This is a genomic window from Neisseria sp. HMSC073G10 (genome assembly GCF_001812605.1).
Classification (GTDB): domain Bacteria; phylum Pseudomonadota; class Gammaproteobacteria; order Burkholderiales; family Neisseriaceae; genus Neisseria; species Neisseria subflava_A.
In genome coordinates this window covers 59771-116281 of sequence record NZ_KV809535.1, presented here as the reverse complement: position 1 = coordinate 116281, position 56511 = coordinate 59771, and the positions used below count along the sequence as shown (strand labels likewise).

Annotated in this window: 57 protein-coding genes, 2 tRNA genes and 1 riboswitch (2 of these 60 only partly in view); of the genes, 34 read left to right on the top strand and 25 right to left on the bottom strand. The window is 48.1% G+C overall.

Annotated features, from left to right (window positions below):
• The 5 genes from HMPREF2865_RS08040 to rlmD all read right to left on the bottom strand — a co-directional run.
• On the bottom strand, positions 1-260 hold the 5' end (the start) of the coding sequence (locus HMPREF2865_RS08040; protein WP_070646666.1) for a peptidase M23. 382 nt of this gene lie to the left of the window's left edge; the window shows 260 of its 642 coding nt (coding positions 1-260); the start codon lies at positions 258-260; its stop codon lies beyond the left edge, outside the window.
• Between the two features lies 1 nt (position 261).
• Positions 262-798 carry a GTP-binding protein gene (locus HMPREF2865_RS08035; protein WP_003748733.1) on the bottom strand — a complete coding sequence of 179 codons (537 nt, stop codon included), beginning with the start codon at positions 796-798 and terminating at the stop codon, positions 262-264.
• Positions 799-808: 10 nt separating this feature from the next.
• The gene (locus HMPREF2865_RS08030; protein ID WP_070646665.1) at positions 809-1912 is read right to left on the bottom strand and encodes a response regulator; all 1104 of its coding nucleotides are present in this window, start codon (positions 1910-1912) and stop codon (positions 809-811) included.
• Positions 1913-1935: 23 nt separating this feature from the next.
• Positions 1936-3411, bottom strand: coding sequence for a 23S rRNA methyltransferase (locus HMPREF2865_RS08025; RefSeq protein WP_070646664.1), 1476 nt, complete (start codon positions 3409-3411; stop codon positions 1936-1938).
• A 124-nt stretch (positions 3412-3535) separates the two neighbouring features.
• A complete protein-coding gene (gene rlmD, locus HMPREF2865_RS08020) occupies positions 3536-4861 on the bottom strand; it encodes a 23S rRNA (uracil(1939)-C(5))-methyltransferase RlmD (RefSeq protein ID WP_070646663.1) in 1326 nt (441 codons plus the stop codon).
• A 139-nt stretch (positions 4862-5000) separates the two neighbouring features.
• On the opposite strand from rlmD, the gene HMPREF2865_RS08015 reads away from it, so the two are divergent.
• Positions 5001-6041 (top strand): L,D-transpeptidase, encoded by a 1041-nt coding sequence (locus tag HMPREF2865_RS08015; RefSeq protein WP_070646662.1) that lies wholly within the window; start codon positions 5001-5003, stop codon positions 6039-6041.
• A 95-nt stretch (positions 6042-6136) separates the two neighbouring features.
• On the opposite strand, the gene queC is transcribed toward HMPREF2865_RS08015, so the two are convergent.
• Positions 6137-6796: a 7-cyano-7-deazaguanine synthase QueC gene (gene queC, locus HMPREF2865_RS08010; RefSeq protein WP_070646661.1), complete on the bottom strand. Its 660-nt coding sequence runs from the start codon at positions 6794-6796 to the stop codon at positions 6137-6139.
• Between the two features lie 3 nt (positions 6797-6799).
• Positions 6800-6845: riboswitch (PreQ1 riboswitch) on the bottom strand.
• Between the two features lie 71 nt (positions 6846-6916).
• Here queC and HMPREF2865_RS08005 point away from each other — a divergent pair.
• Complete coding sequence (locus tag HMPREF2865_RS08005) at positions 6917-7516, top strand: CDP-alcohol phosphatidyltransferase family protein (protein ID WP_070646660.1); 600 nt, start codon at positions 6917-6919, stop codon at positions 7514-7516.
• A gap of 140 nt (positions 7517-7656) precedes the next feature.
• Here the strand turns inward: HMPREF2865_RS08005 and HMPREF2865_RS08000 are convergent, their stop codons facing one another.
• Both HMPREF2865_RS08000 and HMPREF2865_RS07995 read right to left on the bottom strand, forming a co-directional pair.
• Entirely contained in the window at positions 7657-9303 is a 1647-nt protein-coding gene (locus tag HMPREF2865_RS08000) for a Pycsar system effector family protein (protein ID WP_283120656.1), read from the bottom strand.
• Between the two features lie 363 nt (positions 9304-9666).
• Positions 9667-9951, bottom strand: a complete 285-nt coding sequence (locus HMPREF2865_RS07995; protein ID WP_070646658.1) for a PepSY domain-containing protein — start codon at positions 9949-9951, stop codon at positions 9667-9669.
• Positions 9952-10273: 322 nt separating this feature from the next.
• On the opposite strand from HMPREF2865_RS07995, the gene HMPREF2865_RS11740 reads away from it, so the two are divergent.
• The 10 genes from HMPREF2865_RS11740 to HMPREF2865_RS07950 all read left to right on the top strand — a co-directional run bounded on the left by HMPREF2865_RS11740 (position 10274) and on the right by HMPREF2865_RS07950 (position 19309).
• The gene (locus HMPREF2865_RS11740) at positions 10274-10495 is read left to right on the top strand and encodes a hypothetical protein (RefSeq protein WP_283120655.1); all 222 of its coding nucleotides are present in this window, start codon (positions 10274-10276) and stop codon (positions 10493-10495) included.
• A 155-nt stretch (positions 10496-10650) separates the two neighbouring features.
• The gene (locus HMPREF2865_RS07990) at positions 10651-12393 is read left to right on the top strand and encodes a bifunctional alpha/beta hydrolase/class I SAM-dependent methyltransferase (RefSeq protein WP_070646657.1); all 1743 of its coding nucleotides are present in this window, start codon (positions 10651-10653) and stop codon (positions 12391-12393) included.
• A gap of 53 nt (positions 12394-12446) precedes the next feature.
• Positions 12447-13745: a phosphatase PAP2/dual specificity phosphatase family protein gene (locus HMPREF2865_RS07985; protein ID WP_070646656.1), complete on the top strand. Its 1299-nt coding sequence runs from the start codon at positions 12447-12449 to the stop codon at positions 13743-13745.
• A gap of 2 nt (positions 13746-13747) precedes the next feature.
• On the top strand, positions 13748-14122 hold the full coding sequence (locus HMPREF2865_RS07980) for a hypothetical protein (protein ID WP_070646655.1): 375 nt from the start codon (positions 13748-13750) through the stop codon (positions 14120-14122).
• Between the two features lie 63 nt (positions 14123-14185).
• Positions 14186-14893 carry a lysophospholipid acyltransferase family protein gene (locus HMPREF2865_RS07975; RefSeq protein WP_070646654.1) on the top strand — a complete coding sequence of 236 codons (708 nt, stop codon included), beginning with the start codon at positions 14186-14188 and terminating at the stop codon, positions 14891-14893.
• Positions 14890-15879 (top strand): phosphatidate cytidylyltransferase, encoded by a 990-nt coding sequence (locus tag HMPREF2865_RS07970; RefSeq protein ID WP_070646653.1) that lies wholly within the window; start codon positions 14890-14892, stop codon positions 15877-15879. The genes HMPREF2865_RS07975 and HMPREF2865_RS07970 overlap by 4 nt, the downstream gene beginning before the upstream one ends.
• Positions 15880-15985: 106 nt before the next feature.
• Positions 15986-16606, top strand: a complete 621-nt coding sequence (locus tag HMPREF2865_RS07965; protein ID WP_070646683.1) for a DUF2238 domain-containing protein — start codon at positions 15986-15988, stop codon at positions 16604-16606.
• A gap of 334 nt (positions 16607-16940) precedes the next feature.
• Complete coding sequence (locus HMPREF2865_RS07960) at positions 16941-17948, top strand: ubiquinone anaerobic biosynthesis protein UbiU (RefSeq protein ID WP_070646652.1); 1008 nt, start codon at positions 16941-16943, stop codon at positions 17946-17948.
• Between the two features lie 10 nt (positions 17949-17958).
• A complete protein-coding gene (locus HMPREF2865_RS07955) occupies positions 17959-18876 on the top strand; it encodes a U32 family peptidase (protein ID WP_070646651.1) in 918 nt (305 codons plus the stop codon).
• Positions 18863-19309, top strand: a complete 447-nt coding sequence (locus HMPREF2865_RS07950) for a ubiquinone anaerobic biosynthesis accessory factor UbiT (RefSeq protein WP_049323906.1) — start codon at positions 18863-18865, stop codon at positions 19307-19309. Before HMPREF2865_RS07955 ends, HMPREF2865_RS07950 begins: the two co-directional genes overlap by 14 nt.
• Positions 19310-19450: 141 nt before the next feature.
• Here HMPREF2865_RS07950 and ccoP read toward each other — a convergent pair whose 3' ends face one another.
• The 4 genes from ccoP to ccoN are packed head-to-tail and all read right to left on the bottom strand — an operon-like array spanning position 19451 to position 23068.
• Positions 19451-20797, bottom strand: coding sequence for a cytochrome-c oxidase, cbb3-type subunit III (gene ccoP, locus HMPREF2865_RS07945; RefSeq protein WP_083309584.1), 1347 nt, complete (start codon positions 20795-20797; stop codon positions 19451-19453).
• Entirely contained in the window at positions 20797-20994 is a 198-nt protein-coding gene (locus HMPREF2865_RS07940; RefSeq protein WP_003748776.1) for a cbb3-type cytochrome oxidase subunit 3, read from the bottom strand. The genes ccoP and HMPREF2865_RS07940 overlap by 1 nt, the downstream gene beginning before the upstream one ends.
• Positions 20995-20998: 4 nt before the next feature.
• Positions 20999-21610: a cytochrome-c oxidase, cbb3-type subunit II gene (gene ccoO / locus HMPREF2865_RS07935; RefSeq protein ID WP_063075589.1), complete on the bottom strand. Its 612-nt coding sequence runs from the start codon at positions 21608-21610 to the stop codon at positions 20999-21001.
• A 24-nt stretch (positions 21611-21634) separates the two neighbouring features.
• Positions 21635-23068: a cytochrome-c oxidase, cbb3-type subunit I gene (gene ccoN, locus HMPREF2865_RS07930; RefSeq protein ID WP_210399358.1), complete on the bottom strand. Its 1434-nt coding sequence runs from the start codon at positions 23066-23068 to the stop codon at positions 21635-21637.
• 332 nt (positions 23069-23400) lie between these two features.
• On the opposite strand from ccoN, the gene HMPREF2865_RS07925 reads away from it, so the two are divergent.
• The 18 genes from HMPREF2865_RS07925 (at position 23401) to nqrM (ending at position 42209) form a co-directional block, all read left to right on the top strand.
• Entirely contained in the window at positions 23401-25152 is a 1752-nt protein-coding gene (locus tag HMPREF2865_RS07925; RefSeq protein ID WP_070646649.1) for a M61 family metallopeptidase, read from the top strand.
• A 78-nt stretch (positions 25153-25230) separates the two neighbouring features.
• A complete protein-coding gene (locus HMPREF2865_RS07920) occupies positions 25231-25671 on the top strand; it encodes a TIGR01244 family sulfur transferase (protein WP_070646648.1) in 441 nt (146 codons plus the stop codon).
• Between the two features lie 431 nt (positions 25672-26102).
• Entirely contained in the window at positions 26103-26399 is a 297-nt protein-coding gene (locus tag HMPREF2865_RS07915; RefSeq protein WP_070646647.1) for a helix-turn-helix domain-containing protein, read from the top strand.
• Between the two features lie 19 nt (positions 26400-26418).
• The gene (gene glnD / locus HMPREF2865_RS07910; protein WP_070646646.1) at positions 26419-28977 is read left to right on the top strand and encodes a [protein-PII] uridylyltransferase; all 2559 of its coding nucleotides are present in this window, start codon (positions 26419-26421) and stop codon (positions 28975-28977) included.
• Positions 28978-29769: 792 nt separating this feature from the next.
• The gene (locus tag HMPREF2865_RS07905; protein ID WP_070460312.1) at positions 29770-30219 is read left to right on the top strand and encodes a pilin; all 450 of its coding nucleotides are present in this window, start codon (positions 29770-29772) and stop codon (positions 30217-30219) included.
• A gap of 104 nt (positions 30220-30323) precedes the next feature.
• Positions 30324-30797 carry a pilin gene (locus HMPREF2865_RS07900; protein ID WP_070460313.1) on the top strand — a complete coding sequence of 158 codons (474 nt, stop codon included), beginning with the start codon at positions 30324-30326 and terminating at the stop codon, positions 30795-30797.
• Positions 30798-31199: 402 nt separating this feature from the next.
• Positions 31200-31682: an Lrp/AsnC family transcriptional regulator gene (locus HMPREF2865_RS07890; protein WP_003684427.1), complete on the top strand. Its 483-nt coding sequence runs from the start codon at positions 31200-31202 to the stop codon at positions 31680-31682.
• A 117-nt stretch (positions 31683-31799) separates the two neighbouring features.
• Positions 31800-32396: a DUF1415 domain-containing protein gene (locus HMPREF2865_RS07885; RefSeq protein WP_070460316.1), complete on the top strand. Its 597-nt coding sequence runs from the start codon at positions 31800-31802 to the stop codon at positions 32394-32396.
• Between the two features lie 14 nt (positions 32397-32410).
• Entirely contained in the window at positions 32411-32770 is a 360-nt protein-coding gene (locus HMPREF2865_RS07880; protein WP_070460318.1) for a YbaN family protein, read from the top strand.
• Positions 32771-33212: 442 nt separating this feature from the next.
• A complete protein-coding gene (locus tag HMPREF2865_RS07875; protein ID WP_070646644.1) occupies positions 33213-34631 on the top strand; it encodes a sodium:proton antiporter in 1419 nt (472 codons plus the stop codon).
• A 337-nt stretch (positions 34632-34968) separates the two neighbouring features.
• Positions 34969-36312 carry a Na(+)-translocating NADH-quinone reductase subunit A gene (locus tag HMPREF2865_RS07870; RefSeq protein ID WP_070646643.1) on the top strand — a complete coding sequence of 448 codons (1344 nt, stop codon included), beginning with the start codon at positions 34969-34971 and terminating at the stop codon, positions 36310-36312.
• 2 nt (positions 36313-36314) lie between these two features.
• Positions 36315-37547 carry an NADH:ubiquinone reductase (Na(+)-transporting) subunit B gene (locus HMPREF2865_RS07865; protein ID WP_070646642.1) on the top strand — a complete coding sequence of 411 codons (1233 nt, stop codon included), beginning with the start codon at positions 36315-36317 and terminating at the stop codon, positions 37545-37547.
• Positions 37540-38316, top strand: coding sequence for a Na(+)-translocating NADH-quinone reductase subunit C (locus tag HMPREF2865_RS07860; protein ID WP_049329021.1), 777 nt, complete (start codon positions 37540-37542; stop codon positions 38314-38316). Before HMPREF2865_RS07865 ends, HMPREF2865_RS07860 begins: the two co-directional genes overlap by 8 nt.
• Positions 38316-38942: an NADH:ubiquinone reductase (Na(+)-transporting) subunit D gene (locus tag HMPREF2865_RS07855; RefSeq protein ID WP_049329022.1), complete on the top strand. Its 627-nt coding sequence runs from the start codon at positions 38316-38318 to the stop codon at positions 38940-38942. The genes HMPREF2865_RS07860 and HMPREF2865_RS07855 overlap by 1 nt, the downstream gene beginning before the upstream one ends.
• Before the next feature lie 3 nt (positions 38943-38945).
• A complete protein-coding gene (nqrE, locus tag HMPREF2865_RS07850; RefSeq protein WP_003684365.1) occupies positions 38946-39539 on the top strand; it encodes an NADH:ubiquinone reductase (Na(+)-transporting) subunit E in 594 nt (197 codons plus the stop codon).
• Positions 39540-39552: 13 nt separating this feature from the next.
• Entirely contained in the window at positions 39553-40770 is a 1218-nt protein-coding gene (gene nqrF / locus HMPREF2865_RS07845) for an NADH:ubiquinone reductase (Na(+)-transporting) subunit F (RefSeq protein ID WP_004519569.1), read from the top strand.
• Positions 40771-40902: 132 nt separating this feature from the next.
• Entirely contained in the window at positions 40903-41970 is a 1068-nt protein-coding gene (locus HMPREF2865_RS07840; RefSeq protein ID WP_083309583.1) for an FAD:protein FMN transferase, read from the top strand.
• A 17-nt stretch (positions 41971-41987) separates the two neighbouring features.
• On the top strand, positions 41988-42209 hold the full coding sequence (nqrM, locus tag HMPREF2865_RS07835; RefSeq protein ID WP_070590364.1) for a (Na+)-NQR maturation NqrM: 222 nt from the start codon (positions 41988-41990) through the stop codon (positions 42207-42209).
• 223 nt (positions 42210-42432) lie between these two features.
• Here the strand turns inward: nqrM and rpmG are convergent, their stop codons facing one another.
• From rpmG to HMPREF2865_RS07800, 6 genes are all read right to left on the bottom strand, one after another.
• Positions 42433-42588, bottom strand: a complete 156-nt coding sequence (rpmG, locus tag HMPREF2865_RS07830; protein WP_003684373.1) for a 50S ribosomal protein L33 — start codon at positions 42586-42588, stop codon at positions 42433-42435.
• 30 nt (positions 42589-42618) lie between these two features.
• Complete coding sequence (rpmB, locus tag HMPREF2865_RS07825) at positions 42619-42852, bottom strand: 50S ribosomal protein L28 (protein WP_002216391.1); 234 nt, start codon at positions 42850-42852, stop codon at positions 42619-42621.
• 250 nt (positions 42853-43102) lie between these two features.
• Entirely contained in the window at positions 43103-44431 is a 1329-nt protein-coding gene (brnQ, locus tag HMPREF2865_RS07815; RefSeq protein WP_070646641.1) for a branched-chain amino acid transport system II carrier protein, read from the bottom strand.
• A gap of 1 nt (position 44432) precedes the next feature.
• Positions 44433-45329: a segregation and condensation protein A gene (locus tag HMPREF2865_RS07810; protein WP_049323891.1), complete on the bottom strand. Its 897-nt coding sequence runs from the start codon at positions 45327-45329 to the stop codon at positions 44433-44435.
• Positions 45330-45421: 92 nt separating this feature from the next.
• Complete coding sequence (locus HMPREF2865_RS07805; RefSeq protein WP_070460336.1) at positions 45422-45889, bottom strand: hypothetical protein; 468 nt, start codon at positions 45887-45889, stop codon at positions 45422-45424.
• A gap of 13 nt (positions 45890-45902) precedes the next feature.
• Entirely contained in the window at positions 45903-46679 is a 777-nt protein-coding gene (locus HMPREF2865_RS07800) for a tRNA threonylcarbamoyladenosine dehydratase (RefSeq protein WP_003748819.1), read from the bottom strand.
• A 186-nt stretch (positions 46680-46865) separates the two neighbouring features.
• Between HMPREF2865_RS07800 and HMPREF2865_RS07795 the strand changes: the two genes are divergently transcribed.
• Positions 46866-47330 (top strand): universal stress protein, encoded by a 465-nt coding sequence (locus tag HMPREF2865_RS07795; protein WP_003680896.1) that lies wholly within the window; start codon positions 46866-46868, stop codon positions 47328-47330.
• A gap of 78 nt (positions 47331-47408) precedes the next feature.
• On the opposite strand, the gene hemL is transcribed toward HMPREF2865_RS07795, so the two are convergent.
• Complete coding sequence (gene hemL / locus HMPREF2865_RS07790; protein WP_070646640.1) at positions 47409-48692, bottom strand: glutamate-1-semialdehyde 2,1-aminomutase; 1284 nt, start codon at positions 48690-48692, stop codon at positions 47409-47411.
• 198 nt (positions 48693-48890) lie between these two features.
• Between hemL and HMPREF2865_RS07785 the strand changes: the two genes are divergently transcribed.
• The 3 genes from HMPREF2865_RS07785 (at position 48891) to HMPREF2865_RS07775 (ending at position 52220) form a co-directional block, all read left to right on the top strand.
• Positions 48891-49286, top strand: coding sequence for a hypothetical protein (locus tag HMPREF2865_RS07785; protein ID WP_070646639.1), 396 nt, complete (start codon positions 48891-48893; stop codon positions 49284-49286).
• A gap of 71 nt (positions 49287-49357) precedes the next feature.
• Entirely contained in the window at positions 49358-50680 is a 1323-nt protein-coding gene (miaB, locus tag HMPREF2865_RS07780) for a tRNA (N6-isopentenyl adenosine(37)-C2)-methylthiotransferase MiaB (protein ID WP_036492978.1), read from the top strand.
• A gap of 229 nt (positions 50681-50909) precedes the next feature.
• Complete coding sequence (locus tag HMPREF2865_RS07775; protein WP_070646638.1) at positions 50910-52220, top strand: NCS2 family permease; 1311 nt, start codon at positions 50910-50912, stop codon at positions 52218-52220.
• Positions 52221-52303: 83 nt separating this feature from the next.
• Here HMPREF2865_RS07775 and HMPREF2865_RS07770 read toward each other — a convergent pair whose 3' ends face one another.
• From HMPREF2865_RS07770 to HMPREF2865_RS07745, 6 genes are all read right to left on the bottom strand, one after another.
• Positions 52304-52861: a hypothetical protein gene (locus HMPREF2865_RS07770; protein WP_070646681.1), complete on the bottom strand. Its 558-nt coding sequence runs from the start codon at positions 52859-52861 to the stop codon at positions 52304-52306.
• Between the two features lie 393 nt (positions 52862-53254).
• Positions 53255-53329, bottom strand: a tRNA-Glu gene (locus HMPREF2865_RS07765).
• A gap of 12 nt (positions 53330-53341) precedes the next feature.
• Positions 53342-53418: transfer RNA gene (locus tag HMPREF2865_RS07760), tRNA-Arg, on the bottom strand.
• A gap of 133 nt (positions 53419-53551) precedes the next feature.
• A complete protein-coding gene (locus HMPREF2865_RS07755) occupies positions 53552-54910 on the bottom strand; it encodes a deoxyguanosinetriphosphate triphosphohydrolase (RefSeq protein WP_070646637.1) in 1359 nt (452 codons plus the stop codon).
• A 56-nt stretch (positions 54911-54966) separates the two neighbouring features.
• The gene (gene rho, locus HMPREF2865_RS07750; protein ID WP_003748836.1) at positions 54967-56226 is read right to left on the bottom strand and encodes a transcription termination factor Rho; all 1260 of its coding nucleotides are present in this window, start codon (positions 56224-56226) and stop codon (positions 54967-54969) included.
• A 244-nt stretch (positions 56227-56470) separates the two neighbouring features.
• Positions 56471-56511 carry the 3' end of a DMT family transporter gene (locus HMPREF2865_RS07745; protein ID WP_070646636.1) on the bottom strand. It continues 862 nt past the right edge of the window, so only the last 41 of its 903 coding nucleotides appear in the window; the start codon falls outside the window, past its right edge; the stop codon is at positions 56471-56473.

The window sequence follows — 56511 nt, the reverse complement described above, 5'->3', positions numbered from 1 at the left end:
TCTGTACTGATTTCTTCATCACCATACAAAAATTCCAAGCGTTGGAGGCGATACAGCAGGTTCAAAGCGGTATTGATGTCGCTGGTATCCGCCCATGCCAAGATTTTTTCGCTGCTGATGGTTTCAGACGGCTCTGCACGCAACAGGCCATACAATAAAGTTCTGCTGGCACTGGGCGTATCATTTGAAACAGCATAATACGCACCCGCCGGTGTAATCTTAGGATATAAATTTGCTTGTAAAGAAAGTGTCGCTTCCATCTTATACCTCTAATCCGGGGTCAATTGAGAACAACATGGCAGTAACCAATTGTTTTACATCGTCTTCTCGACGCGCATCAATCTCAAAAACCGGGACATTAAAATTATTCTGTGCTAAATATTTTTGATAAACATCCACGCTTGGTAAGGATCGGATATCCATCTTTGTTACCCCTACAACCAGAGGCGCTTTTTTCAGCAACTCCCGAAATGCATCCAAGAAGAATTGCAGGTCTTTCAATGGATTGCTTCTTGTATTATCCAAAAGAAGCACCAAGCCCATACTGCCTTGGCTCAGAATTTCCCACATGAAATTAAAACGCTCCTGACCAGGCGTACCATACAGATGAACCTTGGTTTCCTCATCCAAATGAATGACACCGTAATCCATCGCCACAGTCGTGTACCCCTTGCGGACAAGTGTCATATCGGATGCGGATGCATCGGTTTGAACCGGTGGTTCATCAGATAAAGCTGAAATTGCAGTGGTTTTACCTACGCCAACAGGACCGGTAAAGATAATTTTATTTTCTTTCATGACGTGTCCTTTACGATTTACCCAGCAACTTACGCATCAGGCGTTGCAACAGGCCGCGAGGTTGTTCTTTCGACGGACCGGCAATTTTTTGAGCCTCTTTGCTCATTGCTGTTTCAGGTACGTCTTTGCTATTCACATCAATCTGTTCGTTCAATGAAGGCGTATTGTTCGCATCAGTTGCAAACTCTGTATCTGTCGCCAAAAAGCCGGTCATATATGTTGCCGATAAATAGTTCAAAATATCAGGCATTTCTAAAGGCATAACTTTATAGAGGATGTTCAGATTAACAGACGTTTTTGTCAGAAATGCCGACAGACGCATAGATTCCGGAACATGTGCCAAACGGGTTAAGTTTGGCCACCGCTTGAGTGTAAAAACAGTTTGCGGCGTCATCGGATAAATCAGACGGCCTGATGCAGTCCAAATAGCCATTTGCCACAAGCATGACATAATGGTGACTTTGGCTTTTTCTTTCCATTGAGGATTATCAGGAACAGCCTTACACACGACAGCCAAGTTATCGTTCTTACACAATTTCTCCAACTCATTGGCACTGACTGTCAACAGTACACGCTGAATACTAGGAAACACGATTAATATCGGCTTGCCTTCATGCAAGACAGCAACATCTTGATGTCCTTGACTGGCAAATTTCAGCGCGCCCAACAAGCCTTTATTTGGATTAAATCGGCGAATGGTTACCTTTCTAGTGCCATCGGAATTTGATTGTCTTTTATTCTCTTCAGCCGCTTGTTGCTCAGACGGCTCAAAAACATTGCCACCTTGAGCCAGGCTGCGCAAAACAGGAAACAAAGTATCAAATTTGACCGGCTTAGCCAAATAAGGAGTCGTTACTGTCGGCAACTCGGAAGAAAACATAGCCACAGGTACTTCCGGATAAGTTTTCTTCGACTCTTTCCAAGCTTCTACACCTGCCGGAGTATCGGTATCAACCAATACCAAATCCGGTTTTTCATCAGAATCAGGGGAAACGATGACGTAATTCGTCGTATTGTGCATTTTAAATGCCATACGGAATACCGCCTGCTGTTGCTCACCCATCTCCTGTAACATAACCCGTATGGTTTTAATTTTTGGTAAATGATTATTCATCACTCGTACTTTCTACGATTATCTTATTTTTTTGAATATTGGTTCATTCGTTGCAAGAGACGGCTCATTGCCAAGACAACCTCTTCAGGCAGGCTGACAACACGCTCACGCAACAAGCGCAGAAATTGTTCCAAACGTCCCCAATCTTCAACGCGTTCGTACAAATCAAACAAGATAATGTACAACTGCGATTCTTGAGGATACTGCAAAACAGCCTGTTCCAAAGTACCGATGGCCAAATCCAACTGACCATAGGCCAACAAAGATTCGACTTCTTTCACGGCTTCATCTGCAGGTGAAGAGCTCGCGCTGATGACTGAAGAGTCTTTTTGAACCAACTCACGATATTTGGCTTTCATCTGCAAAGAACTTGGCTGGATATAACCGCGTTTCAAGCCAATCTCTTTAATTTGCTGTTCAGACGGCCCTTTTTCCAAATCATCAAAAATTTCGTGATAACCAAGGCTATAACCCCAACCAAGCATACGTTCTTTTACTTGACGGCCATATTGACCCAGAGAGTGGTAAAGCTTCCACAGATGCTTGGCAAACTGCCCTACTTCTTCATTCTGATAATCCAGACGCAAGGCATCGATAATGAGACCAGCAGGCTTCGCAGAAGTTTGGATTGCTTTATTGTATTGATGCAAAGCAGTCTCGTAGCTGATCTTGTCTTTCAGGATTTTTGCACTGCGCTCCGGTTTGGCAAAACCAATAACCGCACCCATCTCTTCAGGGCTAATTTCGCCAAAATCTTTCTTACCTAATACGATAGGCGCATGTTTGCCCATACCAGGAACGACAATACGTTCAACCGAATCGTTCTCAAAGGCAATATGTCCGTCGGAAGCAACTTCCAAACCGCTTTGCTCGCCAATTTGACGATCGACTTCCTGCATATTCCAACCGAGATAACGCTCGGCAAAAACACGCAGGCGCAGGTTAGTAGAGTCCAAAGCCAGACCGGCTTTCAGGTATTCGGCTACGCTGTCTTCTGAAAGTGAGGCACTATGACGCTCAAGTGTATCCGCCAGCATGTCGATATTACCGACCCGCAGATTCAAACCGATTAATTCATGAACCAGCTTTTCCGGAGCGCCGTCTTCCAAAGTATTGAGATAACCGGCCAAAGACTCTGCTGCTTTGCTCTCATAGCCAAACTGTTTATAAACCTGATATTCGGTCAGCGGATCCACTTCTTGTGCGGAAACAGAAGCTGTTGCATCGTTTGAGCCGCTTCCGCCCCATTCCCAGTCTTGATTATCCGCATTGGAAACTGTCTGGTTGACTTTCTCAATCCAGTCGTTTCCGTCCTCATAGGAGGCTGTATGAGCAGCAGATGTACGGCTGCTTTTTGATACATGTGCGCTTTGTTTGTCTGAATTGTTACTTTGTTTATGACGAACAAAAAACAACACCAGCAAAAAAAGCACCAGCAAAAGAATAGTTAAAAGTTGATAGTTCAAGAACACCTCCCGGTCTTGTGCTGCAAACTGCATTTATTAATATCTGTTGCTTTACACGCAACTTCAACGTTATTAATTCGCCAAACGAATGATGATAACATGAACGCACACATTTTTACATTAGAAACCCTACCCCCATAAAGGACTTGATACCAATTTACAACTCAAACACACCAATGGATTCAACATGCGAGGTTTGTGCAAACATATTCATGATTCCCGCCGCCTTAAACTTATAGCCCCTATCAACCAAGACACCGGCATCTCGTGCAAATGTTGATGGATTGCACGAAACATACACTATCTTCTGAGGCAAAAACGGCTTGTGTAGCGATTTGACAACAGCATAAGCCCCGTTTCTCGGAGGATCCAGCAACATCTTGTCAAATTGCCCCCACGACTCAACAGTTTTTTCATCGGTATCGAACAAGTCCGCAACAGAAAACGTCATATTCTCGGCACAACGATTCAGGCGTGCATTTTCCCTTGCCCTATCGACCAAATAATCGGCACCTTCAATACCGACAACCGATGCACCACTTTTTGCCAGCGGCAAACTAAAATTGCCCAAACCGCAAAACAGATCGGCAATCCGCTCCCCTTTTTGAGGGTTTAAAAGCCTGACAGCCCTTGCCACCATCACTTCGTTCAGCTGCGCATTAATCTGCGTAAAATCACCGGGTTTGTAAGGCATTTCCACATCGAATTGAGCAAGAGTATAGTTCAGGGCAGGCACGTTCTCAGGGTAAAACGGCAAGGACTCGGCATGATCTTGCAACCATATTTGCCATGCCTTTTCAGCACCCGACAATATCTTATCAAACCAATTACGCAATTCGCTTAATATTTGTCCAAACGGTTGATTTACGAAACGAATGTTGAGCACCGTCACATTTTTTCCGCAATAAAACTCAACAAATTTCACTTTTACACCATCATCATGCAGCTTTTGCAGCAAATTACGGACATCAGGCAATCTATCGGACACATGTTTAGGCAAAATCTGGCAATGGCGGATATTGATAACATCATGGCTTTTTTTGGCCTGAAAACCGAGTTTCAGACGGCCTTGCTTATCCACCGAAACACTTAAACGCGCTCTATCGCGATAATACCAGGAGTAACCATATAAAGGAGGTAAAATTATTTCCGGCTTGACCTTACCTATCCGTTCCAACTGTTCTTCCAAAATCCGTTGCTTTAACGCAACTTGCGCTCCGAAAGAAACATGTTGAAGCGAACAGCCGCCACATGTATCAAAATAGCAACAGGCTGGTTCGACACGTTCGGAAGAAGCCTTCAAAACCTTTTCAACTTGAGCCTCTGCAAACTGTTTTTTCTCTTTATGTATGACAAACGTTACACGCTCCCCAGGCAGTGCACCACCAATAAATACGGTCTTCCCACCAACTCTGGCAACACCCCTGCCCTCATAATCCAAAGAAAAAACTTCCGTCTCTTGATACCGTTCTTTCACACTCATACCGTTTCCGTCAGACAGCCGCTTACCGGCCGTCTGACTGTCTTCCAATACCGAAAGCGCATATTTTCTCACAAAAACACAGAGTTTCAGGTATCATGCGCCAAAAACTTTCATTTCAAACCCTACAAAAAAAGACGACATGAAAAAAATACTGTTCGGCCTGACAGCCGCCCTTTTAACTTCAGCCGCTGCTGCAAACACACTTATTCCAGACGTCTCCCCATCCTCTTCCGGACAACACGTCGTTATCAATATTACGCAACAGCGTTTGTTCCTCTACGACAACGGTAAACTGAACAAAATTTATCCTGTTGCCGTCGGCAAAGCCATGACCCAAACCAATCTGGGCGAACATAAAATCGGCGCAAAAGCCTACAACCCGGTTTGGCACATCCCTAAATCCATCCAAAAAGAACGCAATGACGGCGTAAAAAGCGTACCGGCCGGCCCAAACAATCCGCTGGGCCCGGTATTTGTCCGTCTTGGCGACCCTAAATTGAGCCTTGGCATTCACGGCACCAATGCCCCTGCCAGCGTACCCGGTGTCCGCAGCCATGGTTGCGTGCGCATGAAATCGCCTGACGCATTGGAATTCGCCAAAACCATCGCAACAGGTTCTCCTGCCTCCGTTATCTACCAAATGGCGAGCCTGAACGAAGATGCCAACCAAAACTTGTGGCTGGCTGCCTATCGTGACCCATACGACAAGAAAAACCTTGATACGGCTGCCCTGAAAAAAAGCATTGCAGCTTGGGCAAAAGCGCACGGCAAAACCATTCCTGCCGCGCGTGTGGATGCAATCCTGAAAGGACGCACCGGCGCGGCAAACTGTCTGACTTGCGCCAAAGGTGTAAAACTCAAATCTCCTTTGAAGTCTTTAGCATGGACCAGCGGCACGGATGCTTACAGCAAACCTAAAGTCATGCCGAAACCGGCTCCTGCTAAAGATGTGGTATTGCCTCAAGGCACTGAAATCGAAGTCGATGCTACCGACGATACCAACAAGGCAGCATCCGAACCGAAACAAAGCGTTCGTCCAACTCCGGTGAAACCGGCAACCACTCCGGCCGATGCTCCTGCTTCTGCACCTAAAGCCGCTTCTGAACCGGCTACTGCCCCAGCCTCTGCTCCTGTGAAAGGTGCTCCGGCAAGCAGCGAACCGGCAGATTTGCTGTTCTAAGCAGAACAAAATACATAGCCAAAGGCCGTCTGAAATGAATTTTTCAGACGGCCTTTTCGTACAACTGGATATTGGAAATATATGCCTCTCTTAATTCAGACGGCCTTTTTACTTTCCAAATATTCCGACAAACTGCGCTCGCGCAAAATACAGCTTGGGCATTCATGGCAACCACCGACCACGCCGTTATAACAGGTATGCGTCTGCTCGCGAATGTAATCCAACACACCCATTTCATCCGCCAATGCCCATGTTTGCGCTTTGGTTAAATACATCAAGGGCGTATGGATTTGAAAAGCGTAATCCATGGCCAGATTCAGCGTGACATTCATCGACTTGACGAACACATCGCGGCAGTCGGGATAACCGGAAAAGTCGGTTTCGCACACGCCGGCAATGATATGGCGTATCCCCTGCCCTTTAGCGTAAATAGCGGCGTAAAGCAAAAACAAAGCATTGCGTCCATCTACAAATGTATTGGGCAGGCCGTCTGAAGCTGTTTCAATGGACGCTGTATCATCCATCAAGGCGTTATGCGTAATCTGTTGCATCAGGCTCAAATCGAGTACGGTCTGCTTCACGCCCAAATCTTTGGCAATCCAACGCGCGCGCTCCAATTCGATGGCGTGGCGTTGCCCATATTGAAAAGTGATGGCCTGCACATTTTCACGGCCATATGTTTGAATTGCCTGAATCAGGCAGGTTGTTGAATCCTGCCCGCCTGAAAAAATAACGAGTGCCTGCTGTTTTTCCATAGTAAATTCCTAGTTTTGTTAACGCGGGAGGTTTGCGAACCGCGTGATTCGAAGATTGACGGATTATAACGGATTTCGTCTATAATCACGGCACTTCATTTTCTTTTATATAGCATAATTATGAGCATCTACGCCCTGAAACCAAAATTCCAAAACCTGTTGCGTCCCATTGTTAAGCGACTGTATCAAAAAGGTATTACTGCCAATCAGGTCACTCTGTTTGCCTGCGCCGTTTCCATTTTGATCGGTTTGCTTTTAGCACTGTTTGCAGGTGTATCCACATTATTCTGGCTTTTGCCGATCTGGTTGTTTGTCCGTATGGCACTGAATGCAATGGACGGTATGCTGGCACGGGAGTTCGGCCAGCAATCGGCATTAGGCGGTTATTTGAATGAAATCACCGATATTACCGCCGATGCTGCTTTGTATCTGCCTTTTGCCTTCATCGCGCCCTTCGGCGGCATGCAAATTGCCCTGTTTATTTGGCTGGCGGCAATGACTGAATTTTGCGGCGTTTTGGGACAAGTTCATGGCAACGGCCGTCGTTATGACGGGCCATTCGGCAAAAGCGATCGCGCATTCTTTATCGGCGCATTGGCAGTATGGTATGCAATCGCCGGCAGCTTCCATCCGACTTTCTATATCCTTATGTGGCTGGCCTGCGCGGCATTGGTTTATACCTGCTGCAAACGTGTCATTAATGGCTTGAAGGCCGTCTGAAACTTGTCCACGTTCTTGGGTTAATCATCGTTGATTAGAATATTCAAACCCATCACTCCGTTTTACTGAAAACAAAAAAGGCCGTCTGAAACCATAAACTATCGGTTTCAGACGGCCTTTTATTCAGTAGCCAAGATAACTTACTGTTTGCCCAACTGACTGTAATCTACCAACATATACTTGGCAGTAATTTTCTGCGAAGCATTGCCTTCATCGCCCATCAAAATCATCTGCGGCTTGCCGTTAACGGTAATCGAATCAACGGCTTCAACGTTGGTGATGTGTTGCAGATTAGGCAGAGAGATTTTTTGCGGCTCATCGATCGGATTACCGCTCCAAGTCCACAGTTGTGAGAATTTCTGTCCATTCTCATCCTTCACTTCATTGGCGATCACGTAGGTTTTCAAAACAGGATCATAGTTGAGGGAACGGATACCGCCGCCATCAATATCAATCACCGCCACTTCATCAAACTCAGGCTTGGCATTGCGCTCAAATACATCTTTCGGATTGCTGATAAACGCGACCAAAGCCATGTTGTTGAACTCAGGATCACGGAAGCCCAAAACAAGACGTTTTTTCACTGGATCAAACGCCATGCCCTCAATATTGATTTCTTCAAAAGAAACCTCTGCCTTGGTTCGCTCGCGAATCAAATCATGCAGCTTATGATCGGTTTCCAAAACTTGCGTCAGATTGTCGTAGCTGGTCAGCCCCAACACATTGCCGTCTTGGATTTTAAAACGCATCAGGTGTTCGCGGTCAGGCGAGCGGTTGCCTTTACGGGTACGCGAATGTGAAGTCAGCGCGTAGATAAAACCTTCATCGTCGCGTGCCAAAGCCTCCAAGTCGCTGAGACGGCGTTTGAAACCGGTAATCACGCGCGTATCCAATGCCTCGTCTTCCACAAACCTGCCGGTTTTATCAATACTGATGATACTGAACGCATGGTTGGGTTCGTCTTCCGCGATCAGCAACTTACCATCCGGAAGCTGTTGTACAGCAGAAGGCTCAAATACGCCGTTAAACATATTGATACCCAGCGAACGCAGCTCTGCCGCGTTGTTGGTCGGAGGCATCAGCAATGACGGCAGTGTTTTCACACCGATAAATGCCGCCAACGAAGCCAGCAAACCCCAGCGGAATACTGCATAAGATAAGTTAATGTATTTAAACTGTTTATCCGCCAACAAACCAAGCCAGTAAAGATGGTCGCTCATCTTTTCATAGATTTGTTTACGGTCGCCCATAATCTCCTGCATCATTTCCCAATATTGATCTTTTTGCAGTTTCACACGGTCTTCATAAATCAAAATATTGGGTTGGCTGCCGCCAAAAAAGCGCGTTTCGGTACTGCTGAGGCGGGTTTTCAAATCCCGCAGTTTCGAACGGCCACGAACAAAATCCTTCAACCATGTACGCGCCGCCTGCATTTTGCCGATACGTTCCGGCGAAGCAGAAAGCAATGCAAACACGATAGACGCGGCGGCAGTAATCATAAACGTACTGGCCGGAATCAAAAATTCGGGCGACGATGAAAAAATAAACGCGCCTGAGATCATCAGAGCAGAAACAATAAAACCATTCAGCGAAATCATAATGTTCGCTTTGGTCGCCGCCAACGCCAACAATTCCATCTCCGAGCGTACGGCGTTGCGGAACATGGTTTCCACGCCCTTATTCGTACCCAACAAATCAGGCGTACTCAAATCCTCGGCTTTATTTTTTTTCTTTTTCGCCTTGTCTTTTTTACGTTTGGCTTTCTTCTCGTTTTTTTCAGACGGCATCTCAGGATGTTCAACCACTTCCTGAATTTCTACCGCTTCAGCCACAACCTCAACTTCGTTTTCAACAACGCCGTTTGGCTTGTGATCCCACAAATCAACATCCTGTTGGGATTCTGCAGATGTGCCGTCGTTTAAAGGTTTTTCTTGGTCGCCCATCTGCTTCGGCTGACCATCTTCCTTCCAATCATTCAAACTCATATCATGACTCCCGACATCAAACACTTTGAACTACATGGAAAATAAAAAACATATTTAGTTCATTTGTTTTAGGTAATTTACATGCTGTTTACATTCTTTAAATTCCCAAATAACAAACTGTCGCAGAACTAAAAGCCCTGCGACAATCCACTTTATATCGAAATATTAATAATCGATGCGCTCTTTGATAATTTGCAAATCAGGATACGACAAAACAATGTCGTACTCACGGCCATTTTTAAAAGCCTCAACCTCCAACACAGGCTGACCTCGACGGCTATCGGCATCAACATCGTGAACTTGATAGCCGCGTTGTTCCAACATTCTTACGGCTTTAGCACGGTTTTGCTCGAAGTTTTTGTCGCTGTAGATTTTGTGTTCGATGTAATCGCTGGCACCGGCAGTAGCAGCAGACAAAGCAACGATGGTGGTCAATAAGAATTTTTTCATGTTTGATTTCCTTTTAAAATGTGTATTCGGGTTTCGATGGTTGTATTAAAACATGACAAAATTAGCAGTTAATTAGTACTTGGTTAAACGCAGTAAAGGCCGTCTGAAAACTGTCCAGACGGCCTTTGACCTTAATCATCGAATTTCAAACGTATTGCCCAAGTGTAAATCCGGAGGGTTAGAAACGATGAAAAGCCTACATCGAATATTCACCCAACAAATGGACAAATCATGAACAAATTTTGCGAAATCACCTTTTGCCACCATATATGGCGGCGTTTCTTCTTATCTAGCAGCAGATTATTCCGAATTCCAAGACAAAATGTGCCATATCGAACTTACGCTTAAAGCAGGAGAAAACCTGCTGCTTTGTTCAGACGGCCTAAGTGACGCCCTTTCAAAAGAAATAAGAGAAAAAATTTGGCAACAATATGATAACGATAAGTCCCATCTGACTGTATTTCGTAAATTAATTGCGAAAAAACGAGTTTATGATGATATGTCGGTAGTAATTTGTAAGGTTATCCAAACACCCTCTACCTAACCTTTTAACAATCACTGTCATCGGTTTTAAGTAAAATTTGGAATCATCTTTTACCATTTCTCTCCATCATTGCATTTGTCCGTCTATCGGATAGTCATTGCTTTTATTTGATATGCCATGATACTGTTTAAAAACATGACTATTAGGAGTTTCTCATGTCCGAACAGCAAAAATACTTTTCTACCCAAGACGGTACTTCGCTTTTCTACCGCTATCGCCCTGCTGCCGATGGTTTTTCCGACAAAGCCATTGTGCTGTTCCATCGCGGGCATGAGCATTCCGGCCGAATGATGTTTGTGGCGGACGAGTTGGGTTTTAACGATTTTGCCTATTTCGCTTGGGACGCACGCGGTCATGGACACAGCCCCGGTGAACGCGGCGATAGTCCGAGTATCGGCACTTCGGTTGCAGATGTAGATGATTTTATCCGACACATTCAAAGCGAATACGGCATCAAACCTGAAAACATCTGCGTGATTGCGCAAAGTGTCGGTGCGGTATTGGTTTCTACTTGGTTGCACGATTACGCGCCGAAAATCCGTTGCGCCATATTGGCTTCGCCTGCGTTCAAAGTCAAACTCTATGTGCCGTTTGCCCGTACCGGTTTAAAAATCATGCAAAAATGGCGCGGCAATTTCTTTGTCAACAGCTACGTCAAAGCCCACTATCTGACCCACAACGTCGAACGTCAAAAAAGCTACGACAATGATCCGCTTATTGCCCGCGCTATTTCCGTTCGTATCCTGCTGGGTTTATATGAAGCGGCTGAACGTGTGGTTGCCGATGCACAAGCGATTACTACGCCTGTACAACTGTTGATCTCAGGCAGCGATTGGGTTGTTCATCACAAACCGCAACACGATTTCTACAACCGCTTAGGCAGCCATATTAAAGAGCGCCATATCCTGCCCGGTTTCTACCACGATACGTTAGGCGAGCAAGACCGTGAAATCGCGTTTGTCGAAATGCGCCGTTTTATCCGCGAGCGTTTCAATCAACCTTTGCAACAAGTCGACCTGACTCAAGCGCACTTATTTGGAGACAGCCGTCGAGAAGCTGACGAACTGGCTACACCTTTGCCTGTTTGTACGCCTCGTGGCGCATTTTGGGCAACATATCGCGCCTCGCTCAAACTGGGTTCGCGCTGGAGTGAAGGCTTGAGAATCGGTCAAGAAACAGGTTTTGATTCAGGTAGTACACTGGATTACGTTTACCGCAATCAACCGCAAGGCAGCAATGCTTTCGGTGTATGGGTGGACAAATACTATCTCAACGCCATCGGCTGGCGCGGCATTCGCCAACGCAAAGTCAATATCGGCAAAGCCATTCAGACGGCCTCAGCCAAACTGCGTGAAGCAGGCAAACCTGTACACGTTTTGGATATCGCGTCCGGTCATGGCCGCTATGTATTGGACGCACTGACTGCCGACACATTGCCTGATTCCGTACGCTTGCGCGATTACAGTCCGATTAATGTCGAAGCCGGCCGCAAGCTGATTACCGAGCGCGGCTTGCAAGAGACGGTAACCTTCAATGAAGTCAATGCCTACGACCGCGCCAACTATCACGATTTACAGCCACGTCCAACGCTGGGCATCGTCTCCGGCCTGCACGAATTGTTTGCCGACAACGATTTGATTTTGAACTCGCTCTACGGCTTCGGCGAAGCCATTGAAACCGGCGGCTACTTGATCTACACCGGCCAGCCGTGGCATCCGCAACTGGAAATGATTGCCCGCGCCCTGACCAGCCACAAAGCAGGCAGCCCAAACTGGGTAATGCGCCGTCGCAGCCAGCAGGAAATGGATCAGTTGGTTGAAAAAGCCGGTTTTGAGAAAATCTATCAATGGATAGACGAAGACGGTATTTTCACCGTGAGCTTGGCAGTGAAGAAATAAAAATAAAGGCCGTCTGAACATTTTTTTAACTTTCAGACGGCCTTATTTAAACCATGTACCTATCCATGAAATCCTCCCTCAAAGCCTCCCTGCTCAAGCTGATTTTAGTCGGTATCCTGTTCTACACCAGCTACGGCATCTCCAATCATTACGCGGCATCGCTGGACTATGTGCCTGAAATCGCTTTTGCATGGGAGAGCAATATTCCGTTTTGGGCATGGACGATTGTGCCTTATTGGTCGCTGAACCTGATGTATGCCGCGGCATTTTTTCTTTGTCGTGATATACATGAACAAAACCGATATGTAGCGCACCTTGTAGCCGCCCAACTGATTGCGACTGCTTGCTTTGTGCTGTTTCCGCTGCGTTTCGGGTGGCCTAAACCGCCTGCCAATGGACTGTCAGGCTGGCTGTTTGATTCATTGGCTGCATTTGATTTGCCGTACAACCAAGCACCATCTTTACATATCGCACTGGCGATTATCGTGGGTGCATTTTATTGGACGCGCTTTCCAAAAATCCGCCTGCCGCTTTTCTTATGGCAAAACCTGATTGCCTTGTCGGTACTGACGACTTATCAACATCATTTTATCGACGTGCCGACCGGAGCATTGCTCGGCTGGCTAGTGTTGTGGGCTTTTCCGCGTCAGATGACTTCACCGTTAAAACTGGGCTTGAGTAATGTACACTCAAAAAAGATTGCGTTGTTATATTTGCTTGGTGCGTGTTTGACGGCGTTACCCGCATTGCTGGGTGGAGCGTGGCTGTGGTTGATATGGATTAGCGTGTCTTTGCTGATGGTGGCTTTTGCCTATTTAACTGGAAATGTAGCCTTCTTCCAAAAACAGGCTAACGGTAAATTATCGGCAGCAGCGACGGTTTTGCTATTGCCTTATCTGGTGGGTGTACGGCTAAACATGGCGTATTGGTTACGCGGTAAGGCGAAAATGGCACCAGTCCGCAATGATGTATGGATTGGCAGCGTTTTGGGTATTTCAAACCATCTACCTGCTGTATTGGATGTATGCGCCGAATATCCCTGCTGTAGCTATCAGGGAGCATATCGCGCTCTGCCTTTACTGGATATGGTAACGCCGTTTGAAAACGATTTGGTTCAGACGGCCTTGATATTGGAAACCTTGCGCCAAAAACACGGCAAAGTGCTGGTATGTTGCGCTTTAGGTTATGGAAGAAGTGCCGCAGTGGTACTGACGTGGCTACTGGTTTATGGTGGCTGCCAAGACTTGGCGCAAGCAAAGGCAGAACTCAAACAGGCTCGGCCGCAAATGGTATTATCGCCGACCACCGCCCAAGCAGTCCAAGCTGCGGCCAACCGTTTAAAACAAGGATAATGATGGACAACGCAACCGATAGCCGTATTACTGCCCACCTGCTCTCTACCGCACATTATGTTGCCGCCTGCAACGCCTTGCTGCTCGCCTTGTCGGTAAAATATGGCGGCGCATGGTTTGCGGTACAACTTGTCTTGGCAACGGTTTTGTTGTACTGCCATATCCGCGTTCACTTCGATCGCCGCATATTCCAAGACTTTGCCGACAACTGCTACTCTCCTAAAGACTTCGACCACGCCTTACAGCAAAACGGTTTGCGTCAAATTTCAGGCAGCCGTACTTTGACCCAACGGATAAACGGCGCACTTTCCTTATGGCGCAAAAGCTTATACCTGACCGCCGCACAATTTTTAATTTTGCTTATCCAAAGCATTTGATTATTTTTGCTAATTTACCCAAACCAGATCTAGAGCGGTATCTCACTTCAAAAGGCAGAAACAATGAAAAACTTCCTCAAAAAACAACTTGCCTGGCTGACCGACCAAGCCTTATGTCTGTCGGTCTCTTTTCTTACGGGCGTACGCCCCAAAAGTCCGCGCGAGCTGGCATTCAATCAGCACCAAAAGGTCTATTACGCCAATCACGGCAGCCATGGTGATTTTGTATTGGTGTGGATTTCCCTGCCCCGCCGCTGGCGCTTGTCCACGCGCCCTGTCGCCGGTTCGGATTATTGGCTGACGAGCAAACTCAAACGCTTCATCATTCAAAATGTTTTCAACGCCTTGCTGATTCCGCGCCATAGCGATAATCCGCAAGCGATTACCGAACAGATGAAAGATGCGCTGAACGCAGGCGACTCTTTGATTATTTTCCCTGAAGGCACGCGTAACACTGACGACAACACCATCCTGCTGCCGTTTAAGTCCGGCATTTATCATCTGGCAAAAAGCAAACCCAATACCGAATTTGTGCCGATTTGGATCGACAACATCAGCCGCGTACTGCCAAAAGGCAAAATCCTGCCTATCCCGCTTTTGTGTGAAGTCCATATCGGACAACCGCTTACCTTGCAGGAAAACGAAGACAAAGACAGCTTTTTGACACGCAGCCGTGAAGCGCTGCTGGCACTCAGGCCGTCTGAAAACGACCGCAGCGAGCTTCGCCAAAATGAATCTGAAGTTCATCAAAACAAAGGAGGACAAGCATGAGCCTTTCTACGACTTCCCAACAAATCATTGTCGAACAAGCCGCCGCTCATCTGACTCCTCAAGCCAGCTATATTTTTGTCGGCGTATTTGCCGTATTGTGTTTTGCCAGCATCATCGGACAATGGCTCAAGCGTAAAAACGGCGCAGATAATGCCACCATCGCCAACCTCAATGCCCGCATTTACGCATGGTGGCTGATGACGCTGGTGTTGCTGGGCGCATTTTGGTTCGGCAAAATCGGGACGGTTGTACTGTTTTTCCTGATTTCATTTGCCGCACTGCGCGAATTTATGACCCTCGTCTATCGCCGACGCAGCGACTATTACAGCATGGTGGTCTGCTTTTACCTGCTTCTGCCGGTGCAATACTATTTCGTCTATGACGGCTGGTACGGCATGTTCAGCATTTTTATTCCGGTTTACGGCTTTTTGATACTGCCGATTATTGCCAGCCTCAGCGGCCAAACGGCATACTTTTTGGAACGCGCCGCCAAAACACAATGGATGGCGATGATTTGCATCTTCTGTCTGTCCCATGTTCCGGCGCTGATGTTTCTAGACTTGGACGGCTTCGATAATAGCAACAATATCCTGTTGCTGATCTTCCTGATTGGCGTGGTGCAAGTATCGGATGTGTTGCAATACGTTTGGGGCAAACTGATTGGCGGTGCAAAAATCATGCCTTCGCTTTCGCCATCAAAAACCATTTCCGGCACTGTCGGCGGTATTTTATCGGCCACGGCCATTGCCGCGCTGATGGCGCCGATTACGCCATTCTCCCACGGCCAAGCAGCCGTTATCGGCTTCATCGTCTGCCTGATGGGCTTCTTTGGCGGCCTGGTTATGTCTGCCATCAAACGCGATTACGGTGTCAAAGACTGGGGCAATATGATACGCGGACATGGTGGTATGCTTGACCGTGTGGATTCGATTTGTTTTGCCGCACCCGTGTTTTTCCACATCACCCGTTATTTCTGGAACGGCTAAACTTCAGGCCGTCTGAAAGATGTTTTCAGACGGCCTTGAATGTATGAAACTGCCAGCCCTGCCAATTCGTTATACAATACGTAACCATTGTTATTACACACACAACATGAATAAACCCTCTCCAATCTTTCCCATTTTTCTTGCTACGATTATCTTCGCCCTTATTGTTTGGTCAGGCATCAATCCCCATGACCGCGCGGTCTGGTACGCTGAAATCATCCCCGTAGCATCCGTATTCTTCCTTCTGGTTGCCACCTACCGCATTTTCCGCTTCAGCAACTTAGCCTACTTATTCATGAGTTTTTGGCTGATTATGCATTCCATCGGTGCATACTATACTTTTGCCGATGTGCCGTTTGAATCCATCAACCGCTTTGTCGAACCGATTTTGGGCGAAAACCGCAATCATTACGACCGTATTGCCCACTACATCATCGGCTTTTATGCCTACCCAATGGCTGAATGGCTGCTGCGTCGCAAGCTGTGCAACCTGCCGTTGGCCTTATTTTTCTCCCTATTCTTCATTATGAGCGTGGCTGCCGCCTATGAAATCATCGAATGGCAATATGCCGTCATCGACGGCGGAGAGGCCGGACTGGAATTCTTGGGTTCTCAAGGCGATATTTGGGACGCGCAAAAAGACATGCTTGCCGATACTTTGGGCGCGTTAACTTCTCTGTTTATTTTCGTGTTTACCCGACCCGATAAACGCTTGGGTTTCTCTTAAATCTACCCCTTTAAAGCAGAAGGCCGTCTGAAACCAGATTTTCAGACGGCCTTTTTTCATTTTTCTATCGCCATTATTGTAAAAATTAATAAATGCGATAGTTAAAAACATAAGCCGATTTTAAAACAAAATCCGTCATCAAAATTTTTAAGCACATGAAATATATAAAAAACAACGTCTGTTAAGATTTTGTAAACAATATGCCTACGTCAACCTGAATTTTTCGATTTGATTTAAGTCAGCATATCTTGTGTCATTAATCCATAAAATATTCGGAATTCTACAAAATATTGATTAACCCGATAGAGGTTATCATCAAGACGAGGAACACAAAATGCAGAAAATTCCAGAATTGGTCTGCCCCGCCGGCAACCTGCCTGCACTGAAAACCGCTGTGGACAACGGTGCGGACACGGTTTACATGGGTTTGAAAGATGCGACCAATGCACGAAACTTTCCAGGACTGAATTTCGATATGAAATCTGCGCGGGAAGGCGTAGCTTACGCCCATGCGCGCGGGCGCAATGTACTGATGGCCATCAATACATTCGCACAAGCCGGCCAAGTAGAGCGTTGGCACGCCGCTGTGGATACGGCGGCGGATTTGGGTGCCGATGCGATTATTGTTGCCGACCCCGCTATCATGGCGTATGCGACAGACAAACATCCGAATTTACGCCTGCATATGTCGGTACAAGGTTCGGCCACCAATTACGAAGCCATCAATATGATGAAAGAGCTATTCGGCATCCGTCGTGCCGTTTTGCCGCGCGTGCTGACCATCGATCAGGTCAAACATGTAATTGACAATACTGATGTGGAAATTGAAGTCTTTGGCTTCGGCAGTTTGTGTGTGATGGTGGAAGGCCGTTGCATCTTGTCGAGCTATGCAACAGGCGAATCGCCCAATATGCAAGGTGTCTGCTCTCCGGCAAAATCCGTCCGCTGGGAACAACTGCCCGACCGCATGAACGTACGTCTAAACCAGGTATTGATAGACCAATACAAACCCAATGAACCGGCAGGTTATCCAACCTTGTGCAAAGGCCGCTTTGAAGTCAATGATGAAACCTACTATGCTTTGGAAGAACCAACCAGCCTGAATGTTTTGGAAATGTTGCCCGAACTCATCAAAATCGGTGTATCCGCCATCAAAATCGAGGGACGCCAACGCAGTCCGATGTATACGGCGCAAGTAACCAAATCCCTGCGCCAAGCACTGGATGCAGCCGCAGCCGACCCGTCGCATTTCAAAGTCAATCCGTCCTGGAACAATGCCTTGAGCAAAGTTTCGGAAGGTCATCAGACAACTTTGGGCGCATACAACCGCCCATGGAAATAAGGGGAAGAAAATGAATTCATTGAAATTATCGCTGGGCCCTATTTTATTTTTCTGGCAAAAAGAAGCCCTACTGGAATTTTACGTTTCCATGCTGGATACGCCGTTGGATACGGTCTATTTGGGCGAGGTAGTCTGCTCACGCCGTCAGAAAATGCGCTTTGCCGACTGGTTCGGACTGGCTGAAGACTTGGCGGAAAGCGGTAAGGAGATTATTCTTTCTTCACAAGTCCTGCTCGAAAGCGAATCCGATCTGAAACGCCTGCGCAAAATCACGGAGCAGGGAAAGTTTAAAGTTGAAGCCAACGACATGGGTGCGGTCAAATTGGCACGCGAACACGGCATCCCGTTTGTTGCCGGCGCAAGCCTGAATATCTACAACGAAACCACTTTGGACGTATTCCGAAAATTAGGGGCATTCCGCTGGATTACACCGTCCGAGCTGAGCCGCGATAAGGTTGCCGAAATCATCAAGGCTTCAGACGGCATTGAAACCGAACTCTTCGCTTGGGGCAAAATGCCGCTTGCCTATTCATCACGTTGCTTTACCGCCCGCCATTACAATTTGAATAAAGACAGTTGCGAGTTCCGCTGCCTCGACCACGAGCACGGTATGGCCATGAATACGCGCGAAGGCCAGCCGTTTCTCACCATCAACGGCATCCAAACCATGTCTTACGGCTGCCAAAACCTACTGCCCCACCATGAAAACTTGAATAAAATCGGCGTGAATATGCTCAGACTGTCGCCACAAATGCACGGCATGGCTGAAATTATCCAAATTCACCGCGATGTATTGGACGGAAAAGCCACATGGGAAGATATCCGCCCCGAGTTGGAACGACTGACTACCGGAACACTGGTTGACGGCTATTGGCGCGGTCAGCCCGGTATTGAAACCGTGAAGGAGGCATATTATGGCGCTGCCTGAAATCATATTACCCAAATGGATGGCAAAAATCGGTACCAAACTTCCCGGCAAACCTCCACGCTTTGTTTTGGTCTCCGTATTGAATACCATGCTGAAAAAAGGTTTACTGCCTGCCGATATGGAACTTTTTGCCGGAAGAAAATTCGAAATCGAAGTTTTGGATGCCGGTATCAAAGTGCGGTTTAGTGCCGATACGGAAAAATTCCTGGACGACAACTTCAGCGGCGCCCCCGATCTGAGGTTGGCGGCCAATGGTATAGACTTCATGCGCATGATGATGCGCGAGGAAGATCCCGATACCTTATTTTTCAACCGTAAATTGCAAATCGAAGGCGATACGGAACTGGGGCTAATTACCAAAAACTTACTCGACAGCGTCGAGTGGCCTTTCAGCGAATGGTTCCTGAAACGCAGTACGTCCACTTTGGATTGATTAATTTTGGTTGAACCAAGAACAAAGGCCGTCTGAATGTTTCAGACAGCCTTATATATTTCACCTCTTTGATATGTCTGGTTTTATCAAATATAAAAAAGCGTACCTTATTAGGTACGCTTTTTTCAATCCGACTCAAAATTAGAATTTTGCGCCAGACTCATTTGCCATAAAGTCAACAGCTGCTTTAACTTCATCATCGCTCAGGCTACCATTGCCACCTTTAGCCGGCATAGAATTAAAGCCTTCGATAGCATGTTTGTGCAGAGTGTCTTTACCTTGTTTAATGCGAGGAGCCCAGTCTTCTTTTTTACCTACGACAGGAGCGCCTGGAATCAAACCGCCATGACATGTTTTACAGTTAGCTTCAAAAACAGCTTTGCCGTCTACCTTAACCGGAGCTGCTTCTGCTTTTTCAGCAGGTTTGGCTTCAGCAGCAGGAGCAGCTTTAGCATCTGAAGCAGCTTTATCGGCAGCAGGAACTGAAGCAGCCGCTGGAGCAGAAGCATCGGCAGGTTGAGCTGCCGGAGCAGGCTCGGCTTTTTTAGCAGGAGCTTTTTTACCGTCTTTGTTGGACAAACCCCAAACATAAGCGGTCATGATGTGCAGCTTGTCTTTGTCGAGGAAGTGACCCCAAGCAGGCATTTGGCTGCTGCGGCCGTTGGTAATGGTTTCGGTAATCGCTTTTTGAGTACCGCCCCACAACCATACATCGTCGGTCAGATTCGGGCCGAGGCCTTGGATACCTTGACCTTTGTCGCCGTGACAAGTGAAACAGTTGGCAGGTGGGCCGCTAAACAGGGCTTTACCGCGTTCTGCACGTTCTTCGTCGTATTGACCTTTAGGTTTAGAAAGAGACATAACATACTGTGTTACGTTTTTCACTCCTTCTTCACCCAAAGCAGGACCCCATGCTGGCATAGAGGCAGTACGGCCTTTTTCAATGGTTTCCTGAATTTTTTCAGGTTCGCCACCCCACAACCAATCGTCGTCGGTCAAATTCGGGAAGCCTTTGGAGCCTTTGGCATCTGAGCCGTGACATTGGATACAGTAGGTATTGAAAAGGTTTTGTGCAATAGCACGGGCTTCAGGGTCTTTAGCCACTTTCTCAATCGGCATATTGGAAAATTTAGCATACACTTTACCGTATTGCTGATTGGCTTTGGCAACTTCTTCTTCATATTGACCATGGCTGCTCCAGCCCCACAGGCCTTTGTAATCGCCGATACCTGGATACATAATCAGGTAGCCGACGCCAAACAACCATGTGCAGACATAAAGCCAAAACCACCAACGTGGCAGAGGGTTATTGTACTCCGAAATGCCGTCCCACTCATGACCTGTGGTTTTTACTTCTTCGCCTTTTTTAGGGCGTTTCACAACGTTTTGCGAAAGCAGAAGCCAAGCCAGGCCGATGAAGCTGAGCACGACGATAACGGCAATATATATACTCCAGAAACTACTGGTAAATTGGGATGTTGTGTTCATTATTTTGCTCCGTGATCACGGACTGACTGAGCTTGATCGTCCTTTTCAGACGGCCTTTGTTCGTCATTATCGAAAATACTGCTGGCAGCATCGTCATAGTTTTTCTTATTGCGTCTATTGAACACAATATAGAGGACTAAAATAAAGCTGATGAATACCCAAACAGTAAAGAGCGAGCGAGCCCAGTTAGCGTCCATGATGTTACCTTACGTTTTTCAATGCCAAGCCCAAGCCTTGCAGGTAGGCGATAACAGCGTCCAGCTCTGATTTGTTGGCCAGCATTTCAGGTGCTTTGGCAATTTCTTCATCGCTGTAAGGTGTACCCACTTTACGCAGGGCTTTCATATGCGCCACAGTTGCCTCGGCATCGACTTTATTGCGTGCGAGCCATGGGAATGCAGGCATATTGGACTCCGGCACAACGTCGCGCGGGTTCAGCAGGTGGATGCGGTGCCATTCATCGGAATAACGGCCGCCGACACGAGCCAAATCCGGACCGGTACGTTTAGAACCCCATTGGAACGGATGGTCATAAACAGACTCACCGGCAACAGAGTAATGACCGTAACGTTCAGTTTCTGCACGGAATGGACGAATCATTTGAGAGTGGCAGTTGTAGCAGCCTTCGCGCACATAAATATCGCGACCTGCCACTTGCAGGGCGTTATATGGTTTCACGCCGGGTGCAGGTTCAGTAACTGCCTTGGAGAAGAACAGCGGGACAGCCTCGATCAGAAGGCCGACGCTGACTACAAGCAGGGTGAATACAATCAGTACACCAACTTTTTCTTCAGCTAATTGTTGCAATTTCATTTTGGTAGCCTATCTTTCTTATTATTAGTGGTGTTGGGTTTGAGAAACCGCAGGAATCTCAGCATCAACCGCTTTACCACTGATAGCAGTACGGTAAACGTTATATGCCATGATGCACATACCGCTCAGGTACAGAAGACCGCCGGTGAAACGAATCATGTAGTAAGGCATGGTACGTTTTACGGATTCAACGAAGGAATAAGTCAGTGTGCCGTCGTCATTCAAAGAACCCCACATCAGGCCTTGCATCACACCGGCAATCCACATTGCAGCGATATACAGAACCACGCCGATGGTCGCAATCCAGAAATGCGCCTCAACCAATTTGGTGCTGTACATTTCATTTTTGCCGAACAAGCGGGGAATCATGTAGTAAACGGAACCGATGGTTACAAAGCCCACCCAGCCCAATGCACCGGCGTGAACGTGTGCAACAGTCCAGTCAGTATAGTGGCTCAGAGCGTTAACTGTTTTGATAGACATCATCGGGCCTTCGAAGGTAGACATACCGTAGAAGGACAGAGATACGATCAAGAATTTCAAAATCGGGTCGGTACGCAGTTTGTCCCATGCACCAGACAGAGTCATAATACCGTTGATCATACCGCCCCAAGAAGGTGCGAACAGGATCAAAGACAATACCATACCCAAAGATTGAGTCCAGTCAGGCAATGCGGTGTAGTGCAAGTGGTGAGAACCTGCCCACATATAAGTGAAAATCAAAGCCCAAAAGTGAACAACGGACAAGCGGTAAGAGTAAATAGGACGACCTGCTTGTTTTGGTACGAAGTAGTACATCATACCCAAGAAACCGGCTGTCAGGAAAAAGCCCACCGCATTGTGGCCGTACCACCATTGAACCATCGCATCAATCGCACCAGAGTAAACTGGGTAAGATTTCATCAAACCAGCAGGGATGCTGATATTATTGACGATGTGCAACAGCGCAACAGCCAAGATAAAGCCGCCGTAGAACCAGTTGGCAACGTAAATATGTTTGATTTTACGTTTGGCAATCGTACCGAAGAATACGATAGCGTAGGCAACCCACACCAGCGTAATCAAAATGTCGATAGGCCATTCCAACTCGGCGTATTCTTTACCTTGGGTATAACCCATAGGCAAGCTGATAGCCGCAGCCACGATGACAGCCTGCCAACCCCAGAAGGTAAATGCAGGCAACCAACCGCCAAACAGACGGGTATTACATGTACGTTGAACAACGTAGTATGATGTACCGATCAAACCGCAACCACCGAATGCAAAAATAACCGCATTGGTATGCAGCGGACGCAGGCGACCAAAGTGGAACCAAGGTCCAATTTCAGATAAATCAAGGGATGGAGCAAATAATTGGGCGGCTACAATTACACCGACCAACATGCCCACAATACCCCAAACTACAGTCATGATGGCGAACTGGCGCACCACTTTGTAGTTATAAGTTTGTGTGTCCATGGAAGTCTCCATAAATTATGGGTATAAAAAATTTTTATCTCACCCCAACCCTTACGTTTATGAAAAGCGCAATACGGCTAAGGCTCAAATTTTTCTAAATTTAACATAGACACCACAACATGCCAAGCAAAATTACATTCCATATTGCATAAAACCTTTAGTGAGAGATAATCTCATTTCTTTTATAATCAATAAATTATTTAAACATATCCAATAAATCGGACACAGCATTTTTTCAAGCCCCCTTTTTCGTACAAATTTATTGATATAGATTAAACCTAACCTTTAAAAACACTTATCCTTAATAAACTTTAGCAAACTATACAATAGCTATGATTAATTACAAAATCACCCCCAACTTTCTGTCTCATGAATGGCACATCACCTTATCATTCACTCAAACCAATGATTCTGAAACAGAAATCAGCCTGCCGAACTGGGTTCCCGGCAGCTACCTCATCCGTGACTTTGCCCGCCACATCACACACATCAGTGCGCGCTGCAACGGCAAAGCCCAGCTGCTGACACAAACCAGCAAAAACCATTGGCAAACCCCTGCCCTCAGTGGAGCGTGGGAAATTTACTACACCGTCTACGCATTCGACTTGTCTGTTCGCGGCTCGTTCCTCAGTACCGAGCGCGGCTTTTTCGACGGCGCATGCCTCTTCTTAAAAGTACATGGACAAGAGGAACAACCGCACCAAGTCGAATTTCCTACCCTGCCACACACATGGCAGATAGCCACAACCCTGCCCAAAATTTCGGCGACCACTTTTCAGACGGCCTCATATGCCGAGCTTATTGATCACCCCATTGAAACAGGCATCATCGAATTCCTCGACTTTAAAGCACAAGGCATTCCCCACCGTATTGCATTAAGCGGTATCTACCCCGATTTCGACCGCACCCGCTTCCTCGCCGATATTCAAAAAATATGCGAAACCGAGTTGGCGATGTTCCCCTCCCCTGCCCCGTTTACCGAATACCTTTTCCTATTGCATCTAGGTGACAACCTCTACGGCGGACTAGAACACATCAGCAGCACCGCCCTTCTTGCCGACCGCCACAGTCTGCCATCTTACGATATGGGCGAAGCCGATAAAGCCTATACCGAACTGCTCGGCCTCTTCTCCCATGAATACTTCCATGCATGGAATGTTAAATCCATCAAACCGGCCGTCTTCGCACCTTACAATCTCGACCAAGAAAACTACACCGAGCAACTTTGGGCATTTGAAGGCATTACGTCCTACTACGATGACCTCTTTCTAGCCCGAAGCAAAACCATCAGCTCCGAAGCCTACCTTACCCTGCTTGCACAAGGCATTACACGCGTACAGCAAACCCAAGGCCGTCTGAAACAAACACTTGCCCAATCCAGTTTCAGCGCATGGGACAAGTTCTACAAACAAGACGAAAACAGCCCCAACGCCATCGTCAGCTACTATCAAAAAGGCGCACTAGCCGCACTTTGCCTCGACCTTATCATCCGTGAAAAAAGCCAAGGCAAATACACCCTCGACAGCGTGATGCAGCAACACTATCGCGACTGGCGCAATACTCATCAAGGCATACCCGAAAAACACTGGCAATCCCGTTGTCAAGAAATAACCGGTTTAGATTTAGAAACCTTCTTTCAGACGGCCTTATACAGCACCGAAGACCTTCCGCTCGCAGAATGCCTGCAAAGCGTAGGTGTCAAACTTGACTTCATCCCCCTGCCACGCCAGCACGGCGGAGCATTTGCCAGCGAACCCCAATTGGTTGCCCCCGCCAACGATCTGGGCGCACGTTTCAAACAAAGCAGCGATCATGCCGTCCTGACTCATGTATTTAATGGCGGTAGCGCAGAAAATGCCGGACTCTGCCCACAAGACAAAATCATCGCCTTAGGTGGCTATGCCTGCAACGACCTTGCAACACAGTGGAGCAAACTGCCTATCGGCACGCACACCACCATCCATTTCTTCCGCCAAGGCCTGCTTCGCGAAACCAGCATCACAGTTCAAGCAGCAGAAGCCAATACTGCCCTGCTGCACATTACCGATCGCCAAAAACTCGAAAACTGGTTGTACAATCATTAAATAAAACTTCAAACGGCCTGCCACTTCCTAGGCCGTCTGAAATCTACATATCCATTTAATATAAAGAAAGGAAAAACTATGCCCATCCGTAAACTGACCGACTCCCTCTATATCGCCCCCCAACTGACCGAAGCAGATGCCCAAGAAGCCGTACGTCTCGGCATCCAAACCGTCATCTGCAACCGCCCGGACGGCGAAGAAGAAAACCAACTGGCTTTTGCCGAAGTACAAAACTGGTTTAAAGAGGCCGGCATCAACCAATTTTCCCACCTGCCCGTCGTTGCGCCTCAAATCAACGCAGCCGATGTTGCAGCCTTCCAAAATCTGTTGCAACAATCTCCGGCTCCCATTCTTGCCTTCTGCCGCACCGGTACTCGCTGCTCCCTGCTTTGGGGTTATCATCAAGTGCAACACGGCGCATCCGTAGCCGAAGTAGTTGCCGCAGCCGAACAGGCAGGCGTCAATCTCAGCAACTTTGAGACCCGCCTGCAAGAAGCCAAAGATAAAGGTCTGGCTTAATACTTAATTTATATAAGTAGCAGCCTTTAAACCAAGGCCGTCTGAAACCCATCTTTCAGACGGCCTAATGACTTTTATTCACAATCAAACCTTATTTTTAATTTATTTCCACTATCCTAAAAATATATTTTCTAAATCAAACCCGAATTGACCTGTATCAATACCCTGACCCTATTTTCATTTATAATGCCTTTCAATGCTTCAGGGCCATGCCCGAATCTTCCAGTTTCCTCGATAAGAGCCAGCTCTCTTATTAAATGATTTTTCTTTCCTCTTGATGTGTGTGTGTTTGGGTGTGGCCGAAAGCCACCCCCTTTTTTTTATACCTACCCTCTTGAAGGCCGTCTGAAAACTTTCAGACGGCCTTTCCTTTCCCCTCACAAAAATAGTATAAAATCTCCTTATCGTTCAAACCACAAACTCAAAATACCATGGTCAACAAACTCACTCCCCCTCCAAGCCTGCCCGATCCGCAAGACCTCCGTGCCGTTATCGCTTACAACATGCGCCTCTACCGCGTTAATCACGGCTGGTCGCAAGAAGAACTGGCACGCCAATGCGGACTTGACCGCACCTACGTCTCCGCCGTCGAGCGCAAACGCTGGAACATCGCCCTTTCCAACATCGAAAAAATCGCATCCGCGCTTAAAATCGCCCCTTACAAACTCCTCCTTCCGCCGCAAGAGATGCTCCGCCAAATGACCGAGCCTGCCAATACCCAAGCCTAATTCACAGCCAGACACCATCATGACCGCCGCCCAACAAGCCATCCAAACCTACCAGCAGCAAAAAGCCGCAGCAGAAACTGCCTACCGCCAAAACAACCGTCCTACCGTTTACTTCCGCGACCATATCGCCGCTGCCGAAACCCTGCTGCAAACCCTCTGGCAAATCCATTTTCCCAACAGCAATGACATCAGTCTGATTGCCATCGGTGGCTTCGGACGTTGTGAACTCTACCCCCATTCTGACTGGGACTTAGCGATTATTTCCTCCACTCCTTTTTCAGACGGCCTGCAACAACAAACCACCCAATTTATCCAAACCCTTTGGGACGCACGCCTCAATCCGGCCATCAAAAGCGGCAGCATAGAAGAAATCCTCCAAAGCACCCAAAACGACATTACCGGCGAAACCGCCTTTCTTGAAGCACGCCATCTCCAAGGCAATGCTAGCCTTACCGCCCAACTTCTAAACAAACTCAACACACGTCGCAACACAGCCGCCTTTATCGAAGCCAAACTCCTCGAAATGGAGCAACGCCATACCAAATCCCAAGGCACAGGCGCACAACTCGAACCCAACATCAAAACCTGCCCCGGCGGCCTGCGCGACATCCACACACTTATCTGGACAGCCAAAGCACAAGGCATAGACAGCAACCCCACCGCCCTCGTTACCGCCGGTGTCCTTACACGCACCGAAGCCGGCATGCTGGCCCATGGCTACCGCCGTCTCGCCAATATCCGCATCCACCTCCACCTTACCGCCGACCGCCCCGAAGACAGGCTGCTTTTCGACTACCAGTCCCAAGTTGCCGAAAGCTTAGGCTATACCCAACCCGACATCCGCGGCCGAAGCGAAGCCCTGATGCACACCTTCTACCGCGCCACCAAAGCCATCAAACAACTCAACGGCATCCTCATACCGGTTCTCAAAAACCATCAAACCTCCAGCCGTCCCCAACATATCCACCCCATCGACAGCCACTACAAACGCATCGGCCACCAAATCGCCGCCAACGACCTTGCCCTGTTTGAACAAAATCCCGAACACATCTTCACCATCATCCAAACCATGCAGGAGCAAAACATCACCACCATCGAGCCGCAAACCCTGCGCGCATGGTGGGCGGCCACACGAAAAATCAACACCCGTTTCACCCAAAATCCAGAAAACCGCCGCCGCTTTATCCAATTCTTCAAGCACGGCACCGGCCTTACCCAAACCCTCCGTTTTCTCAACCTCTACGGCGTACTTGGCCGCTATCTTTCCGCATGGGAAAAAATCACCGGCCTGCTCCAACACGACCTCTTCCATATTTACCCCGTAGACGACCACATCCTGACCGTCGTCCGCAATATGCGCCGTCTCGCCATCGAAACCCACAGCCACGAAATGCCCGAAGCTAGCGCCATCATGCAGGCCTACCCACGACCGCATGTCCTCTACACCGCCGCCCTGTTGCACGACATTGCCAAAGGCCGTGGCGGTGATCACGCCAAAGAAGGCATCAAAGACGCACAACAATTCGCCGCCAACCACTACTACACCGAAGAAGAAAGCCACCTCCTCGCATGGCTGGTTGAAAACCACCTACTCATGTCCACCGTTGCCCAAAAAGAAGACATCCAAGACCCGCACGTCCTCCAAGCTTTCTGCCGCCGCATTCCCACACGCGAATACCTCGACGCACTCTACCTGCTTACCATTGCCGACATCCGCGGCACCAACCCCAAACTTTGGAACACATGGCGCGCCAGTCTGCTCCAAACCCTCTACCACAGCACCGCCGCCGTTTTAAACAGCAAACACCACGATCCCGAACGCCTCCCAAACCGACGCGAACAAGCCTCGACCGATCAGCTCACGCGCGCGGCCGTTCCCCTCAAAAACCAACAAAAACTCCGCCGCATCCTCGGCAGCGCATACTACGTCCGCCATCAAACGCGAGAAATCCTCTGGCACACCGCAAACCTCGCCTACGACACCCAAAGTCCGGCCGTCCGCAGCCGTATCCTCCCCCAAAGCAACAGCCTTCAAGTCATGGTGTTCATGCCCAATGGCGACCGCCTCTTCGCACGCCTCTGCCGCATTTTCAGCAGCCACCGCTTCGACATCCAAGCCGCCCGCGCCTTCATCACCGAGCACGACTACATCCTTGACACCTTTATCCTGCAACTCCCCGACAATCTCCCGCCCGAAGAATATCCCGACCGCCAAAGCGCACTTGAAGCCGAACTCAACAGCTTCATCCACGGCAATACCACCGTCCAAAAACAAAGCGGCCGCCCGCACATCAGCCGCCGCATCCGCCACATCCCCATTCCGCCTACCGTAATCATCACCCCCGAAGAAGATTATCCCGGCTGGCACACCATAGACATCACCGCCGTCAACCGCCCCCACCTCCTCGCCGACATCGCCGAGACCTTCTTCGCCCACAACATCAGCCTGCGCTACGCCAAAATTACCACCTTGGATCAGCGCATTGAGGACAGCTTCATTACCTACAGCCCATCCCTGCAAGACCCGCAAATCCAAAACACCCTAAAGCAGGCATTGGTCGAAGTCTTAACCCCATAAAGGCCGTCTGAACATCTTAAAAACATAGGGTGAGCATTTTTTGCTCACCCTAATCGCACCCAAAAATATAAACATCCTGAATATACCCTTCTCAAACACTCAAGAAATCCAAAGCCTTAAAATTCGAAACCAAAACTTCCTTCTGACATAAAACTACATTCTAAAATCATAACCCATATGGATATAATTTCAGTAACAAATTTTCATTCACCTATTATGCCAAATCCCCTTCAAAAATCCTTCCTTCCAAATTTTTTCCTTATCCGTATTCAAACAAAATACGCATAAAAAATAAAACTCATAAAAAACAAAAAAATAAAATCAAAAAATATTAAACTCACCGATTAATCCATAAAATCACCACCCATCCAAATCAATTAACATATTATTGAAACAAGATTAATTTCTGATAAAAAACGTCACATGACCAAACTCGCACACACTCCCTGTCACAAAAAACACAAAACTGACAAAAAACGTCAACCCCCTAATTTCTCTAAAATCCTGAAACTTTCAAACAAAACATCACAAAATTTAAAATTTTAAAAATAATCCCAATAAAAACAATAAATAAAAAATAAAAAATAAATTTTTTAATCAATTTTGCGCACTTGGCACACCGACTGCTTGAAACAACACGTCCGATAAGGCCCAAGCCTCAAAGCAGCAAGCCCGACGGAAGCTGTATATTCCTTCTTACTTATGGTTTACTCATAATACATAGTGCCAAGCACATTACGGACTTTTTACTTAAACACAATTATTCACACTTTCAAACTGGAGTTTTAAACAATGAAAGCAATCCAAAAAGGTTTTACCCTGATCGAATTGATGATCGTCATCGCGATTATCGGCATCTTGGCAGTTATCGCCCTGCCTGCATACCAAGACTACACTGCACGTGCTCAAGTTTCTGAAGCCATCTCTTTGATGGAAGGTCAAAAGTCTGCTGTTGTTGAATACTATGCAGATAAAGGTAAATGGCCTAAAAATAATACAGAGGCTGGTATCGCAGCACCTACCGATATTAAAGGTAAATACGTTGCTCAAGTTGCTGTAGGCACAAATGGTGTTCTGACTGCAACAATGAAAAATACTGATGTCAATAATGATATTAAAGGTAAAACAGTTATGTTATCACCTGATGTAACTGGTAATGCTACCTCTTCTAAAGGTTCTTTCACTTGGACCTGTAAGAAAGGTACTGTTGATAGCAAATTCTTGCCTTCTTCTTGCCGTTAATAATTTGTTACCAACAAATTTAAAAGCTTAAAGAGCAAATCCCATAATGTGATTATGGGATTTGCTTTATAAAAATAAAAAAAACTTAAAAACGATACGCTCAAATGAATACCCCATTTCAAGCCCAAAAAGGTTTTACCCTAATTGAGCTGATGATAGTTATCGCCATCCTCGGTATTCTGGTTGTTGTCGCCATACCCACTTATCAAAACTATATCGGTAGGGCGCAAGCCTCCGAAGCACTATACCTTGCCGACGACCTGAAAACCGAAATCAGCATTGCCTCAGCGGTAAATAATCGCCTGCCCAATGCAGAGGATGTCAGTAAACAAGGCTCAATCGGCGTTACCGCTCAACGCATCGGCGGCACATACATCCAAAACGGTGGCGTAACTGTAGAAGCAGATACAGGCAAAATCAGCATTCCTTTCGATAAAGGGCAAAACAAAGGCAAAGTCCTGACCCTGACCCCTTATCGAAATCATAACGATTCGACTTGGTTGCTCAACTGGCAATGCGGCGGAACGCTGGATCCGATAATGGTTCCCGCCATGTGCCGTGACAACTCACACGGATAAGAAGCAAGCATATACCCTAAGAAAAACACACAAATACATTGCAAAGAAAACACCCCAAACAAAGCCAAATACAAACGCGGAAAGCGAACAAACCAAAAGAACAAAACTCTCCAAAACAAGGTCCTTAAGAGCCTGAATGATCACATTACGAAAATAAATGCCGTCTGAAATCATTTTCAGACGGCCTCTTTATATCCAATCCTAATATGACATAAAACTTTGGTCTTGATTAGTTTCAGACGGCCTTCATCTTTTCACCACTACATAAAACAAATTCGCAACACCCCTGATAAGACAATTTGTCGCACATCTGAACTCAATATATAATTTAACCATGCAAGTCTTTATTTTTAAGCATTTTTCATTTTCAAAACATATATTATCGACACTGGGAGAACCATCATGCCTCATCTAAACTTGGACAAAACGGATTTAAAAATTCTGCAGGTTTTGCAGGAAAATGGGCGGTTGAGCAATGTTGAGCTTTCTGAAAAGGTGGCGCTCTCCCCTTCTCCCTGCCTGCGCCGTCTCAAACAGCTTGAAGATGCTGGCATCATTCAAAAATATGCCGCCCAGCTTTCCCCTGTCTCTTTGGGCTTGGGTTTGCAGGCTTTTATCCGTGTATCGATTAGCAAGGCAAAAGATGCGCGCGAGGATTTTTCCGAATCTGTCCGCGCTTGGCCGGAAGTATTGAGCTGCTTTGCTTTAACGGGCGAAACCGATTATCTGCTCCATGCCTTTTTTACCGATATGAACGCGTTTTCCCATTTTGTTTTGGACACGCTGCTTTCGCACCACGGCGTGCAAGATGCGCAATCAAGTTTTGTGTTGAAAGAAATTAAAAACACGACTGCTCTGCCTTTGGTTCATTTGGTTCAGGATTGATGATTTGAAACCGATAAAGGCCGTCTGTTTTTCAGACGGCCTTTTAAATTCCAATGGTTTGCTTTCATGTCCATACACTTGTATACTTTTTAAGAATAATTCACATAAGCTTTTACTATGACTGACACCACCCATCTCGATAGCAATACTGTTTCAGAACATACCAAACAATGGCTGGAAAAAGCCGTTATCGGGCTGAATCTCTGCCCGTTTGCCAAAGCGCCGCACGTTAAAAACCTGGTTCGCATCGTTGTCAGCGAAGCCCGTCATTTGGATGGTTTCCTTGAAGACTTGGATCGTGAATTGCAGCTTCTGGGCAATACGCCCGCTTCGGAATTGGAAACCACTTTACTGGTTCATCCAACGCTGTTCCCTGATTTTGAAACCTTCAACCAAATGTTGGAAATCGCCGATGATGCCGTTGTAGAAAACGAATTGGAAGGCATTGTCCAAATTGCGCCGTTCCATCCTGACTTCCAATTTGAAGGCACTGAAGCCGACAACATCAGCAACTACACCAATCGCTCACCCTACCCGACTTTGCACTTGATTCGTGAAGACAGTATTGCCAAAGCGGCTGAAGCATTTCCCGATGCCTCGGCAATTTTTGACCGCAATATCGCGCTGCTGGAAAAAATGGGGCATGAGGGCTGGGATAAATTAGACATTCCGCGTTGTCCATTTCCACATCACAAGCCGTCTGAAAACAAATAATTGGTGACGGGAATATGGTTCGCTATTTATTGATTTTTTGCGGCGCATTGTCGCTCGTCTTGGGCATTATTGGCATTTTCCTGCCATTACTGCCGACTACGCCTTTCATTTTATTGACCGCCGCCTTCTGGGCAAAAGCTTCGCCGCGCTTTCACAATTGGCTGTATCATCACCGCCATTTCGGCCCGATCATACAAAACTGGGAAAATAACGGCGCCGTGCCACGCAAGGCAAAATTCTTCGCTATCGGCATGATGGCCCTTTCTTGCCTGTTTATGTTTTGGCAATTTCCAGAACGCTGGTGGATGGGTGCCGTTTCATCAGTCTTCTGTAGCTGCGTGGCAGTGTGGATGTGGTTACGGCCGGAGGCATAAAATAAAACAGGTGGGCATTTTCGCTTACCTGTTTTTTATTTTCACACCTAATTTATCCATTAAAACAATCAGTAAGGACTAAAACACCCTATTTCATCCTCATTTTTCAGACGGCCTCCATTTATTCAATCAAATGTAAATTTTAGCTAAAATTAATTCAAAGTATTTTTTCGATAGCATTATTTTCAATATTTCAAACTCCTGTTTCAAAAACATTTTTTTACTACTTTCGACTACTTCCCTCCCTTTTATTTCTTTATTTGTATCAACATTTCTTTTGATTCCAACACTCTAAACCGTCCCTTAACACTTGCTTTGCGTTATACTTTCCCCTGACACCACCGCGCAGTTCGTCTGGATATTTTCAGACGGCCTGAATATTTCACCGCCGTGCTTTCTCAACGAAGTTCCTCACGGCGCAACAGAATAAAAAGGAAATACTATGCGCTATCTCTCATTTTTACTGCTTCTTGCCGCCTTTCCTGCTGCGGCATCCGATTTTGACGGCTCATCCGCAAGCCTGCTTTGGGGTCTGCCGTTTGCACTGATTCTCTTGTCTATTGCACTCGGACCTCTGTTTTTCTCCCATACTTGGCACCACCACTTCGGCAAAATTACGGCGTTTTGGACGCTGCTGTTTTTAACTCCATTCATCGTAACCTTTGGTTTCGGAGCCGGCGTACATACCGTTGCCCATGCATTGGTTGAAGAATATATCCCCTTTATCCTGCTGCTTTTGGCGCTCTATACCATTTCAGGCGGTATTTTTGTCAGCGGCGATTTGCATGGTTCGCCTAAATTGAACACAATCCTGTTGGCAGTCGGTACGGCTTTGTCTTCCATCATGGGGACAACAGGCGCGGCGATGCTGATGATTCGTCCGCTTTTGAAAGCCAACCATAAACGCCACTACCGCGTTCACATTGTGATTTTCTTCATTTTCTTGGTGGCAAATATCGGCGGTGGTCTGACTCCTTTAGGCGATCCTCCGCTGTTCTTAGGATTCCTGAAAGGCGTAGATTTCATGTGGACGGTCAAACACATGCTGATGCCTGTATTGATCAGTTCTGTGGTTTTACTGGCCGTTTTCTACATCATCGACAGCCGACACTTCAACCGTGAACAAAGCGAACACCTTGCTCCTGCTCCTTCCGATAAAGAAGAAAAAGTCAAAATTTACGGCAAATGGAATTTCCTGTTGCTGGCCGGTGTAGTCGGCGCGGTTTTATTGTCCGGCTTGTGGAAACCAAATCATCCGGGCTTTGAAATCTTGGGCAGCCATTACGCCTTGCAAAACCTGATGCGCGATGGCATTTTGCTGGCTTTGACCGCCGTATCTTGGATTATTACGCCCAAACAGGTACGCGCAGGCAATGAGTTCAACTTCGAGCCGATTGCCGAAGTGGGCAAACTGTTTTTGGGTATTTTCATTACCATTTCCCCCGTCTTGGCAATTTTGAAAGCCGGTGAAACAGGCGCATTGGCTTCTGTTGTTTCTTTGGTTCACGACGCGGCAGGCAATCCGATTAATGTGATGTATTTCTGGATGAGCGGCATTTTGTCGGCATTCTTAGATAATGCGCCGACTTATTTGGTGTTCTTCAATATGGCCGGTGGCGATGCCCAAGCCTTGATGACAGGCCATCTGTTCCATTCGCTACTGGCAGTATCCATGGGTTCCGTATTTATGGGCGCGCTCACTTATATCGGTAATGCGCCAAACTTCATGGTCAAAGCCATTGCCGAACAACGCGGCGTACCGATGCCTTCCTTCTTCGGCTACATGGCATGGTCGGTAATTGTATTGGTACCGCTGTTTGCCCTGCATACGATGATTTTCTTCGTTTGGCAGCTCTTTTAAACTTAGAGGCCGTCTGAAATTCAGACGGCCTTTTATTTTCAGCTATATCATCAAACATAGCGTTTAAATATCAATCAGTTAAAAATTATTTCTCTTAACACTCGATTACATACTCCTACTTTTTTCCCACTTTTCCCGTAAAAATAAGCGTAAAACTGACATAAAGCAGCCTATACCTGATAAAATCTAAAGCTTTGTTGTTTGCGTTTATTCGTTGTTTTTATAGCAAACCTCTGCTTTTTCCAGACGGCCCATCCTTTATTTCAAAGCATTACATGCCGTCTGAAAAAACAATCCGACATCCGAATCTCAACCCACCAAAAAGTAACGCATCCTTATGATTAAGATAAAAAAAGGCTTAGACCTGCCTATCGCGGGCAGACCGGAGCAAGTCATTTATGACGGCCCGGCCATTACCGAAGTCGCGTTGCTTGGCGAAGAATATGTCGGCATGCGCCCCTCGATGAAAATCAAGGAAGGCGAAGCCGTCAAAAAAGGCCAAGTGCTGTTTGAAGACAAAAAGAATCCGGGCGTAGTATTTACTGCTCCGGCTTCAGGCAAAATCGCCGCTATTCACCGTGGCGAAAAGCGCGTACTTCAGTCAGTCGTGATTGCCGTTGAAGGCAACGACGAAATCGAGTTCGATCGCTACGCACCTGAAGCGCTGGCAAAATTGAGCAGCGAAGAAGTGCGCCGCAACCTGATCCAATCCGGTTTGTGGACTGCGCTGCGCACCCGTCCGTTCAGCAAAATTCCTGCCGTTGATGCCGAACCGTTCGCCATCTTCGTCAATGCGATGGACACCAATCCGCTGGCTGCCGATCCTACGGTCATCATCAAAGAAGCTGCCGAAGACTTCAAACGCGGCCTGTTGGTATTGAGCCGCCTGACCGAGCGTAAAATCCATGTGTGTAAAGCAGCCGGCGCAGACGTGCCGTCTGAAAACGCTGCCAACATCGAAACACATGAATTTGGCGGCCCGCATCCTGCCGGTTTGAGCGGCACGCACATTCATTTCATCGAGCCAGTCGGTGCGAACAAAACTGTTTGGACAATCAATTATCAAGATGTGATTGCCATTGGCCGTTTGTTTACAACAGGCCGTCTGAACACCGAGCGCGTAATTGCCTTGGGAGGTTCTCAAGTCAACAAACCGCGCCTCTTGCGTACCGTTTTGGGTGCGAAAGTATCGCAAATTACTGCGGGCGAATTGGTTGACGCAGACAACCGCGTGATTTCCGGCTCGGTATTGAACGGCGCGATTGCACAAGGCGCGCACGATTACCTCGGCCGCTACCACAATCAGATTTCCGTTATCGAAGAAGGCCGCAGCAAAGAGCTGTTCGGCTGGGTTGCGCCACAACCGGATAAATACTCCATCACGCGCACAACCCTCGGCCATTTCCTGAAAAACAAACTCTTCAAGTTCAACACAGCCGTCAACGGCGGCGACCGCGCCATGGTACCGATCGGCACTTACGAGCGCGTAATGCCCTTGGATATCCTGCCTACCCTGCTCCTGCGCGATTTAATCGTCGGCGATACCGACAGCGCTCAGGCATTGGGTTGCTTGGAATTGGACGAAGAAGACCTCGCTTTGTGCAGCTTCGTCTGCCCGGGCAAATACGAATACGGCCCGCTGTTGCGCAAGGTGCTGGAAACCATTGAGAAGGAAGGCTGATTATGGGCTTGAAACATTTTCTTGAAAAAATCGAACCGCACTTCCTGCCGGGCGGCAAACATGAAAAATGGTATGCCCTCTATGAAGCTGCGGCGACGATTTTCTACACATCCGGCGCGGTAACGCGCAAAGCGGCACACGTCCGCGACGCGCTCGACTCCAAACGCATGATGATTTTGGTGTGGCTGGCTTTGTTCCCTGCCATGTTCTACGGTATGTACAACGTCGGCGTACAGGCATTCGGTGCGTTAACGCCTGATTTGCTGCAACAAAATATCGCCAACGACTGGCATTACGCCCTTGCCAACGCTTTGGGCATCAATATGTCGTCTGAAGCGGGCGTGTTGGGCAAAATGCTGTTCGGCGCGATTTTCTTCCTGCCGATTTACGCGACTGTATTTGTTGTGGGCGGCTTCTGGGAAGTCTTGTTCGCCACTGTACGCAAACATGAAATCAACGAAGGTTTCTTCGTGACTTCGATTCTGTTTGCTTTGATCGTTCCCCCTACTCTGCCTTTGTGGCAAGCGGCTTTGGGTATTTCTTTCGGCGTTGTGGTTGCGAAAGAAGTATTCGGCGGTACAGGTAAAAACTTCATGAACCCTGCTCTTGCAGGCCGTGCGTTCCTGTTCTTTGCCTACCCTGCCAATATTACCGGCGATACCATTTGGACTGCGGTTGACGGCTATTCCGGTGCCACTGCTTTGGCGCAATGGGCGGCACACGGTGCAGACGGCCTGAAAAACGCTGTAACCGGTCAAGCCATTTCTTGGATGGATGCATTTATTGGTAACGTGCCCGGCTCAATCGGCGAAGTATCCACTTTGGCGCTCTTAATCGGCGGCGCGTTTATCGTGTTCACCCGTATTGCCTCTTGGCGCATTATCGCTGGCGTGATGATCGGTATGATTGCCATGTCTTCACTGTTTAACTTCATCGGTTCGGACACCAACGCCATGTTCTCCATGCCTTGGTACTGGCACTTGGTAGTCGGCGGCTTCGCCATCGGTATGCTGTTTATGGCGACCGACCCTGTTTCCGCTTCCTTTACCAATGTCGGCAAATGGTGGTACGGAGCGCTCATCGGTGTAATGTGCGTGTTGATCCGCGTGGTCAACCCTGCTTACCCCGAAGGCATGATGTTGGCGATTCTGTTTGCCAACCTGTTTGCCCCGATTTTCGACTATTTCGTCGCACAAGCGAACATCAAACGCAGAAAGGCGCGCAGCAATGGCTAAGAAATTCGATAAAGACAGCTTCAGCGGCACGCTGATTGTGGTATTGGTTGTCAGCCTGATTTGTTCCATCATCGTTGCTGGTGCGGTCGTCGGCTTGAAACCAATCCAAGAGAAACAAAAACTCCAAGATAAACAAGGCTATATCTTGAGCGTAGCCGGTTTGATGGATAAAAACACCGACATCAGCAAAACCTTTGCCGAGCGTATCGAGCAACGTGTCGTGGACTTGGCTACCGGCGAATACGTCGCCGATGCGCCTAAAGACTTCAGCGCACGCGTTGCCGGCAAAGACCCTGCCCAAAGCATCCAAATCAAACCTGAAGACGATTTGGCAGGCATCAAAAGCCGTGCCAAATACACTGAGGTTTACTTGGTAAAAGGCGAAGACGGCAAAGTCAGCCAAATCATCCTGCCTATGCACGGTAACGGTTTGTGGTCTGTCATGTACGGTTTTGTCGCCATTCAACCTGACGGCAACACCATCAACGGCATCACCTACTACGACCAAGGTGAAACCCCGGGTTTGGGCGGCGAAATCGGCAATCCTCTGTGGCAACAAAAATTCGTCGGCAAAAAACTGTTTAACGAACAAGGCAAATTTGCCCTGCACGTCGGCAAAGGCGCAAGTTCGGACAAAGAACACGGCGTAGATGCCCTCTCCGGCGCGTCGCTGACGTCTAAAGGTGTGCAAGGTTCGTTCGACTACTGGTTCGGCGAAAACGGCTATATCCCCTACCTGAACAAATTAAAATCAGCAGGAGCACAATAATGGCTGACATGAAACGCTTGAAACATTTGATGTTTTCACCCTTTATCGACAACAACCCGATTGCCTTGCAGGTTTTGGGTATTTGTTCGGCTTTGGCGGTTACCACCAAACTTCAGACGGCCATCGTAATGGGTATTTCCGTAGCTTTGGTAACCGGTTTTTCCAGCTTCTTCATCTCATTGGTACGCAACTACATCCCCAACAGCATCCGTATTATTGTGCAAATGGCGATTGTTGCTTCCTTGGTAACGCTGGTTGACCAACTGCTTCAAGCCTTTGCTTATGAGCTGTCCAAACAGCTGTCCGTATTCGTCGGCCTGATTATTACCAACTGTATCGTGATGGGCCGTGCCGAAGCATTCGCCATGAAAGAGCCTCCTTTGGAGAGCTTGGTTGACGGTATCGGTAACGGCGCAGGTTACGGCATGATGTTGATCATCATCGCAACCATCCGCGAACTGATCGGCTCAGGCAAGCTCTTTGGCTACACCATTTTCCAAACCGTACAAGACGGCGGCTGGTATCAAACCAACGGCTTGTTCCTGCTCGCCCCTAGCGCGTTCTTCATCATCGGCTTCTTGGTATGGGGTCTGCGCACTTGGAAACCTGAACAGGCGGAGAAATAACACATGGAACATTACTTAAGCCTCTTTGTAAAATCCGTCTTTCTGGAAAACATGGCACTTTCCTTCTTCTTGGGGATGTGTACATTTTTGGCGGTCTCTAAAAAAGTATCCACTGCATTCGGTTTGGGCGTGGCTGTAACTTTCGTACTCGGCCTGTCCGTCCCAGCCAACCAACTGGTTTACTCGCTGTTGAAAGACGGCGCGCTGGTTGAAGGTGTGGACCTGACCTTCCTGAAATTCATCACCTTCATCGGCGTGATTGCCGCTTTGGTGCAGATTTTGGAAATGTTCTTGGATAAATTCGTCCCTGCCCTCTACAACGCATTGGGTATCTACCTGCCCCTGATTACCGTAAACTGCGCGATTTTCGGTGCCGTATCGTTTATGGCGCAACGCGAATACAACTTCGGCGAGTCTGTTGTATATGGTTTCGGTGCAGGTTTGGGCTGGCTTTTGGCTATTGTCGCTTTGGCGGGCATTACCGAAAAAATGAAATATTCGGACGTCCCTAAAGGCCTCAAAGGCTTGGGCATTACCTTTATCGCCGCTGGCCTGATGGCAATGGCGTTTATGTCGTTCTCCGGCATCCAGTTATAAGAAAGGAATCGGCATGGAGATTATTTTAGGTATCGTGATGTTTACCCTCATCGTCTTGGTTTTGGCACTGATGATTCTGTTTGCCAAATCCAAATTGGTGAGCGAAGGCGACATCACCATCAAAGTCAATAACGAAAAAGAGCTGACGATGCCTGCCGGCGGCAAACTGCTGGGTGCGCTTGCCAGCCAAGGCATCTTCGTTCCTTCCGCCTGCGGTGGCGGCGGCTCATGCGGTCAGTGTCGTGTTGTCGTGAAAAGCGGCGGCGGCGACATTCTGCCAACCGAGTTATCCCACATCAGCAAACGCGAAGCGCGCGAAGGCTGCCGTCTGTCTTGTCAGGTCAACGTTAAAACCGACATGGACATCGAAGTACCGGAAGAAGTGTTCGGTGTGAAAAAATGGGAATGCACCGTCATCTCCAATGACAATAAAGCAACGTTCATTAAAGAACTCAAGCTTGCTATTCCAGAAGGCGAAGAAGTTCCTTTCCGCGCCGGCGGCTATATCCAAATTGAAGCCCCTCCTCACACTGTTGCCTACAAAGACTTCGACATTCCTAAGGAATACCACGAAGACTGGGACAAATACAATCTGTGGCAATACGTTTCCAAAGTGGACGAGCCGATTTTGCGTGCCTACTCTATGGCTTCATATCCTGAAGAAAAAGGCATCATTATGCTGAACGTGCGTATCGCTACGCCTCCTCCACGCGTACCTGATGCGCCTCCTGGACAAATGTCTTCTTACATCTGGTCGCTTAAACCCGGTGATAAAGTAACGATTTCCGGTCCGTTCGGCGAATTCTTTGCCAAAGATACCGATGCCGAAATGGTATTTATCGGTGGTGGTGCGGGTATGGCTCCTATGCGTTCCCACATTTTCGACCAGCTGAAACGTTTGAACTCCAAACGTAAGATTACCTTCTGGTATGGTGCACGTTCTAAACGCGAGATGTTCTATGTCGAAGACTTCGACCAACTCGCAGCAGAATTCCCGAACTTCACATGGCATGTTGCCCTGTCCGACCCATTGCCTGAAGACAACTGGGACGGTTACACAGGCTTCATTCACAACGTGGTTTACGAAAACCACCTGAAAAACCATGAAGCTCCGGAAGACTGCGAATTCTATATGTGCGGCCCTCCGATCATGAACCAGTCCGTCATCAAAATGCTCAAAGACTTGGGCGTGGAAGACGAAAACATCCTCTTGGACGATTTCGGCGGCTAACAAACAAAAAGGAAGAAACTTCGGTTTCTTCCTTTTTTATTGGCAGGCCGTCTGAAAACCATACTTTCAGACGGCCTGAACCTTTCTTTTACGATACAATAAAGGCTTCAAAAAATAATCCGCAAATCCCTTATGCCGTTTCTTTCAAATTCATTTTACCGTCCGATAATCGGTTGTACCGTTGCCATCGTTTCCGCACTCACGCTCTCTGCCTGCCAACCTGAAAAACAACAAACCATTACCCTGCAAGGCGAGACCATGGGCACGACCTATACCGTCAAATATCTTTCAGACGGCCAAGACAAACTCCCCTCCCCTGCCGAAATACAAAAACGCATTGATGATGCACTTAAAGAAGTCAATCGGCAAATGTCTACCTACCAGACCGATTCCGAAATCAGCCAATTCAACCAGCTGAGCACCGTCAATCAGGCCATGCCCATTTCCCAAGACTTTGCCTATGTAACCGGCGAAGCCTTGCGTTTAAACAAACTGACGCACGGCGCACTAGACGTAACCGTCGGCCCTTTGGTCAACCTTTGGGGATTCGGTCCGCAAAAAGAAATCACACACGAACCGACTGCACAAGAAATTCAACATGCTTCAGAAATGGTCGGTACGAACAAACTCAAACTTTCCCAAGATGGTCAGCAGCCTACACTCACCAAAACCCATCCCGAAGTCTATTTAGACCTATCCTCCATCGCCAAAGGTTTTGGCGTGGATAAAACCGCCGCCGAACTTGAAAAACTCAATATCGGCAATTATTTGGTAGAAATCGGAGGCGAGTTGCATGGCAAAGGCCACAATGCGCAAAGCAACCCTTGGCGTATCGGCATCGAGCAGCCTAATATCGTTCAAGGCGGCGCCACTCAAATCACCATTCCATTAGACAATAAATCACTGGCCACATCCGGCGACTACCGTATTTTCCATGTCGATAAGTCAGGCCGCCGCCTTTCCCATATCATCAACCCTAAAACCAAACAACCCATCAGCCACAACCTTGCTTCCATCAGCGTAGTAGCAGAAAACGCCACACTTGCAGACGGCCTTTCCACCGGATTGTTCGTTCTCGGAGAAACTGAAGCACTTAAACTTGCCGAGCAAGAAAATCTCGCCGTTTTCCTTATCATCCGGACCCCGCAAGGCGGCTACCATACTAAAATGTCCAACGCATTCAAGAAATTATTAAACTAATCTTCAGGAATACACACATGAAAACCCTTCTTCTGACTTTCGGCATCTTTATCATTGTCATCCTCGGCATGGCAGTCGGCTATATTTTCTCTAAACGCACCATCAAAGGCAGCTGCGGCGGCATTTCCTCGCTCGGCATGAAGAAAATGTGCGATTGCGACACGCCATGCGATACCTTGCAAAAAGAGCTGGATAAAAAACAACATTCCGACAACCAAGGCATCAAGATCGATCATTAAGTCGTTGTTGAATATTTATTAGTGATGTAAGGATGCTTATCCCCTATCAGGCCGTCTGAAAAATAAAAGAGCGTAATCCCAATGGATACACGCTCTTTTATTTTGCCTCTTACAAAGCAATCCAAAAATATCTTGCATACACATTTGAAACAAGCCTCCCAAACCAATCGAGAAAAAAGAAAAGCTCCTGAAAAACAGGAGCTTTTTCTTGGAAGAAACCAGATTATTTCAATTTAGTTTCTTTGTAAATAACGTGTTTACGGGCTACTGGGTCAAATTTTTTGATTTCCAGTTTGCCAGGCATAGTACGTTTGTTTTTAGTAGTTGTGTAGAAGTGGCCAGTACCAGCACTGGACTCCAGTTTGATTTTATCGCGCATTGCAGTAATCCTTAATTAATGGTGTTTAAATTAAGCTTCGCCGCGAGCACGCAAATCAGCCAATACGACATCAATGCCTACTTTATCGATGGTGCGCAATGCAGCGTTAGAAACGCGCAGGCGAACCCAGCGGTTTTCACTTTCTACCCAGAAACGACGTGATTGCAAGTTAGGCAAAAAACGACGTTTGGTTTTGTTGTTGGCGTGTGATACGTTATTGCCAGACATCGGGCGCTTACCGGTCACTTTGCAAACTCGTGCCATGGTTAGTCTCCAAACTTCTAAAATAGTAAAACGCGATTTATACCACGAAATCCGCCTTCAGTTCAAGTCGTTTGCTGAAAAAACGGGATTTGTGGAAATAAATCTTCTCAATATGTTGCATCTGCGAAACGGTATTCCGCAAAGCCTTAACTTTTCAATTATAACGGATTTCTTTAAAAAAATCATCTGTCGTTTGCGTGGTCGGCGAAATAAACAGGCCGTCTGAACATTTCAGACGGCCTGTTTATCGTCATGCCTTTTTCTTCAATGCCGCATTCAAAATGCAGCCGAGTATAAAGCAGGCTAAAGAGGGAACAACCCACCCTAAACCGATATTGTAAAACGGCAATGCGCGCTCGATGGCAGCAGCGGTGTCGGCATTAAATCCAAACGCGGCCTTATAGGCATCGAGCAAACCGACCACAAGGGCAGCCATCATGGTGCAGAAATAGACAATACGGCCACCGCCAAACAGTTTATCTGTCAAAGCCAGCAGAATAATAACGATGGTCAGCGGATACAACAGCATCAACATAGGGATGGAAAACTGCAAAATCGCTGACAGGCCTTTGTTGGCCAACAGGATAGACACCACCGTATTCAGTATCACAAAGATTTTATAAGAAATACCCGGGCAAAGACGGTTGAAATATTCGGCGCATGAAGTAATCAAGCCAACCGCCGTACTCAGACAGGCAAGCAGCACCATGACGCCAAGCAACACAATACCGGCCGTACCGAAATAGTGCTGTGCGGTTTTAGACAAAACCGACGCGCCGTTTTCCTGCAAGCCGATACCGGCTACGCCTGTCGCGCCCATATAGCCGATAAACAGGTAAACCACTGCCAAACAAGAAGCCGCCAACACACCGGAAATCGTCGTGGTCTTCAGCAAGTCCGCGCGGTTGTCCACGCCCATGGCGCGAACGGCATCAATGACGATAATGGCAAACACCAGCGAAGCCAGCGCGTCCATGGTGCCGTAGCCTTCCAAAATGCCTTTAACCAACGGATGAGTAGCAAAATCGCCTTGCGCCGCCTGCGGCACGCCCATCGGGTTAATGGCGGCATAGCCGACCAATATCGCAATTGACAACAACAAAACAGGCGTGAGGATTTTACCGATACGGTCAACCAGCTTACCCGGAGAAATCGACAGCCAATAAGTAATGCCGAAAAACACCAGGCTGAATACGGCCAATGCGATATTTTTCCAAGATTCATCAATGAAAGGAGAAATTGCAGTTTCAAAAGATACCGTTGCCGTACGCGGCATGGCAAACAGAGGGCCGATTGCCAAATAAAGCGCCGTGGCAAAAGTCACGCCGTACCAAGGCGCAACACGGGAAGCCAGTGCCTCCACATCACGCGAGCCGGAATAACCGACGGCAATCACGCCCAACAATGGCAAACCTGCGCCCGTCAGCAAAAAGCCAAACATCGCCGAAAGCCAGTTATCACCGGCCTGCTGTCCCAAAAAAGCAGGAAAAATCAGGTTCCCCGCCCCAAAAAACAGGGCAAACAGCATTAAGCCTACCGCCCATAAAGAAGCTTTGTTATGACTTGTCGTCGAATTCATTTTAGTTCTCTTTTTTCAAATTTTCGTTATCGGTTTCATCGGCTTCAAGGCCGTCTGAAAACATTTCGGCTTCGTTTGTTTCCAAACCGTCTTTCAGGCTGATTTCGATTTCACCATAATTTTCAGGCTGCACGATACGCACCAAGCCTTCTTTAGCCAATTCCAGCAATGCAATAAAATTGACCACCACATATGTCGCGCCCTGCTCCGGCTTAAACAAATCGCTGAACTTACTGATACCGCTTTCGTTCAAACGACGCAAAATCGCCGTCATCTGCGCACGCACGGAAATGGTTTCCCGCACCACTTCATGACTGCGCGTATGCTTGGCACGCGACAAAATACCCAACCAAGCCTGCGTCAAATCGGCAACGTACACTTCCGGCAACTTCGCTTCGACCGCAATTTCCAGCGGCAAATACGCCCAAGCAAAATCACGTCCGGCACGCGGCAACGCATCCAAACCCTGAGCCGCCAGTTTCATCTGTTCGTAAGCCAACAGACGGCGCACCAGCTCGGCACGCGGATCCGCCTCTTCATCCTCAACTTCTTCAGGACGCGGCAACAGCAGGCGCGATTTAATTTCAATCAACATCGCCGCCATCAGCAGGTATTCCGCCGCTAAATCAAACTGATACGCTTCCATTTGGGCAATATAGTGCAGATACTGCTCGGTAATCTTCACCATCGGAATATCGAGGACATCGATATTTTGCTTGCGGATAAGGTACAGCAACAAATCCAACGGCCCTTGGAAGCTGCTCAATACCACCTTCAACGCATCAGGCGGAATAAACAAATCCTGAGGCACATCGGTGACAGGCTGACCGAACACCCACGCAACGGTATGTTCAGACGGCGTTGCGGCAGTGGAAGAAATAAGGTGTTCTGAAGGCATGGTTAAAGGGTCTTTTTCTTTTTAAGTTTAGTAAGAAGTTTCATCAACAAAAGGCCGTCTGAAACAAGGACAACCCGTTTTTAATATAAAAATCAGCGGTTTTTACGATTGATTTGCAAAGAAACAATGGCGACGGCAAAGGTCTGGGCCAAGGCCATACCCAACAGCGGCAGGCTGGCGAAAACCGTACCCGTCAGTACCGAGCCAATATCGCGAGAAAACACAAAACCATCCCTCGCAAGCATCGCCACCATCAAAGCCAACAACAGCAAACTTTCGCAGCCGACCAAAAGCCAAATCATTTTAACCGAACGGCGTTTGCGCCATTTCATGATACCGGCGTGTAAAAGGCTGAATATCACGACGGACAGAAACGGATAAAGAAAAGTGGTGAACGGGCGGTTATAACCGCTTTGCACACACAAATAATCGCCCGGCAGCGTATTGCATTCCATCACATCGAGAAACATCGGATCGACAGCATACATCAATACGCCGAACCATACCGCATAAATCAGGCTGGCGATAAAGTAGGCTTTAAAAAATCGGTTCTTAACCATCTTCCCCTACCCCTCACTTCCGCCCCGCGATATGCTCCACCGCAGCCTGTGCACAATACAATCCAAACGAAGCCGTTACCAGCATACTCGCCCCATAGCCCGCGCAGGACAAACCTTGCGGTGCGGCATCGGTCGAACACGCTTCGCCGGATTGCGGCGGCGTAATATTCTCGGTTGAATAGACGCAAGGCACGCGCATTTTTTCTTTGGTATCGCGGCTGAAGCCGTAGCGTTTGCGCAAGGTATAGCGCAAATTGGAAAGCAGAGGGTCGTGGGTAACGCGGCTCAAATCGGCGGTTTGGATTAAAGCCGGATTTTTCTGTCCGCCCGCGCCGCCGCTGATAATAAACGGTTGTTTATGTTGCACGAAATACGCCGCCATCGCCGCTTTGACACGGATTTGGTCGATGGCGTCGATGACAAAGTCAAAAGGCCGTCTGAAAAGTTCGTCCAGATTGTCTTCGGTCACAAAATCTTCGATTTCCGTCACTTCGCATTGCGGATTGATTTGGGCGATGCGTTCGCGCAAAGCAGTAACTTTTGCCTTACCGAAATCATCGGTCAAAGCGTGCAACTGGCGGTTGACATTAGACTCGGCAACGTTGTCCAAATCAATCAGCGTTAAACGACCGATACCGCTCCTCGCCAAAGCCTCCACCGCCCACGAACCGACGCCGCCGACGCCGACCACGCACACATGCGCACGCGAAAAGCGTGCCAGTGCTTCGTCTCCGTAAAGTCTGGCAATGCCGCCAAAGCGGCGCGAAGAAAGAAAAGCGGCGTCTTGCATAAGTAACCTTGTGATATATCAATAAATTAATGAAAAACGCCACAGGCGAATCGGACCGATATTATACTTGAAAGCAGATGGGCTGTTGTACCCGCCCGAAAGAGTTTATAATCGTTTCACATTCAGACAAGTTCTGATTTCATATTAAACGAAAGTGCCGCTACTCGGCGCAAAAGGAGAATAAATATGTACAAACATCTGGTTGTAGCCGTTGACGGTAGCGAGACTTCCCTCAATGCATTGAAACACGCCGCCGAACTGGCAAGCCTCAACAAAGCCCAACTGACTTTGGTTCACGTTGCCAACCCTGCCGAATACATGGCTTTGGCTCCTGAATTCCTGCAACACGAAAGCTACGAAGCCGCCGCAGTGGCTCAAGGTAACGAAGTTTTGGATTTCGCAGAAAAAACAGCGCGTGAAAGCGGCGTTGAGAACATCGTGAAACACCTGTTGGTTGCCAACAAAGGCGCGCGCGAAATGGCGCAAGACTTGGTTGACTATGCCGACAACAACGGCGCAGACCTGCTGGTACTCGGCACACACGGCCGCACCGGCCTGATGCACCTGCTGATGGGCAGCTTCGCCGAGACCGTAATGCGTCAAAGCCACCTGCCTCTGCTGATTATCCGCAGCAAAGCTGAAGAAGCATAATCAAGCATTGATTTAAAATAGCGAAAGGCCGTCTGAATATTTTTCAGACGGCCTTTTTTCACATGACAGCTTAAGCTTTTATTTTGCCATTTCTTTGAACACTTCGTGTGCCACAGCAATGGTTTCGTCAATCAGCTCAGGCGTATGCGCGGCGGAAACAAAACCGGCTTCGTAAGCAGACGGGCCGAATGCGACATTGCGGTCGAGCATACCGTGGAAGAAATGTTTGAAACCGTCGATATTGGAACGCGCCATGTCGGCATAGTTTTGCGGCGTATGGCTGGCAAAATACAAACCAAACATGCCGCCCACGCTGTCCGCCGTAAATTCAACGCCATGTGCTTTAGCCGCGTCGGCAATACCGTTGGCGAGGCGTTGGGTCAAGGCAGTCAGGTTTTCATAGAAGCCTTCGCGCTGAATGATTTCCAGCGTTTTCAAACCGGCTGCAACCGCAATCGGATTGCCGGACAATGTACCTGCCTGATACACGCCGCCCAACGGGGAAATACATTCCATAATGTCTTTACGGCCGCCAAACGCCGCCAAAGGCATACCGCCGCCGATCACTTTGCCCATGGTGGTCAAATCAGGCTTGATGCCGTGCAAAGATTGCGCACCGCCCAGCGCCACGCGGAAACCGGTCATCACTTCGTCGTAAATCAACACGGCACCGTGTTTTTCAGTCAATTCGCGCAAGGCTTTGACAAAGGCTTCAGACGGCCTAACCAGATTCATATTGCCGACAAAAGGCTCCAAAATCACACAGGCAATGTCATTGCCGCTTTGGGCAAAGGCTTCTTCCAGTTGGGCGATATTGTTGTATTCGAGTACCAAAGTATGTTTGGTAAAGTCGGCAGGCACGCCGGCAGAAGAAGGATTGCCAAACGTCAACAGGCCGCTACCTGCTTTCACCAACAGGCTGTCGGAATGGCCGTGGTAGCAGCCTTCAAACTTGATGATTTTGTCGCGGCCGGTAAAACCGCGTGCCAGACGGATGGCGGTCATCGTTGCTTCCGTACCGGAGCTGACAAGGCGCAGCTGCTCGACTGACGGCATGATTTTGGCGATTTCTTCGGCAATGACAATTTCGCCTTCAGTCGGCGCACCAAACGACAAACCGCCCAATGCTGCTTCGCGCACGGCTTCAGTGACTTCAGGATGGGCGTGGCCGACAATCGCAGGGCCCCAAGAGCCGACATAGTCGGTATAACGCGTGCCGTTTTCGTCCCAAACATACGCGCCTTCTGCCTTTTTGATAAAGCGCGGTACGCCGCCGACGCTGCCGAATGCGCGCACAGGAGAGTTTACGCCGCCGGGAATAATGGCTTTGGCGCGGTTGAACAAGCTTTCATTACGGTTCATGGTCAATTCTTTCGTAAGAGGTCGTCTGAAAATCAAATCGGAGCCATTTTAACACCAAATCCTTTTCAGACGGCCCAAGCTTCAAAATAAGAATCGGGCGCAAAATCAAAATTATTCTTTAAAAACAAACACTCTATCCACATTTTTCCTGCTTGTGCTATAATCCGCGACCTATTGAAACAATAAAAGAAAAGCATCATGTTACGCGGATTCATACTCAGCCTCGCCCTTTTGGCGTCCTCCCTCGTCCATGCACAACGCAGCCTGCCTGACGATATGGACGTGGCCGTCTTAAAGACTGTCGATTTGCCTTATCTGAAAGTCAGCAAAGGCGGTTTTTCTTGGACGCGCCTGCTGACCTTGGGCATTGTTGACGGCAACGCAGCCAAACTGCAAATCACCCGCTTCACCAAAATCCACGATGAAAACGACCGTTTCATCCCCATGGGCCGCCTGCTGAATCAAACCGGCAAAGCCGTCGCGTTCAAATACAACGAAGAAAGCCACCTCGTCCGCGAAATCTGGATTTTGACCGACGCCGAAGCCGACAGGTTCATCGAACACGCCCAAAAGCAGAAAAAGGCGGAAGAATAACTTTCAGACGGCCCTGGTATTCAAAGGCCGTCTGAACCCTTTTACAACAAGCAAATCAATCAAAACAAACCATGAAAAAAGTATTTATCCGCACCTTCGGGTGCCAAATGAACGAGTACGACAGCGAAAAAATGCTGTCCGTCCTCGCCGAAGAACACGGCGGTATCGAACAAGTTACCCAACCTGACGACGCCGACATCATCTTGTTCAACACCTGCTCCGTGCGTGAAAAAGCGCAAGAGAAAGTCTTCTCCGACTTAGGCCGCGTACGTCCGCTCAAAGAAAAAAATCCCGACCTCATCATCGGCGTTGCCGGCTGCGTTGCCTCTCAAGAAGGCGAAAACATCGTCAAACGCGCTCCGTATGTGGACGTGGTTTTCGGTCCGCAAACACTGCACCGCCTGCCCAAACTCATCGTCGATAAAGAAACCACCGGCCTGTCTCAAATCGACATTTCCTTCCCCGAAATCGAGAAATTCGACCACCTGCCGCCTGCGCGCGTAGAAGGCGGCTCGGCATTCATTTCCATTATGGAAGGCTGTTCCAAATACTGCTCTTACTGCGTCGTCCCTTACACCCGCGGCGAAGAATTCTCCCGCCCGCTCAACGACGTATTGACCGAGATTGCCGGTTTGGCACAACAAGGTGTTAAAGAAATCAACCTCTTAGGCCAGAACGTCAATGCCTATCGCGGCGAAATGGAAAATGGAGAAATCTGCGACTTTGCCACCTTGTTGCGCATCGTCCACGAAATCCCAGGCATCGAACGCCTGCGCTTTACCACCAGCCATCCGCGCGAATTTACCGACGCGATTATCGAGTGCTACCGCGACCTGCCCAAGCTGGTTTCCCACCTGCACCTGCCGATTCAAAGCGGTTCCGACCGCGTATTGAGCGCGATGAAACGCGGTTACACCGCCTTGGAATACAAATCCATCATCCGCAAGCTGCGTGCCATCCGTCCTGATTTGTGCCTCAGCTCTGACTTTATCGTCGGCTTCCCGGGCGAGACTGAGCGCGAGTTCGAGCAAACCTTGAAACTGGTCAAAGACATCGCCTTCGACTTGAGCTTCGTCTTTATTTACAGTCCGCGCCCCGGTACGCCTGCCGCCAACTTGCACGACGACACGCCGCACGAAGAAAAAGTGCGCCGCCTCGAAGCTTTGAACGAAGTCATCGAAGCCGAAACCGCACGCATCAACCAAACCATGGTCGGCACGGTTCAACGCTGCTTGGTCGAAGGCATCTCCAAAAAAGACCCTGACCAACTGCAAGCCCGTACCGCCAACAACCGCGTGGTCAACTTTACCGGCACACCCGACATGATCAACCAAATGATCGATTTGGAAATCACCGAAGCCTACACCTTCTCCTTGAAAGGCAAACCGGTATAAGCACACACAAACAAAGGCCGTCTGAAACTGTTCAGACGGCCTTTATCTTGGTTCGGCCCGACATTATCTGATTCATGTATTTTTATTACCCGAACAAAAGGCTTTTCAGTATAATACCGCCCGAAAATTCCCTTATCTGTTGAGAAGTTAAGGCCAAAAACCAAACTTTTTGCAGACCAATCCGACGATGCCGTCCCGCAGGCGGCTTTCCCCAAAGGAATATTTTTAAATGAGTTCTTCAAATCAAAGCGTTTTGGAACGATTGTTCAACCTGAGTGCCAATCAGACCAACGTCCGCACTGAAATCATGGCCGGTTTGACCACCTTCCTCGCCATGTGTTACATCATCATCGTCAACCCCCTGATTTTGGGCGAAACCGGCATGGATATGGGCGCAGTATTTGTGGCCACCTGTATCGCCTCCGCCATCGGCTGTTTCGTGATGGGCTTTGTCGGTAACTACCCGATCGCCCTCGCTCCGGGCATGGGTTTGAACGCCTACTTTACCTTTGCCGTCGTCAAAGGCATGGGCGTGGACTGGCGTGTGGCTTTGGGTGCCGTCTTCATCTCCGGCATTATTTTCATCCTTTTCAGCTTCTTTAAAGTGCGCGAAATGCTGGTCAACGCCCTGCCTATGGGCTTGAAAATGTCGATTGCCGCAGGTATCGGCCTCTTCTTGGCATTGATTGCACTCAAAGGCGCAGGCGTGATTGTGGCTAATCCTGCCACATTGGTCGGTTTGGGCGACATCCACCAGCCTACCGCCCTGCTGGCAATGGCAGGCTTCGTGATGGTGGTTGCACTTGGCCACTTCCGCGTCAAAGGCTCCATCATCATTACTATTCTGACGCTGACCGCCATCTCCACCATCTTGGGCTTGAGCGAGTTCAAAGGCGTGGTCGGCGAAGTTCCGAGCATTGCGCCAACCTTCATGCAGATGGACTTCAAAGGCTTGTTCACCGTCAGCATGGTCAGTGTGATTTTTGTATTCTTCCTGGTTGACCTGTTTGACTCTACCGGCACATTGGTCGGCGTTTCCCACCGCGCAGGCCTGTTGCAAGACGGCAAACTGCCGCGTTTGAAACGTGCCTTGCTTGCCGACTCTACCGCCATTATCGCAGGCGCCGCCTTGGGTACTTCTTCTACTACTCCTTACGTTGAAAGCGCGGCAGGCGTTTCTGCCGGCGGCCGTACCGGCCTGACTGCCGTTACCGTCGGCGTACTGATGTTGGCCTGTCTGATTTTCTCCCCACTGGTTCAAAGTATCCCTGCATTCGCTACCGCACCCGCCCTGCTCTATGTTGGCGCGCAAATGTTGCGTAGCGCGCGCGAAATCGATTGGGACGACATGTCCGAAGCCGCGCCGGCATTCCTGACCATCGTCTTCATGCCGTTTACCTACTCGATTGCCGACGGTATTGCATTCGGCTTTATCAGCTACGCACTCATCAAACTCTTGTGCAACCGCACTCAAGACGTACCGCCTATGGTATGGATCGTCGCCGTGTTGTGGGCACTGAAATTCTGGTTCTTGGGTTAAACCACTCAAAAGAACAGGCCGTCTGAAAACTTTTCAGACGGCCTGTTTTATTTTACCCAGCGTTTAAAGCTGTCGGTAAAAGATTATTTTTTCGCTTTTTTAGCAGCAGGTTTAACGGCAGCTTTCGCGCCTTTGTCCAATGCGCAGAAGCGGGTAACGATTTGATCAACCACTTCTTGTTTGCCGTTTACTTCGGTAGTACCGCGGATAGTCAGCATGTTGCCGTCAACTTTGTCTACGTTGGCTGCAGTGGCTGCTTCAGCAACCCAAGCGACATTACCGCCCCAGAATGCGTTTACATCTTTGCTGCTGTCAGTGATACGGAACAGGTTTTCAGTTAATTGGCCTTTGTATTTTACTTGGGCGGCAACAACTTCGTTGCCTTTGAAGCCGTACATTACGCTCAAAGGCTCTTTGCCGTCTTTACCGCATTTGTAGTGAACTTCTTTTTTACCGTCGATAGAGTCTACTTTCAAAGTATTAGGTACTGGAGCTTGAGCTTGTTGAGCCTGAGCTTGGGTTTGTTGTTGCGCAGTAGGCGCAGCTTTAGCTTCAGGTTTGGCTTTAGAACCGCTGCTACATGCAGTCAGGGCAACAGCCGCCAAAACGGCAGGAACGATTAATTTAACATTCATATTCATAATTGACTCCCAAATGGTTTCAATAAAAAACCAGCAAAGGCCGGCTGACATTTACACATTAACAGAGATATTCCGTCTTGTCTTTATCTCAGACGGCATTTTTTAAGAAAAGTTTAAATGTATATTTTTATCTTCTAAAATCAATAAATTATAAATATGAAATCATGTAAATTCAGGTTTGGGAATTTTTAAGATGAATACTGTTGTCAATAAATTGGGGGTTGACAATGGTAAAATGAGATTGAAAAGCGCATATAGATAACAAAAGCCTGGGCAATTTATTTTACACACTTCTGCCTCTGGATTTACTGAGCGTTTCAGACGGCCATAAAACATACACAGCAAATACAATAAAAAAACGCAATCTGAAACAGATTGCGTTTTTTTGAAAACTGGCACGCCCACGGGGAATCGAACCCCGGTTACCGCCGTGAAAGGGCGATGTCCTAACCGCTAGACGATGGGCGCGGATAAATCTTGTGGCGCACCCGGAGCGATTCGAACGCCCGACCCTCTGGTTCGTAGCCAGATACTCTATCCAACTGAGCTACGGGTGCATCCTCATCACTTCGCTAGTGCGTTGTGAATCAAGAAGACCGAATAATATAGGCTTTACTGAAACCTGTCTACTCTTTTCACAGATATTTTTTATATTTTTATTTAACTAATTGAAATTAAAAAAATATAAAATTAACGTAAAATCCCTACTCCTGACAAATCCTGCGCCATTTTGGCGGCGGAGTTATCGGTCATGCCACCGACAAAATCCAAAATTTTCATATAAGCCTGATACAGACTGTCTTCAGGAAGAATCGGATTGTGCTTTTTCAACAACTCCAACGCCAAAGACTGACGCATTGCCAACTGTTTTTCTGCAATCAGGGCATAGGCGGCAGGGACGAGCAAATCCAAAATGGAGCCTAAGCATGGGAACGTGGCAATCTCGGTCAAGAGCTTGGTGTGATGACGAAAAATCCGTGTTTGCGCCAATTCTTTCGCTTTTGCCAAAGTGTTTTGCACTTGCGGGCTACACAGAGCAAGCAAGTCTTTGCCTTTGAATGTTCCGTCCAACAAATCGGACTGATGCAGCATAAAGGTTTGCGCAACATCATCAATCGCCTTGCCGATCGCAATGCCGCGCAACATGGCGCAACGCTGACGGCTGGAACTGGCATGCCACGCGCTTTCGGCAAAGGTCAGTTCGGACAAAATACTTTCTACTTCCGTATCCGTGAGCAAATCCAATTCGACGGCATCTTCCAAGTCCAGCAAGGCATAGCAAATATCGTCGGCAGCCTCCATCAAATAAGACAAAGGATGGCGCGCCCAGCTGTCTACTCCTGCGGAAACCAGCCCCAATTCGTCGGCAACTTGACGGATAAACGGCAACTCGGTTTGATAAATATTGAATTTCTTTCTGCCGTTCGGATGTTGCGTTGTCCACGGATACTTCAGCAATGCGCCGATGGCTGCCGCAGTCAGGCGCATTCCGCCCGCCTCCGGATACATTTCAAGGCTGGCAACGATACGCAGGCTATGCGCATTGCCTTCATAGGTTTGAATATCGTTGCGTTCCGCTTCGTTTAATGTGTTCAGATAAATTTGATGCTCAGGCCGTCTGAACCAATCGCGCAAAGCATCTTCGCCGGTATGGCCAAACGGAGGATTGCCCAAATCATGCGCCAAACAGGCAACCTGCACCACAGCACCAATATCGCTGGGCGTATTGCCCTGCGGCAGAAAACCGCCGTTGTGCAACATCACGCCCACACGGTTGCCCAAGCTTCTGCCTACGCTGGCAACTTCAACGCTGTGCGTCAGGCGGTTGTGCGTCAAGTCATGTTGCGCCAACGGATGTACCTGCGTTTTACGGCCAAGGCGGCGGAAAGCTCCGGAAAAAACAACCCGGTCGTAGTCGATGTGAAAATCCGTACGTAAAGCATCGGCACCTTCTTGAGTCGAAGGGGTAACGGTCGGCACGATTTCGCCGTTTTTAGTGCGGAAGCGTTGGGTGGATAATAAGTTTTGCCAATTCATTCGGATGTTCATAAAGGTTCCTCAAGCAAAGTAAAGGCCGTCTGAAACATATTCAGACGGCCTTATGCTTATTTACCGCGCATCAATTCAAAGAAATCGTCATTGTTTTTAGAGTCTTTGAGTTTGCCCACCAAAAACTCGGTCGCTTCGATTTCGTCCATAGGATGCAGGAATTTGCGCAAGAGCCACATACGTTGCAACTGATCGTTCGGCACCAGCAATTCTTCGCGGCGCGTACCGGATTTATTGATGCTGATGGCCGGGAACAGGCGTTTTTCTGCCATGCGGCGGTCAAGGTGCAATTCCATATTGCCCGTGCCTTTGAACTCTTCGTAAATCACGTCGTCCATGCGGCTGCCGGTTTCAACAAGCGCTGTCGCAATAATGGTAAGCGAACCGCCCTCTTCCACATTACGCGCTGCGCCGAAAAAGCGTTTCGGACGGTGCAAAGCGTTGGCATCAACACCACCGGTCAGAATTTTACCCGAAGTCGGCACGACGGTATTGTAGGCGCGCGCCAAACGGGTAATCGAATCCAGCAGGATGACCACGTCTTTTTTGTGTTCAACCATGCGTTTGGCTTTTTCAATCACCATCTCGGCCACTTGTACATGGCGTTGCGCAGGTTCGTCAAACGTAGAGGAAACCACTTCGCCGCGTACAGAACGGCTCATTTCGGTCACTTCCTCCGGACGCTCGTCAATCAACAGGACAATCAGTTCGACATCGGGATAATTGGCGGTAATGGCATGGGCAATGTTTTGCAACATCACGGTTTTACCGGTCTTAGGCGGCGCCACCAACAATGCACGTTGGCCTTTACCGATTGGGGAAACCAAGTCGATGGCGCGGCCGGTCAGATTCTCTTCGGCTTTGATGTCGCGCTCGAGTTTGAATTGTTCGGTTGGGAATAAAGGCGTGAGGTTTTCAAAGAGGATTTTGTGTTTGCAGACTTCGGGCGGATCGCCGTTGATGGTATCGAGACGGACAAGCGCGAAATAACGCTCGTTGTCTTTAGGTACGCGCACGCTGCCTTCAATGGTGTCACCGGTGTGCAGATTGAAGCGGCGGATTTGCGTGGGCGAAACATAAATATCGTCAGGGCCGGCAAGGTAAGAAGTATCTGCGCTGCGCAGGAAACCGAAGCCGTCGGGCAGGATTTCGAGTGTGCCGGAACAGGTAAAGCTGACATTTTGCTTCATCATCTGGCGGACGATGGCAAAAACGAGGTCTTGTTTGCGGAAACGGTTGGCGTTTTCAATGCCATGTTCTTCTGCCATTTCCAAGAGTTTGGAAATGTGGAGGGTTTGGAGTTCTGAAACGTGCATAGTATTGATATATTTTGAATGGTATCAGAGAGATGGCACAAAGGCCGTCTGAAAGTATGAAATCGTGCCGCAGGATACGGTAGATTTTTGAGAAAGTTGAATTTTAGGCAGTTGGAGGCAGGGTGTCAAATTTTTAAATCGAACACTGAGCCGATACCATAATCTTACCATGCAATAAGATTACGGCTGGAAGTAAGGTGGCAACCGCAATCTTATCATCAAAAATCCGAGTATTTACCCAACTTCAGACGGCCTTTTGCCCGTATCGCATCAGCGTCATGCCGC

Bases quoted from the DNA above. Each gene is read 5' to 3' on its own strand.
- HMPREF2865_RS08025 (WP_070646664.1), bottom strand. From the start codon at position 3,411: ATGCAGTTTGCAGCACAAGACCGGGAGGTGTTCTTGAACTATCAACTT.
- HMPREF2865_RS08000 (WP_283120656.1), bottom strand. From the start codon at position 9,303: ATGCCGTCTGAAAAAAACGAGAAGAAAGCCAAACGTAAAAAAGACAAG.
- HMPREF2865_RS07950 (WP_049323906.1), top strand. From the start codon at position 18,863: ATGGCGCTGCCTGAAATCATATTACCCAAATGGATGGCAAAAATCGGT.
- nqrM (WP_070590364.1), top strand. From the start codon at position 41,988: ATGAAAACCCTTCTTCTGACTTTCGGCATCTTTATCATTGTCATCCTC.
- HMPREF2865_RS07885 (WP_070460316.1), top strand. From the start codon at position 31,800: ATGACTGACACCACCCATCTCGATAGCAATACTGTTTCAGAACATACC.
- nqrF (WP_004519569.1), top strand. From the start codon at position 39,553: ATGGAGATTATTTTAGGTATCGTGATGTTTACCCTCATCGTCTTGGTT.
- HMPREF2865_RS07920 (WP_070646648.1), top strand. From the start codon at position 25,231: ATGCCCATCCGTAAACTGACCGACTCCCTCTATATCGCCCCCCAACTG.
- ccoP (WP_083309584.1), bottom strand. From the start codon at position 20,797: ATGAACACAACATCCCAATTTACCAGTAGTTTCTGGAGTATATATATT.
- HMPREF2865_RS07870 (WP_070646643.1), top strand. From the start codon at position 34,969: ATGATTAAGATAAAAAAAGGCTTAGACCTGCCTATCGCGGGCAGACCG.
- ccoN (WP_210399358.1), bottom strand. From the start codon at position 23,068: ATGGACACACAAACTTATAACTACAAAGTGGTGCGCCAGTTCGCCATC.
- HMPREF2865_RS07965 (WP_070646683.1), top strand. From the start codon at position 15,986: ATGAATAAACCCTCTCCAATCTTTCCCATTTTTCTTGCTACGATTATC.
- rpmB (WP_002216391.1), bottom strand. From the start codon at position 42,852: ATGGCACGAGTTTGCAAAGTGACCGGTAAGCGCCCGATGTCTGGCAAT.
- HMPREF2865_RS08015 (WP_070646662.1), top strand. From the start codon at position 5,001: ATGAAAAAAATACTGTTCGGCCTGACAGCCGCCCTTTTAACTTCAGCC.
- ccoO (WP_063075589.1), bottom strand. From the start codon at position 21,610: ATGAAATTGCAACAATTAGCTGAAGAAAAAGTTGGTGTACTGATTGTA.
- HMPREF2865_RS07960 (WP_070646652.1), top strand. From the start codon at position 16,941: ATGCAGAAAATTCCAGAATTGGTCTGCCCCGCCGGCAACCTGCCTGCA.
- HMPREF2865_RS07955 (WP_070646651.1), top strand. From the start codon at position 17,959: ATGAATTCATTGAAATTATCGCTGGGCCCTATTTTATTTTTCTGGCAA.
- glnD (WP_070646646.1), top strand. From the start codon at position 26,419: ATGACCGCCGCCCAACAAGCCATCCAAACCTACCAGCAGCAAAAAGCC.
- HMPREF2865_RS07940 (WP_003748776.1), bottom strand. From the start codon at position 20,994: ATGGACGCTAACTGGGCTCGCTCGCTCTTTACTGTTTGGGTATTCATC.
- rpmG (WP_003684373.1), bottom strand. From the start codon at position 42,588: ATGCGCGATAAAATCAAACTGGAGTCCAGTGCTGGTACTGGCCACTTC.
- HMPREF2865_RS07860 (WP_049329021.1), top strand. From the start codon at position 37,540: ATGGCTAAGAAATTCGATAAAGACAGCTTCAGCGGCACGCTGATTGTG.
- HMPREF2865_RS07970 (WP_070646653.1), top strand. From the start codon at position 14,890: ATGAGCCTTTCTACGACTTCCCAACAAATCATTGTCGAACAAGCCGCC.
- HMPREF2865_RS07990 (WP_070646657.1), top strand. From the start codon at position 10,651: ATGTCCGAACAGCAAAAATACTTTTCTACCCAAGACGGTACTTCGCTT.
- HMPREF2865_RS08035 (WP_003748733.1), bottom strand. From the start codon at position 798: ATGAAAGAAAATAAAATTATCTTTACCGGTCCTGTTGGCGTAGGTAAA.
- HMPREF2865_RS07925 (WP_070646649.1), top strand. From the start codon at position 23,401: ATGATTAATTACAAAATCACCCCCAACTTTCTGTCTCATGAATGGCAC.
- HMPREF2865_RS07880 (WP_070460318.1), top strand. From the start codon at position 32,411: ATGGTTCGCTATTTATTGATTTTTTGCGGCGCATTGTCGCTCGTCTTG.
- HMPREF2865_RS07905 (WP_070460312.1), top strand. From the start codon at position 29,770: ATGAAAGCAATCCAAAAAGGTTTTACCCTGATCGAATTGATGATCGTC.
- miaB (WP_036492978.1), top strand. From the start codon at position 49,358: ATGAAAAAAGTATTTATCCGCACCTTCGGGTGCCAAATGAACGAGTAC.
- rho (WP_003748836.1), bottom strand. From the start codon at position 56,226: ATGCACGTTTCAGAACTCCAAACCCTCCACATTTCCAAACTCTTGGAA.
- rlmD (WP_070646663.1), bottom strand. From the start codon at position 4,861: ATGAGTGTGAAAGAACGGTATCAAGAGACGGAAGTTTTTTCTTTGGAT.
- HMPREF2865_RS07805 (WP_070460336.1), bottom strand. From the start codon at position 45,889: ATGGTTAAGAACCGATTTTTTAAAGCCTACTTTATCGCCAGCCTGATT.
- HMPREF2865_RS07995 (WP_070646658.1), bottom strand. From the start codon at position 9,951: ATGAAAAAATTCTTATTGACCACCATCGTTGCTTTGTCTGCTGCTACT.
- HMPREF2865_RS07775 (WP_070646638.1), top strand. From the start codon at position 50,910: ATGAGTTCTTCAAATCAAAGCGTTTTGGAACGATTGTTCAACCTGAGT.
- brnQ (WP_070646641.1), bottom strand. From the start codon at position 44,431: ATGAATTCGACGACAAGTCATAACAAAGCTTCTTTATGGGCGGTAGGC.
- HMPREF2865_RS07840 (WP_083309583.1), top strand. From the start codon at position 40,903: ATGCCGTTTCTTTCAAATTCATTTTACCGTCCGATAATCGGTTGTACC.
- HMPREF2865_RS07770 (WP_070646681.1), bottom strand. From the start codon at position 52,861: ATGAATATGAATGTTAAATTAATCGTTCCTGCCGTTTTGGCGGCTGTT.
- queC (WP_070646661.1), bottom strand. From the start codon at position 6,796: ATGGAAAAACAGCAGGCACTCGTTATTTTTTCAGGCGGGCAGGATTCA.
- HMPREF2865_RS07810 (WP_049323891.1), bottom strand. From the start codon at position 45,329: ATGCCTTCAGAACACCTTATTTCTTCCACTGCCGCAACGCCGTCTGAA.
- HMPREF2865_RS07890 (WP_003684427.1), top strand. From the start codon at position 31,200: ATGCCTCATCTAAACTTGGACAAAACGGATTTAAAAATTCTGCAGGTT.
- HMPREF2865_RS07915 (WP_070646647.1), top strand. From the start codon at position 26,103: ATGGTCAACAAACTCACTCCCCCTCCAAGCCTGCCCGATCCGCAAGAC.
- HMPREF2865_RS11740 (WP_283120655.1), top strand. From the start codon at position 10,274: ATGTGCCATATCGAACTTACGCTTAAAGCAGGAGAAAACCTGCTGCTT.
- HMPREF2865_RS07865 (WP_070646642.1), top strand. From the start codon at position 36,315: ATGGGCTTGAAACATTTTCTTGAAAAAATCGAACCGCACTTCCTGCCG.
- HMPREF2865_RS07795 (WP_003680896.1), top strand. From the start codon at position 46,866: ATGTACAAACATCTGGTTGTAGCCGTTGACGGTAGCGAGACTTCCCTC.
- HMPREF2865_RS08005 (WP_070646660.1), top strand. From the start codon at position 6,917: ATGAGCATCTACGCCCTGAAACCAAAATTCCAAAACCTGTTGCGTCCC.
- HMPREF2865_RS08030 (WP_070646665.1), bottom strand. From the start codon at position 1,912: ATGAATAATCATTTACCAAAAATTAAAACCATACGGGTTATGTTACAG.
- HMPREF2865_RS07975 (WP_070646654.1), top strand. From the start codon at position 14,186: ATGAAAAACTTCCTCAAAAAACAACTTGCCTGGCTGACCGACCAAGCC.
- HMPREF2865_RS07785 (WP_070646639.1), top strand. From the start codon at position 48,891: ATGTTACGCGGATTCATACTCAGCCTCGCCCTTTTGGCGTCCTCCCTC.
- HMPREF2865_RS07855 (WP_049329022.1), top strand. From the start codon at position 38,316: ATGGCTGACATGAAACGCTTGAAACATTTGATGTTTTCACCCTTTATC.
- HMPREF2865_RS07980 (WP_070646655.1), top strand. From the start codon at position 13,748: ATGGACAACGCAACCGATAGCCGTATTACTGCCCACCTGCTCTCTACC.
- HMPREF2865_RS07875 (WP_070646644.1), top strand. From the start codon at position 33,213: ATGCGCTATCTCTCATTTTTACTGCTTCTTGCCGCCTTTCCTGCTGCG.
- HMPREF2865_RS07755 (WP_070646637.1), bottom strand. From the start codon at position 54,910: ATGAACATCCGAATGAATTGGCAAAACTTATTATCCACCCAACGCTTC.
- HMPREF2865_RS07900 (WP_070460313.1), top strand. From the start codon at position 30,324: ATGAATACCCCATTTCAAGCCCAAAAAGGTTTTACCCTAATTGAGCTG.
- hemL (WP_070646640.1), bottom strand. From the start codon at position 48,692: ATGAACCGTAATGAAAGCTTGTTCAACCGCGCCAAAGCCATTATTCCC.
- HMPREF2865_RS07800 (WP_003748819.1), bottom strand. From the start codon at position 46,679: ATGCAAGACGCCGCTTTTCTTTCTTCGCGCCGCTTTGGCGGCATTGCC.
- HMPREF2865_RS07985 (WP_070646656.1), top strand. From the start codon at position 12,447: ATGTACCTATCCATGAAATCCTCCCTCAAAGCCTCCCTGCTCAAGCTG.
- nqrE (WP_003684365.1), top strand. From the start codon at position 38,946: ATGGAACATTACTTAAGCCTCTTTGTAAAATCCGTCTTTCTGGAAAAC.